General features: G+C 71.3%; 62 protein-coding genes (1 of these 62 cut by a window edge). 31 read left to right on the top strand and 31 right to left on the bottom strand.

What is annotated here, in order from left to right; all coding sequences use genetic code 11:
* From ACERZO_RS31750 to hisF, 5 genes are all read right to left on the bottom strand, one after another.
* A protein-coding gene (locus ACERZO_RS31750; RefSeq protein WP_372668782.1) for a DUF3592 domain-containing protein crosses the window boundary here: on the bottom strand, positions 1 to 544 show its 5' portion. Its footprint begins 494 nt before the window's first position; 544 of the gene's 1,038 nt are visible here — the first part of the coding sequence; its start codon is at positions 542 to 544; the stop codon falls past the left edge of the window.
* Between the two features lie 99 nt (positions 545 to 643).
* Positions 644 to 997 (bottom strand): DUF1304 domain-containing protein, encoded by a 354-nt coding sequence (locus ACERZO_RS31755; protein ID WP_372668784.1) that lies wholly within the window; start codon positions 995 to 997, stop codon positions 644 to 646.
* Positions 994 to 1,356, bottom strand: coding sequence for a phosphoribosyl-AMP cyclohydrolase (hisI, locus tag ACERZO_RS31760; protein ID WP_372668785.1), 363 nt, complete (start codon positions 1,354 to 1,356; stop codon positions 994 to 996). Before hisI ends, ACERZO_RS31755 begins: the two co-directional genes overlap by 4 nt.
* Positions 1,353 to 1,730 (bottom strand): hypothetical protein, encoded by a 378-nt coding sequence (locus tag ACERZO_RS31765; protein WP_364445610.1) that lies wholly within the window; start codon positions 1,728 to 1,730, stop codon positions 1,353 to 1,355. The genes hisI and ACERZO_RS31765 overlap by 4 nt, the downstream gene beginning before the upstream one ends.
* Complete coding sequence (gene hisF / locus ACERZO_RS31770; protein ID WP_372668787.1) at positions 1,727 to 2,500, bottom strand: imidazole glycerol phosphate synthase subunit HisF; 774 nt, start codon at positions 2,498 to 2,500, stop codon at positions 1,727 to 1,729. Before hisF ends, ACERZO_RS31765 begins: the two co-directional genes overlap by 4 nt.
* Positions 2,501 to 2,538: 38 nt before the next feature.
* Between hisF and ACERZO_RS31775 the strand changes: the two genes are divergently transcribed.
* The 5 genes from ACERZO_RS31775 to ACERZO_RS31795 all read left to right on the top strand — a co-directional run bounded on the left by ACERZO_RS31775 (position 2,539) and on the right by ACERZO_RS31795 (position 7,569).
* Positions 2,539 to 3,120, top strand: coding sequence for a TetR/AcrR family transcriptional regulator (locus ACERZO_RS31775; RefSeq protein WP_372668789.1), 582 nt, complete (start codon positions 2,539 to 2,541; stop codon positions 3,118 to 3,120).
* Between the two features lie 136 nt (positions 3,121 to 3,256).
* Positions 3,257 to 4,402, top strand: a complete 1,146-nt coding sequence (locus tag ACERZO_RS31780) for a phytase (RefSeq protein ID WP_372669006.1) — start codon at positions 3,257 to 3,259, stop codon at positions 4,400 to 4,402.
* A gap of 149 nt (positions 4,403 to 4,551) precedes the next feature.
* On the top strand, positions 4,552 to 6,051 hold the full coding sequence (locus ACERZO_RS31785; protein ID WP_372668791.1) for a right-handed parallel beta-helix repeat-containing protein: 1,500 nt from the start codon (positions 4,552 to 4,554) through the stop codon (positions 6,049 to 6,051).
* A gap of 61 nt (positions 6,052 to 6,112) precedes the next feature.
* On the top strand, positions 6,113 to 6,610 hold the full coding sequence (locus tag ACERZO_RS31790) for an RNA polymerase sigma factor (protein WP_372668794.1): 498 nt from the start codon (positions 6,113 to 6,115) through the stop codon (positions 6,608 to 6,610).
* Positions 6,607 to 7,569, top strand: coding sequence for a hypothetical protein (locus ACERZO_RS31795; protein WP_372668796.1), 963 nt, complete (start codon positions 6,607 to 6,609; stop codon positions 7,567 to 7,569). The genes ACERZO_RS31790 and ACERZO_RS31795 overlap by 4 nt, the downstream gene beginning before the upstream one ends.
* Here ACERZO_RS31795 and ACERZO_RS31800 read toward each other — a convergent pair.
* Positions 7,559 to 8,497, bottom strand: coding sequence for a hypothetical protein (locus ACERZO_RS31800; RefSeq protein WP_372668797.1), 939 nt, complete (start codon positions 8,495 to 8,497; stop codon positions 7,559 to 7,561). The genes ACERZO_RS31795 and ACERZO_RS31800 overlap by 11 nt on opposite strands.
* A 147-nt stretch (positions 8,498 to 8,644) precedes the next feature.
* Here ACERZO_RS31800 and ACERZO_RS31805 point away from each other — a divergent pair, with 147 nt between their 5' ends.
* Genes ACERZO_RS31805 through ACERZO_RS31815 form a run of 3 tightly spaced genes read left to right on the top strand, consistent with a single transcriptional unit; the run spans position 8,645 to position 10,489 of the window.
* Positions 8,645 to 9,358, top strand: a complete 714-nt coding sequence (locus ACERZO_RS31805) for an ABC transporter ATP-binding protein (protein ID WP_372668799.1) — start codon at positions 8,645 to 8,647, stop codon at positions 9,356 to 9,358.
* Positions 9,355 to 10,089 carry an ABC transporter permease gene (locus ACERZO_RS31810; protein WP_372668801.1) on the top strand — a complete coding sequence of 245 codons (735 nt, stop codon included), beginning with the start codon at positions 9,355 to 9,357 and terminating at the stop codon, positions 10,087 to 10,089. Before ACERZO_RS31805 ends, ACERZO_RS31810 begins: the two co-directional genes overlap by 4 nt.
* A gap of 13 nt (positions 10,090 to 10,102) precedes the next feature.
* Complete coding sequence (locus ACERZO_RS31815) at positions 10,103 to 10,489, top strand: PPOX class F420-dependent oxidoreductase (protein WP_372668803.1); 387 nt, start codon at positions 10,103 to 10,105, stop codon at positions 10,487 to 10,489.
* Here the strand turns inward: ACERZO_RS31815 and ACERZO_RS31820 are convergent.
* Both ACERZO_RS31820 and ACERZO_RS31825 read right to left on the bottom strand, forming a co-directional pair.
* Positions 10,473 to 10,949 (bottom strand): GNAT family N-acetyltransferase, encoded by a 477-nt coding sequence (locus ACERZO_RS31820; protein WP_372668805.1) that lies wholly within the window; start codon positions 10,947 to 10,949, stop codon positions 10,473 to 10,475. The genes ACERZO_RS31815 and ACERZO_RS31820 overlap by 17 nt on opposite strands.
* A 52-nt stretch (positions 10,950 to 11,001) precedes the next feature.
* On the bottom strand, positions 11,002 to 11,349 hold the full coding sequence (locus ACERZO_RS31825) for a DUF1330 domain-containing protein (protein WP_372668807.1): 348 nt from the start codon (positions 11,347 to 11,349) through the stop codon (positions 11,002 to 11,004).
* 114 nt (positions 11,350 to 11,463) lie between these two features.
* On the opposite strand from ACERZO_RS31825, the gene ACERZO_RS31830 reads away from it, so the two are divergent.
* Entirely contained in the window at positions 11,464 to 11,781 is a 318-nt protein-coding gene (locus ACERZO_RS31830; protein ID WP_372668809.1) for a hypothetical protein, read from the top strand.
* A gap of 1 nt (position 11,782) precedes the next feature.
* Here ACERZO_RS31830 and priA read toward each other — a convergent pair whose 3' ends face one another.
* From priA to ACERZO_RS31845, 3 genes are read right to left on the bottom strand one after another with little or no spacing between them, the layout of a single operon-like run.
* Positions 11,783 to 12,520, bottom strand: coding sequence for a bifunctional 1-(5-phosphoribosyl)-5-((5-phosphoribosylamino)methylideneamino)imidazole-4-carboxamide isomerase/phosphoribosylanthranilate isomerase PriA (gene priA / locus ACERZO_RS31835; RefSeq protein WP_372668811.1), 738 nt, complete (start codon positions 12,518 to 12,520; stop codon positions 11,783 to 11,785).
* A gap of 36 nt (positions 12,521 to 12,556) precedes the next feature.
* The gene (hisH, locus tag ACERZO_RS31840) at positions 12,557 to 13,174 is read right to left on the bottom strand and encodes an imidazole glycerol phosphate synthase subunit HisH (RefSeq protein WP_372669008.1); all 618 of its coding nucleotides are present in this window, start codon (positions 13,172 to 13,174) and stop codon (positions 12,557 to 12,559) included.
* A 32-nt stretch (positions 13,175 to 13,206) separates the two neighbouring features.
* Positions 13,207 to 14,070, bottom strand: coding sequence for a hypothetical protein (locus ACERZO_RS31845; RefSeq protein WP_372668813.1), 864 nt, complete (start codon positions 14,068 to 14,070; stop codon positions 13,207 to 13,209).
* A gap of 170 nt (positions 14,071 to 14,240) precedes the next feature.
* Here ACERZO_RS31845 and ACERZO_RS31850 point away from each other — a divergent pair, with 170 nt between their 5' ends.
* Genes ACERZO_RS31850 through ACERZO_RS31860 form a run of 3 tightly spaced genes read left to right on the top strand, consistent with a single transcriptional unit; the run spans position 14,241 to position 16,208 of the window.
* Entirely contained in the window at positions 14,241 to 14,417 is a 177-nt protein-coding gene (locus ACERZO_RS31850; RefSeq protein WP_372668814.1) for a hypothetical protein, read from the top strand.
* 48 nt (positions 14,418 to 14,465) lie between these two features.
* Positions 14,466 to 15,641 (top strand): acyl-CoA dehydrogenase family protein, encoded by a 1,176-nt coding sequence (locus ACERZO_RS31855; RefSeq protein ID WP_372668816.1) that lies wholly within the window; start codon positions 14,466 to 14,468, stop codon positions 15,639 to 15,641.
* A gap of 36 nt (positions 15,642 to 15,677) precedes the next feature.
* A complete protein-coding gene (locus tag ACERZO_RS31860; protein WP_372668818.1) occupies positions 15,678 to 16,208 on the top strand; it encodes an NIPSNAP family protein in 531 nt (176 codons plus the stop codon).
* Here ACERZO_RS31860 and ACERZO_RS31865 read toward each other — a convergent pair.
* Positions 16,194 to 16,793 (bottom strand): NUDIX hydrolase, encoded by a 600-nt coding sequence (locus tag ACERZO_RS31865; RefSeq protein WP_372669010.1) that lies wholly within the window; start codon positions 16,791 to 16,793, stop codon positions 16,194 to 16,196. The genes ACERZO_RS31860 and ACERZO_RS31865 overlap by 15 nt on opposite strands.
* A gap of 258 nt (positions 16,794 to 17,051) precedes the next feature.
* Between ACERZO_RS31865 and ACERZO_RS31870 the strand changes: the two genes are divergently transcribed.
* The gene (locus tag ACERZO_RS31870) at positions 17,052 to 18,188 is read left to right on the top strand and encodes a hypothetical protein (protein WP_372668820.1); all 1,137 of its coding nucleotides are present in this window, start codon (positions 17,052 to 17,054) and stop codon (positions 18,186 to 18,188) included.
* Here ACERZO_RS31870 and ACERZO_RS31875 read toward each other — a convergent pair.
* Together ACERZO_RS31875 and ACERZO_RS31880 are read right to left on the bottom strand one after the other, a co-directional pair.
* The gene (locus ACERZO_RS31875; protein ID WP_372668822.1) at positions 18,166 to 19,050 is read right to left on the bottom strand and encodes a transketolase family protein; all 885 of its coding nucleotides are present in this window, start codon (positions 19,048 to 19,050) and stop codon (positions 18,166 to 18,168) included. The genes ACERZO_RS31870 and ACERZO_RS31875 overlap by 23 nt on opposite strands.
* Complete coding sequence (locus ACERZO_RS31880) at positions 19,047 to 19,742, bottom strand: thiamine pyrophosphate-dependent enzyme (RefSeq protein ID WP_372668825.1); 696 nt, start codon at positions 19,740 to 19,742, stop codon at positions 19,047 to 19,049. The genes ACERZO_RS31875 and ACERZO_RS31880 overlap by 4 nt, the downstream gene beginning before the upstream one ends.
* A 53-nt stretch (positions 19,743 to 19,795) precedes the next feature.
* Between ACERZO_RS31880 and soxR the strand changes: the two genes are divergently transcribed.
* Entirely contained in the window at positions 19,796 to 20,257 is a 462-nt protein-coding gene (soxR, locus tag ACERZO_RS31885; RefSeq protein WP_372668827.1) for a redox-sensitive transcriptional activator SoxR, read from the top strand.
* Between the two features lie 33 nt (positions 20,258 to 20,290).
* Positions 20,291 to 20,824, top strand: coding sequence for an RNA 2'-phosphotransferase (locus tag ACERZO_RS31890; RefSeq protein ID WP_372668828.1), 534 nt, complete (start codon positions 20,291 to 20,293; stop codon positions 20,822 to 20,824).
* 3 nt (positions 20,825 to 20,827) lie between these two features.
* Here ACERZO_RS31890 and ACERZO_RS31895 read toward each other — a convergent pair whose 3' ends face one another.
* Positions 20,828 to 21,415: a TetR/AcrR family transcriptional regulator gene (locus ACERZO_RS31895; RefSeq protein ID WP_372668830.1), complete on the bottom strand. Its 588-nt coding sequence runs from the start codon at positions 21,413 to 21,415 to the stop codon at positions 20,828 to 20,830.
* 205 nt (positions 21,416 to 21,620) lie between these two features.
* Here ACERZO_RS31895 and ACERZO_RS31900 point away from each other — a divergent pair, with 205 nt between their 5' ends.
* The 3 genes from ACERZO_RS31900 (at position 21,621) to ACERZO_RS31910 (ending at position 25,679) form a co-directional block, all read left to right on the top strand.
* A complete protein-coding gene (locus tag ACERZO_RS31900; protein WP_372668832.1) occupies positions 21,621 to 23,813 on the top strand; it encodes an MMPL family transporter in 2,193 nt (730 codons plus the stop codon).
* A gap of 90 nt (positions 23,814 to 23,903) precedes the next feature.
* Complete coding sequence (locus ACERZO_RS31905) at positions 23,904 to 24,254, top strand: effector-associated constant component EACC1 (RefSeq protein ID WP_372668834.1); 351 nt, start codon at positions 23,904 to 23,906, stop codon at positions 24,252 to 24,254.
* Complete coding sequence (locus ACERZO_RS31910; protein ID WP_372668836.1) at positions 24,255 to 25,679, top strand: caspase family protein; 1,425 nt, start codon at positions 24,255 to 24,257, stop codon at positions 25,677 to 25,679.
* Here the strand turns inward: ACERZO_RS31910 and ACERZO_RS31915 are convergent.
* The 5 genes from ACERZO_RS31915 to hisD are packed head-to-tail and all read right to left on the bottom strand — an operon-like array spanning position 25,579 to position 29,830.
* A complete protein-coding gene (locus ACERZO_RS31915) occupies positions 25,579 to 26,625 on the bottom strand; it encodes a hypothetical protein (RefSeq protein WP_372668837.1) in 1,047 nt (348 codons plus the stop codon). The genes ACERZO_RS31910 and ACERZO_RS31915 overlap by 101 nt on opposite strands.
* A gap of 31 nt (positions 26,626 to 26,656) precedes the next feature.
* Positions 26,657 to 26,815 carry a hypothetical protein gene (locus tag ACERZO_RS31920; RefSeq protein WP_372668839.1) on the bottom strand — a complete coding sequence of 53 codons (159 nt, stop codon included), beginning with the start codon at positions 26,813 to 26,815 and terminating at the stop codon, positions 26,657 to 26,659.
* Positions 26,812 to 27,411 carry an imidazoleglycerol-phosphate dehydratase HisB gene (gene hisB / locus ACERZO_RS31925; RefSeq protein WP_372668841.1) on the bottom strand — a complete coding sequence of 200 codons (600 nt, stop codon included), beginning with the start codon at positions 27,409 to 27,411 and terminating at the stop codon, positions 26,812 to 26,814. The genes ACERZO_RS31920 and hisB overlap by 4 nt, the downstream gene beginning before the upstream one ends.
* Positions 27,408 to 28,508 (bottom strand): histidinol-phosphate transaminase, encoded by a 1,101-nt coding sequence (locus tag ACERZO_RS31930; protein ID WP_372668842.1) that lies wholly within the window; start codon positions 28,506 to 28,508, stop codon positions 27,408 to 27,410. The genes hisB and ACERZO_RS31930 overlap by 4 nt, the downstream gene beginning before the upstream one ends.
* Complete coding sequence (gene hisD / locus ACERZO_RS31935) at positions 28,508 to 29,830, bottom strand: histidinol dehydrogenase (protein ID WP_372668844.1); 1,323 nt, start codon at positions 29,828 to 29,830, stop codon at positions 28,508 to 28,510. The genes ACERZO_RS31930 and hisD overlap by 1 nt, the downstream gene beginning before the upstream one ends.
* Positions 29,831 to 29,914: 84 nt before the next feature.
* Here hisD and ACERZO_RS31940 point away from each other — a divergent pair, with 84 nt between their 5' ends.
* Positions 29,915 to 30,709 (top strand): carbon-nitrogen hydrolase family protein, encoded by a 795-nt coding sequence (locus ACERZO_RS31940; protein WP_372668847.1) that lies wholly within the window; start codon positions 29,915 to 29,917, stop codon positions 30,707 to 30,709.
* Between the two features lie 274 nt (positions 30,710 to 30,983).
* On the opposite strand, the gene ACERZO_RS31945 is transcribed toward ACERZO_RS31940, so the two are convergent.
* Genes ACERZO_RS31945 through eccB form a run of 3 tightly spaced genes read right to left on the bottom strand, consistent with a single transcriptional unit; the run spans position 30,984 to position 33,759 of the window.
* Positions 30,984 to 31,637 carry a response regulator gene (locus tag ACERZO_RS31945; RefSeq protein ID WP_372668849.1) on the bottom strand — a complete coding sequence of 218 codons (654 nt, stop codon included), beginning with the start codon at positions 31,635 to 31,637 and terminating at the stop codon, positions 30,984 to 30,986.
* Positions 31,634 to 32,326 carry a response regulator gene (locus ACERZO_RS31950; protein ID WP_372668851.1) on the bottom strand — a complete coding sequence of 231 codons (693 nt, stop codon included), beginning with the start codon at positions 32,324 to 32,326 and terminating at the stop codon, positions 31,634 to 31,636. Before ACERZO_RS31950 ends, ACERZO_RS31945 begins: the two co-directional genes overlap by 4 nt.
* 11 nt (positions 32,327 to 32,337) lie before the next feature.
* The gene (gene eccB, locus ACERZO_RS31955) at positions 32,338 to 33,759 is read right to left on the bottom strand and encodes a type VII secretion protein EccB (protein WP_372668853.1); all 1,422 of its coding nucleotides are present in this window, start codon (positions 33,757 to 33,759) and stop codon (positions 32,338 to 32,340) included.
* A gap of 140 nt (positions 33,760 to 33,899) precedes the next feature.
* Between eccB and ACERZO_RS31960 the strand changes: the two genes are divergently transcribed.
* Entirely contained in the window at positions 33,900 to 34,946 is a 1,047-nt protein-coding gene (locus ACERZO_RS31960) for a type VII secretion protein EccE (RefSeq protein WP_372668856.1), read from the top strand.
* A gap of 199 nt (positions 34,947 to 35,145) precedes the next feature.
* Positions 35,146 to 35,673: a DUF1062 domain-containing protein gene (locus ACERZO_RS31965; protein WP_372668858.1), complete on the top strand. Its 528-nt coding sequence runs from the start codon at positions 35,146 to 35,148 to the stop codon at positions 35,671 to 35,673.
* A gap of 2 nt (positions 35,674 to 35,675) precedes the next feature.
* On the opposite strand, the gene ACERZO_RS31970 is transcribed toward ACERZO_RS31965, so the two are convergent.
* The 7 genes from ACERZO_RS31970 to ACERZO_RS32000 are packed head-to-tail and all read right to left on the bottom strand — an operon-like array spanning position 35,676 to position 41,670.
* The gene (locus ACERZO_RS31970) at positions 35,676 to 36,260 is read right to left on the bottom strand and encodes a DinB family protein (RefSeq protein WP_372668860.1); all 585 of its coding nucleotides are present in this window, start codon (positions 36,258 to 36,260) and stop codon (positions 35,676 to 35,678) included.
* Between the two features lie 14 nt (positions 36,261 to 36,274).
* Positions 36,275 to 37,645: a type VII secretion integral membrane protein EccD gene (gene eccD / locus ACERZO_RS31975; RefSeq protein ID WP_372668862.1), complete on the bottom strand. Its 1,371-nt coding sequence runs from the start codon at positions 37,643 to 37,645 to the stop codon at positions 36,275 to 36,277.
* The gene (locus tag ACERZO_RS31980; RefSeq protein WP_086674669.1) at positions 37,645 to 37,965 is read right to left on the bottom strand and encodes a YbaB/EbfC family nucleoid-associated protein; all 321 of its coding nucleotides are present in this window, start codon (positions 37,963 to 37,965) and stop codon (positions 37,645 to 37,647) included. Before ACERZO_RS31980 ends, eccD begins: the two co-directional genes overlap by 1 nt.
* Complete coding sequence (locus ACERZO_RS31985) at positions 37,962 to 38,432, bottom strand: hypothetical protein (RefSeq protein ID WP_372668864.1); 471 nt, start codon at positions 38,430 to 38,432, stop codon at positions 37,962 to 37,964. Before ACERZO_RS31985 ends, ACERZO_RS31980 begins: the two co-directional genes overlap by 4 nt.
* Positions 38,432 to 39,793, bottom strand: coding sequence for a WXG100 family type VII secretion target (locus ACERZO_RS31990; protein WP_372668867.1), 1,362 nt, complete (start codon positions 39,791 to 39,793; stop codon positions 38,432 to 38,434). The genes ACERZO_RS31985 and ACERZO_RS31990 overlap by 1 nt, the downstream gene beginning before the upstream one ends.
* 2 nt (positions 39,794 to 39,795) lie before the next feature.
* The gene (locus tag ACERZO_RS31995; protein ID WP_372668869.1) at positions 39,796 to 40,863 is read right to left on the bottom strand and encodes a hypothetical protein; all 1,068 of its coding nucleotides are present in this window, start codon (positions 40,861 to 40,863) and stop codon (positions 39,796 to 39,798) included.
* 30 nt (positions 40,864 to 40,893) lie between these two features.
* Positions 40,894 to 41,670, bottom strand: a complete 777-nt coding sequence (locus ACERZO_RS32000; protein WP_372668871.1) for a WXG100 family type VII secretion target — start codon at positions 41,668 to 41,670, stop codon at positions 40,894 to 40,896.
* Between the two features lie 143 nt (positions 41,671 to 41,813).
* Between ACERZO_RS32000 and eccCa the strand changes: the two genes are divergently transcribed.
* The 4 genes from eccCa (at position 41,814) to ACERZO_RS32020 (ending at position 47,819) form a co-directional block, all read left to right on the top strand.
* On the top strand, positions 41,814 to 45,740 hold the full coding sequence (gene eccCa, locus ACERZO_RS32005; RefSeq protein WP_372668874.1) for a type VII secretion protein EccCa: 3,927 nt from the start codon (positions 41,814 to 41,816) through the stop codon (positions 45,738 to 45,740).
* Between the two features lie 393 nt (positions 45,741 to 46,133).
* Positions 46,134 to 46,838 (top strand): S1 family peptidase, encoded by a 705-nt coding sequence (locus ACERZO_RS32010; protein ID WP_372668876.1) that lies wholly within the window; start codon positions 46,134 to 46,136, stop codon positions 46,836 to 46,838.
* Between the two features lie 55 nt (positions 46,839 to 46,893).
* Complete coding sequence (locus ACERZO_RS32015; RefSeq protein WP_372668878.1) at positions 46,894 to 47,337, top strand: YdeI/OmpD-associated family protein; 444 nt, start codon at positions 46,894 to 46,896, stop codon at positions 47,335 to 47,337.
* Positions 47,334 to 47,819: a nucleotidyltransferase domain-containing protein gene (locus ACERZO_RS32020; protein ID WP_372668880.1), complete on the top strand. Its 486-nt coding sequence runs from the start codon at positions 47,334 to 47,336 to the stop codon at positions 47,817 to 47,819. The genes ACERZO_RS32015 and ACERZO_RS32020 overlap by 4 nt, the downstream gene beginning before the upstream one ends.
* On the opposite strand, the gene ACERZO_RS32025 is transcribed toward ACERZO_RS32020, so the two are convergent.
* Entirely contained in the window at positions 47,816 to 49,246 is a 1,431-nt protein-coding gene (locus ACERZO_RS32025) for a class I adenylate-forming enzyme family protein (RefSeq protein ID WP_372668882.1), read from the bottom strand. The genes ACERZO_RS32020 and ACERZO_RS32025 overlap by 4 nt on opposite strands.
* A 255-nt stretch (positions 49,247 to 49,501) precedes the next feature.
* Here ACERZO_RS32025 and ACERZO_RS32030 point away from each other — a divergent pair, with 255 nt between their 5' ends.
* The 6 genes from ACERZO_RS32030 to ACERZO_RS32055 all read left to right on the top strand — a co-directional run bounded on the left by ACERZO_RS32030 (position 49,502) and on the right by ACERZO_RS32055 (position 53,699).
* A complete protein-coding gene (locus ACERZO_RS32030; RefSeq protein WP_155541946.1) occupies positions 49,502 to 49,846 on the top strand; it encodes a WXG100 family type VII secretion target in 345 nt (114 codons plus the stop codon).
* 18 nt (positions 49,847 to 49,864) lie between these two features.
* Positions 49,865 to 50,167, top strand: a complete 303-nt coding sequence (locus ACERZO_RS32035; protein ID WP_372668884.1) for a hypothetical protein — start codon at positions 49,865 to 49,867, stop codon at positions 50,165 to 50,167.
* A gap of 100 nt (positions 50,168 to 50,267) precedes the next feature.
* Entirely contained in the window at positions 50,268 to 50,654 is a 387-nt protein-coding gene (locus ACERZO_RS32040; protein ID WP_372668886.1) for a hypothetical protein, read from the top strand.
* Positions 50,651 to 51,958: a WXG100 family type VII secretion target gene (locus ACERZO_RS32045; protein WP_372668888.1), complete on the top strand. Its 1,308-nt coding sequence runs from the start codon at positions 50,651 to 50,653 to the stop codon at positions 51,956 to 51,958. Before ACERZO_RS32040 ends, ACERZO_RS32045 begins: the two co-directional genes overlap by 4 nt.
* Before the next feature lie 26 nt (positions 51,959 to 51,984).
* Positions 51,985 to 53,325, top strand: a complete 1,341-nt coding sequence (locus tag ACERZO_RS32050; RefSeq protein ID WP_372668890.1) for an alpha/beta hydrolase — start codon at positions 51,985 to 51,987, stop codon at positions 53,323 to 53,325.
* Positions 53,322 to 53,699: a hypothetical protein gene (locus tag ACERZO_RS32055; protein ID WP_372668892.1), complete on the top strand. Its 378-nt coding sequence runs from the start codon at positions 53,322 to 53,324 to the stop codon at positions 53,697 to 53,699. The genes ACERZO_RS32050 and ACERZO_RS32055 overlap by 4 nt, the downstream gene beginning before the upstream one ends.
* The last annotated feature ends 20 nt before the right edge of the window (positions 53,700 to 53,719 follow it).

Below are 53,719 nucleotides of genomic sequence, written 5' to 3' on the forward strand. Positions count from 1 at the left end.
CGTCCACGGCGACGTCCACCGTGCGGGTGGTGCCCTCGACCCGGAGTTCCACGCGGACCAGCCGCGGGCCGCCGCCCGGCTGCACGACGCCGACGACTTCGCCGGCCGCGCTGGTGCCGGTGCCGGCGTCCCGGCTTCCGGCGGCCGCACCGAGAACCACGAAGCCGGCCACCACCGCGCACCAGACCGCGGCGAACACCGCCGCCCGGCGGGCCGAGCGGCGCAGCCGCGCGGTCTCCTCGGCGAAGTCGACCACGCGCCCGCCACCGAGCGGCTCCTCCGGGGGCAGCCAGGGAGCGAAGTCCGCCAGCGCCGCGGCCCGGCGGTCGCCGTCGACGATCCGGGCCGCGGCCAGGACTCCCAGCATCACCGACGCGATCGTCGCCGCGCACCAGGCCGGGAGCGCGTCCGTGCCCTCGCCGAGCGAAACCAGCGCGGCGGTCGCGAATCCCGCGAAGAGCAGTGCACAGCCGATGGCCGCCCAGTCCCACGCTGTCCGCTGCGCCGACGAGGGGCGGGCGACCGCTTCACCGTCCAGGTCCATGCGCGCAGCCTAGAGGCGAAACCGCAGGTAAAGGACATTCCGGCGATACCGCACACCGGGGCAACCCGGCGGCCCCGCCGGGCGTGCAAGGGGGCAGGGTCAGCGGGCGATCAGCAACGCGATCAGGGCCAGCGCGCCCGGCAGCACCTGCACGAACAGGATCCGCTTGCTGGCCGTCGCCGCGCCGTAGAGCCCGGCGATGATCACGCAGACGAGACCGTAGAGCTGGAGCTGGTACTGGTCCGCGACCAGGCCCCAGACGAGAGCCAGCGCGAGGAAGCCGTTGTACAGCCCCTGGTTCGCGGCCAGCGTCTTGGACTCCTCGGCGAACTCCGGCGTCGTGCCGAAGGCCGCGCGGGCGCGCGGGGTCGTCCAGAGGAACATCTCGAGGACGACGATGTAGACGTGGATCAGGGCGACCAGCCCGATCAGGACGTCGGCGACGATGGTCACGCGTGCTCTTTCTCGTCGGCCAGGAGCAGGCGCTCCTCGGTGTCGAAACAGGTGTGCGTGCCGGTGTGACAGGCCGGGCCGGTCTGTTCGACGCGCAGCAGGACCGTATCGCCGTCGCAGTCGATCCGCACCTCGCGGACGTGCTGGTAGTGGCCGGACGTCTCGCCCTTGACCCACAGCTTCCCCCGGCTGCGCGACCAGTACGTGCCGCGGCGGGTGGAGAGGGTCGCGGCGAGGGCGTCGTCGTTCATCCAGGCCATCATCAGCACGTCCGAAGTGGCGTGCTCGACGACGACCGCGGCGATCAGGCCGTCGGCGTTGCGCTTGAGGCGCGCCGAGACGGCCGCGTCCAGGGTCATGCGCGTACTCCCAGGATGTGCCGCTTGAGCGGCATCGAGTTCAACAGGACGAAGGCGTAGCCGTACCCGGCGAAGGACAAGCCGGAGAACAGCTTGTTCCACCACAGCGCGGCGCCGAGCAGGAGGAACGCGTGCAGCAGCGCGAAGACCACGGAGACGACCAGGCCGCCGATGCGGGCGCTGCCCATCTTGAGCACGAGCCCGGTCGTCACGACGCCGCCGAGGATGAGCGCGAGCGCGGGCATCCGGTAGATCTCGAGGCCCGACCCGGCGCTCAGCACCGGGATCAGGTCGAGCAGCGCCCACGCGACCGGCAGCCCGACCAGCAGCGCGGCGGTGACCTTCACCTCGACGGGTGCCTGCCAGGACTTCACCGGACCTCGACCCCGCCTTCGCGCAGCGCGTCCTTGACGTCGCCGATCTTCAACTGTCCGAAGTGGAACACGCTGGCCGCGAGCACGGCGTCCGCGCCCGTTTTCACGGCGGGCAGGAAGTGCTCGACCGCGCCCGCTCCCCCGCTGGCGATCACCGGGACCCGCACGGCCTTGCGGACGAGCTCGATGAGCTCGAGGTCGAAGCCGTTTTTGGTGCCGTCGGCGTCCATGGAGTTGAGCAGGATCTCGCCGACGCCGAGCTCCTCGCCGCGGGCGGCCCACTCGACGGCGTCGATGCCGGTGCCGCGGCGGCCGCCGTGGGTGGTGACCTCGAAGCCGGACGCGGTCGGCTCGCCGCCCTCGGGGACGCGGCGCGCGTCGACCGACAGGACGATGCACTGCGCGCCGAACCGTCTCGACGCCTCGCTGAGGAACTCCGGCCGGGCGATGGCGGCGGTGTTGATGCTCACCTTGTCGGCGCCGGTGCGCAGCAGCCGGTTGACGTCGTCGTTGCTGCGGACGCCGCCCCCGACGGTGAGCGGGATGAAGACCTGCTCGGCGGTGCGGCGGACGACGTCGTAGGTGGTCTCGCGGTCTCCAGAGGAGGCCGTGACGTCGAGGAACGTCAGTTCGTCGGCTCCCTCGGCGTCGTAGCGCCGGGCCAGCTCGACGGGGTCGCCGGCGTCACGGAGGCCGGCGAAGTTGACACCCTTCACGACCCGGCCCGCGTCGACGTCGAGACAGGGGATCACCCGCACCGCGACAGACATGCGCACCAGCGTAGTCAAGCGCCGTTTAAGCTCGGCCAATGGCACGGGCGGGACGGCGGCCGGGGCAGACGGAGACGCGCGAGAAGATCCTCGACGCGGCCCGGCACCGGTTCGCCGAGCTGGGGTACGACGGCGCGACGGTCCGCGGGATCGCCGCCGACGCGGGGGTGAACGCGGCCCTGCTGCACCACTTCTTCGGCAGCAAGCAGGCGCTGTTCGCGGCGGCGATGAACCTCCCGGTGAACCCGGCGTCCCTGGTCCCGGCGATCCTGGCGGGCCCGCGCGCGGGCGTCGGCGAACGCCTGGTGCGCGCTTTCCTGGCGGTGTGGGCGGCCCCGGAAGGGCGCACGCCGTTCCTCGCGATGCTGCGCGCGGCGGCCACGAACGAGCAGGTCGCGCTGATGATGCGCCAGTTCATCGAGCGCACGGTGCTGGCCGAGGTGGCGCGGGCGCTGGCGGTCCCGAAGATCCGGGTGACCGGGATCGCGGCGCAGATGATGGGCGTGGCGCTGCTGCGGTACGTGATCAAGCTGCCCCCGCTGGCCGAGGCGGACGACGAGGAGATCGTCGCGCTGCTCGCCCCGGTGGCGCAGTACTACCTGGCCCCGCCCCCGGCCTGAGCGCGCGAAACTGTCGGTCCCCCCGCGTAAGCTGGAAACCGGGGGCTGCGCCCCACCGCTCGTTCACGTTCCGGGCTCGTTCACGTCCCGGCCACCCGATTCGTCTACTTTGCCCCGCGTGCGCAGACTCCTCCCGGTGGCCGTCGCCGCCGTCTCCCTGCTGACCGCCGTCCCCGCCGCCGCCGCGCCCCGCGATCCCTCGCCGGTGCTGCAGACCCAGGCCTTCGCCGAGCCGGCCGACGCCGACGACCCCGCCATCTGGGTCCACCCCCACGACCCCGCCCGCAGCGTCGTGCTCGGGACGCTCAAGGAGGGCGGCCTGGCGGCGTTCGACCTGGACGCGCGGACCCTGCAGCTCGTCCCGGCCGGGGACGGCGGGCGGTTCAACAACGTCGACGTCGTCGGGGACCTCGCCGTCGTCAGCGACCGGGGCCGAGACCTCGTCCGGGTCTACCGGATCGACCCGCGCGGCGCCGCCGCGGGCGCGGCCGTCCTGCGGGACGTCACCGATCCCGCCGCCGCGCGGGTGTTCCCGGAGTCCGATGTGGACGAACAGCGCACCGCCTACGGGCTGGCCGCGGGCCGCGACCCGGTCACCGGGATCCGCTGGGCGGCGGTGACCCGGCGGCACGAGACGCGCGTGGCGCTGCTGAAGCTCGTCGACCGGCCCGGCGGCACTGTCGGCACCGAGAAGCTGGCCACCGTCGACCTGCCGGCCTCCTTCCGGCTGCCGGACGGCACGACGTGGGCGCCCTGCGAGGAACCGGGCGAGGGGCCGCAGCTGGAGGGGTCCGTCTTCGACGGCCGGGTGCTCTACACCGCGCAGGAGGACGTCGGGATCTGGCGGATCCCGCTCACGCCCCGCGGCTTCGGGCGGCCCGAGCTCGTCGACCGCGTGCGGTCGTACGGCGTCCCGCAGCGGTGGGACGCGGCCACCGAGGAGTGCGTGCCCGACGGCGCCGACCCCGGTTTCGGCGGGAAGTGGCTGACGGCCGACGCCGAGGGCCTGGCCGTCGCGCACGGGACGCTGTTCGCCTCCAGCCAGGGCGACTCGCGGTTCGTGGTCTACGGCCCGCGCACGCGTGATCTGCGGATCGTCGCGGGCCGCGGCACGGACTCGGTGGAGCACTCCGACGGCTCGGCGATCAGCACCGCCTACCTCGGCCGCCGGTTCCCGCACGGCCTCCTGGTGGTGCACGACGGCGAGCGCCGCCCGGCCGAGGGCGACCTCGCGACCACGGGATTCGCGTTCGTCCGGCTCGACGACGTCCTCCCCCGCTAGGGGGAATTCTACCGACACGCCATTGTCCGGCATTTGTCCATTGCGCCGGTCACGGTGATTCATTAACCGTGACCGGCGCTTTCACAAACAGCCGCAATAGTCCACTGATGGCGGTATTCCCGGCATCGATCTCGCGTAGGTTCCACGGCATGCCGCGCCTCCATTCCGCGCTCGCCGTCCTGCTCGTCGCCGCTTTCGCCACTCCCGTTTTCCCGGCCGCCGCGCCCGCCGCCGTCGCCGCTGCCGCACTTACGGGGGCCGTCTGCGACCACCAGCCCGCCCTGAACCCCCAGGCACCGGCCGGCGCGGTGCTCGTCGACCCCGCCATCGAAGGCGACCTGTCGGTGAAAACGCAGTCCGCGCCGCCGGGGACGACGTTCTGGCTGCCGCCGGGCACGCACCTGCTGGCCGCGGACCAGTTCGGCCAGGTCATCCCGAAGGACGGCGACGTCTACCTCGGCGCGCCCGGCGCCGTGCTCGACGGCCGTTCGGTCAACCGCGCGGCGTTCACCCAGCAGGCCAAGGACGTCGTCATCCGCGGTCTCACCATCCAGAACTTCGTCGCCCCGCAGGACCAGGGCGTGGTCAACCACGACTCGGGCGCGCACTGGGTGATCGAGAACAACACGATCCAGAACAACCGCGGCGCCGCGCTGATGGCCGGCGTCCGCCAGGAAGTGCGCGGCAACTGCCTGCGCGACAACGGGCAGTACGGCATGAACGCCTACCGCCCCGACAACGCGATCACCGGGCTGCTCGTCGAAGGCAACGAAATCGTCGGCAACAACGTCGACGACTGGGAAACGCGCAACCCGGGCTGCGGCTGCAGCGGCGGAATCAAATTCTGGGCGGTCGACGGCGCCGACGTGCGCGGCAACTGGATCCACCACAACCACGGCGCCGGCCTGTGGGCCGACACCAACGACAACGATTTCCTGATCGAGGACAACGTCATCGAGGACAATGACGCCGAAGCGATCTTCTACGAGATCAGCTACAACGCCGTCATCCGCCACAACGCGATCCGCCGCAACAACGTGGTGGCCGGCAGCCGCCGCGCGTCCCGCGGCGACAACTTCCCGTCCGCGGCGATCTACCTCTCGGAGTCCGGCGGCGAACCGCGCGTCCCGGCCCGCACCGACGTCCTGGACATCTACGGCAACACGTTCGAGGACAACTGGTCGGCGATCACGCTGTGGGAGAACGCCGACCGCTTCTGCAACAGCCCGGCGAACACGTCGTCGGCGAGCTGCACCAAGCTGGTCGCGGACCGCACCCGGTGCTCGGCGCCGGGCATCGACGACGAGCCGCTGTACGGCGACTGCCGCTGGAAGACCCAGCGGGTCGAGATCCACTCGAACACGTTCCGCTTCGACCCGGCCCGGCCGGGCTGCAACGGCCTGTGCGGCCGGATGGCGGTGCTGTCCAACTACGGCACGTACCCGGCGTGGTCGCCGTACCGGGGAACGCTCGTGCAGGACGCGATCACCCACGACCAGGACAACTACTGGTACAGCAACGACTACTTCGGCCCGTGGGTGTTCGTGGCGGGTGACACTTCGCGCAGCTTGACGCCGGCGCAGTGGCAGAACGAACCCTGGAACCAGGACGACTGCGCCTCCTTCGACGGCGTGACGCCGAACTGCTGAATGTGACCGCGGCCACTCCCGCCGCGTGCAGCAGTCCGGCTCGCTCATGCGTCCACAGGGGGTGGGTTTCGAAGAGTTCGTGGCGGAGCGGTTGGACGGGCTGCTGCGCTACGCCACCGTCCTGACGAACGACCCGCACCTCGCGCAGGACATCGTCCAGGACGTGCTGCTGCGCGCCCAGCAGCGGTGGGACGGCATCGCCTCCCCGCCCACCTATGTGCGCCGGATGGTCACCAACGAGTACCTCTCGTGGCGCCGGCGGGCGGTGCGGCGGATGGTGCCGAGCAGCCACGACGTCCTCGACGCGCTCGGCCCGCCGGCCGCCGACCCGTCGACCGCCTACGACGAGCGGGACGCCATGCTCGGCCTGCTCGCCACGCTGCCCCGCAAGCAGCGCGCGGCGATCGTCCTGCGCTACTACGAGAACTACTCCGACGCCGAGATCGCCGCCGTCCTGCGCTGCGGGGCCTCCACCGTGCGCAGCCAGATCTCCCGCGCCCTCGCCACCCTGCGCCAGGCGCCGCACCCCGCGGCCCTCACCACCGGAGCTGGAGAATGACCCACCGCGAGCACGACACCGAGACGCTGATCCGGGAGAGCCTCGACCGCCTCGCCACCCGCGCCCCGGACGGCCGGGCGGTGCGGGACGCGCTGGCCCGCGCCGGGCGGCAGCGGCGTCCGGCGACGAAGCTGGCCCTGGTCGCCGCGGCGGTGGTCGTGCTGGTCGCCGGGGTCTTCGTGGGCACGCGGGCGCTCACCACCCCGGACCTCGCCCCGGCCGCGAGCCGCCCGGTGCTCGGCTACAGCCCCGGCCGGCTGCCCGACGGCTTCACCGAGCAGTACCGCGAAGGCGGCCCCGGGATCACGCCGCAGGTCCGGCGGTGGTTCGCCGGCCCCGCGGAGGTCACGCTGTCGGTCTACTCGACCGCCGATCCCGAGTGGTCGCAGACCGAGCTGCGGATCGCGTCGATCCGGGACCAGGTCCTGGTGGGCGGCCGCGTCGCCATGGTCACCGGCGACACCGGGACGACCGCGCTGATCACCTGGCTCGCCGACGAGGACCACGTCCTGACCGCGCGGGTCGCCGGGGTTCCGGACGCCCGCGTGGTGGCCCTGCGGATCGCCCAGGGGGTCACCGCCACGCCGGTCGGCGTCCGCGGCGAGCTGCACTTCGGCCCGCTCCCGGCGGGGCTGACCGAACGCTCGGCCGCGGTGCGCGGTACCGGCCCGGGCGACGCGAGCACCGAACTGACCGCGGCCGACCCGGCGTGGCCGGCAGAACCCGCCGTCCGCGTCACGGCGAGCGCGGGCTCCCCCGGCGTCGACGGCGCCGCGCCCGTCACCGTCCGCGGCGGCCCGGGGTTCTTCGTCGCGGGCATGGTGGCCGTCCGGCTGCCGTCCGGGCGCTGGCTGACGGTGTCGGGCGCGCGGCCGGAGAGCGAGCTGATCGCCGTCGCGAACAGCGTCCAGCTCGACCCCACGCCCGACTACCGGTGGCTGGGCCGGGCTACCAGCTGATCATCGGGAACCAGATGATCCCGAGCCGGCCGAGCACGCGGACGTCCCAGTAGAGCAGCGTGAACGTGCCGCCGACGAGCAGCGCGGCACCGGTCACGGCGGCGATCCGCGTCGGCTTCGCGGCGAACCAGCGCTGCAGGCGCCCGCGCGTGGCGTAGGTCAGGATCAGGAACAGGACCGCCATGATCACGATGTTGCCGAGCGACTGCAGGGCGAACGCGGCGGCGCCGTAGAAGACGTTGTGCTGCTCGGCGGCGCTGCGGAACATGATCCGGAACAGCGGGTACGGCCGCCCGATGAGGAAGCCGCCGATGAGCGCGCCCATCAGGACGTACGGCGCCGCGGGGTGTCGCCGGACGAACGCGGCGAAGGGGTTGCGGAGGATACCGAGCGCGACCAGACCCATCAGCAGGAAGACCAGGCCGACGACGCCGAAGGCGACCATCGACTGGATGCTGCGCGGGGTCAGGCCCTTGGCGGTCGCGGTGGAGAACTGCGGCATGCTCGTGCCGACCAGTGCGACGATCACGCCGTAGACGATCGAGACCGTCAGCATGCCCGCGGCGATCCAGCCGAGCGGCTTGAACGGGCTGCGCTTCTCACCCGCCTGCCCGCCGACCAGCGGCGCGACGGCTCCGAAAGCGGCGATGTTGCAGGCGGTGAACGAGCCGGCGAGCCCGGAGACGAACGCGAACAGCGTCCCGGCGAGGGCGCCGCTGATCGGCGTCGCCTTGGCGTCGTAGCCGAGGAGCCCGTTGGCGACGCTGTCGCCGATCACGGAGTCCACGAAGGGCGCCGACCAGATCGCGGTCAGCCCGAACCCGGCCAGGATCGCGACGACGGCGATCGCGGCGCGGCGTGCGGGGTACGGCCCTTCGCCGAAGAAGCCTGCTTGGGGGTGGACGGGGACTTCCTGCTTGACAGCCATCGACGTTCCCTCCAGTACGCGGGCGCACAGCCCGACCGATGAATCGTCGCAAGTCCGGGGCCTGGCGCGCTTCTGCCGTCATGCCCCATCGTGTTGCGCCGGCTGCCCCCTTGACGGGGGAAACTCAGCGCGCGCAGAATTAAACACATGACTAATTCTGCGCTGGAGGTCACCGGCCTGCGGGTCCGGCGCGGTGGCCGGCTCGTGGTGCGGGACGTGGGCTTCGAGGTCCCGCGCGGGGCCGTCACCGGGCTGTTGGGCCCGAGCGGCTGCGGCAAGACGACGCTGATGCGGGCGATCGTCGGCGTCCAGATCGTCGAAGGCGGCACGGTCACCGTGCTCGGCCTGCCCGCCGGCAGCCCGCCGCTGCGGCGGCGGATCGGCTACGCGACGCAGAACCCGGCGATCTACGCCGACCTGACCGTGCGGGAAGCCCTGCGCTACTTCGCCGCGGTGCTGCGCGCACCGGCGTCCGATGTGGACCGGGTGATCGCCGAGGTCGGCCTCGAAGACCACGCCGGCAAGCTCGTCGGCTCGCTGTCCGGCGGGCAGCACAACCGGGCGAACCTCGCCGTCGCGCTGCTCGGCACGCCGGAACTGCTGGTGCTCGACGAGCCGACCGTCGGGCTCGACCCGCTGCTGCGCGACGAGCTCTGGGCGCTCTTCCGCCGGCTCGCCGACGGCGGCGCCACGCTGCTGGTGTCCAGCCACGTCATGGACGAAGCCGCGCGCTGCGACCGCCTCCTGCTCATGCGCGAAGGCACCCTCCTGGCCGACGACGCGCCCGCGGTGTTGCGTGAGCGCACGGGCGCCGCCGACCTCGAAGGCGCCTTCCTGCACCTGGTGAGGGCCGCCTCGTGAACCCCGCGCTGACGCTCGCGACCACGCGGCGCATCCTCACCCAGCTGCGGCACGACCCGCGCACCGTCGTGATGCTGGTCCTGGTGCCGACGCTGCTGATGATCCTGCTGCGGTACGTCTTCAACTCGACGCTGGTGTTCAGCCACGTCGCGCCCGCGCTGCTCGGCGTGTTCCCGTTCCTGATCATGTTCCTCATCGCGTCGATCACGACGCTGCGGGAGCGGACGACGGCCACCCTCGAACGCCTGATGACGCTGCCGATCGGCCGGCTGGACCTGCTCTTCGGCTACGCGCTGGCGTTCGGCGCGATCGCCGTCGTCCAGGTTTCGCTGGCGGCCGGCGTGTCGCTGTGGTGGCTCGGGCTCGACCTCGCCGGGTCGGTCGGGATGCTGCTGGTGATCGCCGTCCTCGACGCGCTGCTGGGCATGGCGCTCGGGTTGTTCGTCAGCGCGTTCGCGCGCACCGAGTTCCAGGCCATCCAGTTCATGCCGGTGTTCGTGCTGCCGCAGATCCTGCTGTGCGGGCTGTTCGTGCCGCGCGGCGACATGGGGTGGCTGCTGCGGTGGCTCTCGGACGTCATGCCGCTGTCGTACGCGGTCGAGGCGCTGACGCGCGTCACGGCGTCGTCGACGGTGGACGCGGTGATCCTGCGCAACCTGGTGGTCGTGGCGTGCTGCGCGCTGCTGGCGCTGGTGCTCGGCGCGGCGACGCTGCGGCGCCGGACGCCGTGACTACCGTGGGGCCATGGCCTCCGAAACGGACCGGCTCGCCGCCGAGCGCTACGTCCTGCTGACCACGTTCCGCCGCGACGGGCGCGCGGTGCCCACGCCGATCTGGCTGGCGGGCGACGCCGGCGAGCTCGTGTTCTGGTCGGAGCGCAAGGCCGGCAAGGTCAAGCGCATCCGCAACAGCGGACGCGTCGAGGTCCAGGCGTGCGACCTGCGCGGGCAGAAGACGCACGGCGCGGTCGTCACCGGCCAGGCACGGCTGCTGGACCTCGCGGAGACCGAGCGGGTCCGCAAGGCGATCGCCCGCAAGTACGGCATCATCGGGCGCGTCACGATGTTCTTCTCGAAGCTGCGCGGCCCGGCCGACCGGACGGTCGGGATCGCGGTCAAGCTGGACGGCTGAAGCTGCGGAACCCGCGCCGCAGGTAGTTCGGCAGCGCGTTCGGGTGGTCGAGCGTCGAGGTGTGCAGCCAGACTCTTTTCGTACCCGGGAGCGTCCACGCGTCGGCGACGACGAGGGTGAGCGCGTAGCCGCCGAGGCCCTTCCCGACGAATTCGGGCAGCAGGCCGAAGGTGGTGATTTCGACGTCGGTTTCGTTTTGCGGTTCGAAGTCGGCGGCGCCGGCGATTTCGCCGCGGTATTCGACGAGCCGGTACCGCCGGCCCGGTTCGGCGAGCCAGGTTTGCCAGTCTTCGTCGCTCCGGGTCGCGCTCGGCCACCGGTAGGGCGTCCCGATCCTTGTGTGCAGGTCCCGGATGAGCGGGCCGGGTTCGGCGGGTCTCAGCGTGACGCCATCGACGACCGGCGCGGGGTTGAGCTGGTCGGCGGTGGTCATTTCGAGCTCGGTGACGATCTCTTCCACCCGCGGCAACCTACGGCTCCGGGGGCTCGGTGTCAGCCCCTTTTGCGTGTGGTTACGCCATCGCGCGCAAGGCGGCACCGAGTGCGGCCGAATCGTGGTCCGAGCCGCAGCCTTCGACGAGCACGAGGTCACCCGGGATGTGGTCGGCCCGCATGGACAGGATTTCCCGATAGGCGGCGGAGTCGTACCACCGGTGGGCGGCGTCGAGGTCCGGGAACTCGATGACGACAAGCGTGCCGGGCCATTCGCCTTCCATGACCTCCACGGGCGCGCCGTGCACGACGAACTTGCCGCCGTAGGCGTCGAGCGTCGCCTGGATGCGTTCCAGGTATTGGAAGACGTCCTCGTGGAGCACGGCGGGCGGGCGGAGGTGAGCGATTCCGTAGGCGTTTTTCGTCATGCCCTGAATCTTGGCAACGAAGCCGTACGGCGTCGATTACGCCGGAAGTAATGCCGGCACCGCGCGGGGTCGTCGGTGCCCTGCTCGGCCGCGCCTGGTTGCTACTCTCCGGCCATGCCGCGCCTGAAGATCGAGGTGACCGTCCCGGAGAGCCATGTGGCCGCCGTGATCGATGCTCTTCACGAGGCGGGCGCGGGCCGGGTCGGCCAGTACGCGCGGTGCTCCAGCGTCTGGCACGTAACCGGGTCGTGGCTGCCGTTGCCCGGCTCGCAGCCCTACGACGGCCAGGTCGGCGTTGTGCAGCACGCCGACGAATGCCGGATCGAATCGGTCTGCGAAACCGACCAAGCCCGCGCCGTCCAGCAGGCCGTCCGCGGTGCCCATCCCTACGAGGAGCCGGTCATCCGGTTCCTGCCGCTGTACGAACCCTGAGTCAGACCTTCGCGACCGCAGCCAGGGCCTCCGGCAGCGTGAACGCCCCGGCGTACAGCGCCTTGCCCACGATGGATCCCTCGACCCCGTCCGAAGCCAGACCGGCCAGCGCGACGAGATCGTCCACACTGGACACCCCGCCCGAAGCGATCACCGGCGCGTCCGTCCGCGCGACGACGTCCCTCAGCAGCTCGATGTTCGGGCCGCGCAGTGTGCCGTCCTTGCTCACGTCCGTCACGACGTACCGGGACGCGCCGTCGCGGTCCAGGCGCTCCAGGACCTCCCACAGGTCGCCGCCGTCGGACGTCCAGCCGCGGGCCGACAGGCGGTGGCCGGCCTCGGTGATGCGGACGTCCAGGCCGATCGCCACGCGGTCGCCGTACTCGCCGATCACGCGCGCCGTCCACTCCGGGTCCTCGAGCGCGGCCGTGCCGAGGTTGACGCGGCGGGCGCCGGTGGCCAGCGCGGCCTTCAGCGACGCGTCGTCGCGGATGCCGCCCGACAGCTCCACCTGCACGTCGAGCCGGGCGACGACGTCGGCGAGCAGCTCGCGGTTGCTGCCCTTGCCGAACGCGGCGTCGAGGTCGACCAGGTGGATCCACTCGGCGCCGTCGCGCTGCCAGGCCAGCGCCGCTTCGAGCGGGCTGCCATAGGAGGTCTCGGTGCCGGCCTCGCCCTGGACGAGTCGCACGGCCTGGCCATCGGCCACATCAACGGCGGGAAGCAGCGTGAAAGTCACGCCGGTAACTCTAGGGCGGAGACGCGCGTCACCCGGTCAGAGGGTCGCGAGCCAGTTCTTCAACAGCCGCGCGCCCGCGTCGCCGGACTTCTCGGGGTGGAACTGGGTGGCCCACAGCGGCCCGTTCTCGACCGCCGCGACGAAGTCCTCGCCGTGGTTGGCCCAGGTCACCTTCGGCTCCTGGCCGATGCCCGATTCCAGCTCCCACTTGCGCGCGGCGTAGGAGTGCACGAAGTAGAACCGCTCGTCCGGGTCGAGCCCGGCGAACAGCTGCGAGTCCTCGGGCGCGCGCACGGTGTTCCAGCCCATGTGCGGCAGGACGTCGGCGTTGAGCCGGTCGACGACCCCCGGCCACTCCCCCGTGCCCTCGGTCTCCTCGCCGTGCTCGACGCCGCGGGAGAAGAGGATCTGCATGCCGACGCAGATGCCGAGCACGGGACGGCCGCCGGCGAGGCGCTTGCCGATGATCCGGTGGCCCTTGACGTCCAGGAGGCCCGCCATGCACGCCGAGTAGGCGCCGACGCCGGGCACGACCAGGCCGTCGGCCTCGACGGCGGCATGCGGTTCGGCGGTGACCTCGACTTCGGCCCCGGCGCGCGCCACAGCGCGTTCGGCGGAGCGGAGGTTGCCGGAACCGTAGTCGAGGATCACCACACGAGACACGCCACCCAGCGTAGCCGCAGGGCTCAGCGGCGCTCGAACGAATAGACGTCCGTCACGGTGTTGCACGGCGACGGCGGCACGACCTCGACGCGCAGCACCCCGGCGTCGTAGTCGACGCCCTCCGGCGTGAACGTGCCGGTGCAGGTGCTGACCAGCGGGACCTGGCCGATTTCGCGCACCTTCGCCGTGACGTCGTGGCCGTTCACCGGCCGCGGGAGGTCGATCTGCAGGAGCTGCAGGTTGGTCGGGTACAGGTCGTTGTACGGGTCGCTCGTCGCGCAGATCAGGCGCGTCGAGGTGACGAAGTCGCAGCCCTGGGCGCTGCGGATGTGGTGGTCGAGGTGGACGCGGGCGGCGACGGGCAGGTCGCCGGCGCTCTTCGGGCCGCGCGGGTTGAGGAACGGCGTCGGGGAGACGTAGAGGCGGTCGATCTCGCCGAGCGGGCCGGAGACGAGCCACTGGCCGTCGGGAGTGGCCGCGACCTGGGCGTTGGCGTTCGCGGCGGGCTCGTCGGGCAGCAGCGGGTGGACGAACTCCGTCGTCGTGCCGTCGGGCTGGGTGACCAGGTACATCTTCTTGGCCGGCGTCGGCGTGACGGTGTCCTGGTAGACGTCGAAGACGTAGCCGCGCAGCGAGTCCGGGTCGCCGACGTGGCCCCAGCCCTCGTCCTTGAGCGGCTGCGGGATGGTGGCGCCGTTGCGGTAGAGGATCTCGGGCGCGTGGCCGGGCAGGCGCAGCGTGGTGAGGCCCTCGCCGCTGATCCGGTTTTCGGCGGTCGTGTGGCCGACCTGGCGCCAGCGCGTTTCGTGCGTTTCGTGCGCGGACGCGACGCCGGTGGCGGTGAGCAGGGCGGCGGTGGTGAGGGCGAGCAGACTGGCCGCGCGCATGTGCGCTCCTCGGGAGTTGAGGCGGTGGCGGCGGCGACGCGATTCTGCCACGGGGCGGTCACGCGCCGGAAGAATCTTGGCGAAGGACGTTTCGACGTCCCGTTCGCCGGGTATCAAGCCACCCGATCGTGTGTGCTCAGCGCGCGCGACCGGACGCCAGGGAGGCGAAGATGGCCGAGGACGATCTGCTGTCCCAGATGCTGCACGCCTGGCGTGACGACATCGAGAGCGTGCCGTTTCCGCAGTTCAGCGAGCTGCTGATCCCCCGCCAGCAGGTCCGGCCGCGGTGCACGCCGTCCGCGTCTGCTGTCCGCGTGACGAACGCCACGCGGAGGACAGACGCCTGACTGTGGTTTCCTGCGGGGGCCGCACCGACGCGTCCCCTGGGAGCCCTCATGAGCAGCCGCACCCCTGACCCGCACGACTTCCTCGACCTCGACGCCGGGCTCGCCGAGGAGGAACGCGGCATCCGCGACGCCGTCCGCGCGTATGCGAAGGACAACCTGCTGGACCAGGTTGCGGACTGGTACGAATCGGGCTCGCTGCCGGCCGCCGAGCTCGCCAAGGGCTTCGGCTCGCTGGGGCTGCTGGGCATGCACCTGGAGGGCTACGGCTGCGCGGGGACCAGCGCCGTCGCGTACGGCATCGCGTGCCGGGAGCTCGAAGCCGTCGACTCGGGGTTGCGGAGCTTCGTGTCGGTGCAGGGGTCGCTGGCGATGTACGCGATCCACAAGTGGGGCAGCGAGGAACAGCGGCAGGAGTGGCTGCCGCGGATGGCCACGGGCGACGCGCTGGGCTGCTTCGGCCTGACCGAGCCGGACGCGGGCAGCGACCCGGGCTCGATGCGGACGCGCGCGGTGCGCGACGGGTCGGACTGGGTGCTGTCGGGCACGAAGATGTGGATCACCAACGGAACGGTCGCGGACGTGGCGGTGGTCTGGGCCCAGACCGACGACGGGATCCGCGGCTTCGTCGTCCCGACGTCGACGCCGGGCTTCACGGCCAACGAGGTCAAGCACAAGCTGTCGCTGCGGGCGTCCCTGACGGCGGAACTGGTCCTGGACGGCGTCCGGTTGCCGTCGTCGGCGGCGTTCCCCGAGGTCCGAGGCTTGCGCGGGCCGTTGTCGTGCTTGAACGAGGCTCGGTACGGGATCTTGTTCGGCGTGGTGGGCGCGGCTCGCGCGTGTTACGAGGCGGCGTTGGAGTACACGCTGTCGCGGTCCCAGTTCGGCAAGCCGCTGGCGGGGTTCCAGCTGACGCAGCGCAAGCTGGCGGACCTGCTGGTGGAGGTCAACCGAGCCGGCCTGGTGGCGCTCCAGATCGGGCGGCTGAAGGACGCGGGGACGTTGCACCACAACCACGTGAGCTTCGGCAAGATGGCGAATGTGCGGTCGGCTCTTTCCGCGGCGCGCGAGGCGCGTTCGATGCTGGGCGCGAACGGGATTTCGCTGGAGTACCCGGTGATGCGCCACATGGCGAACCTGGAGACGGTCCTGACGTACGAGGGCACGGAGGAGATGCACGCGCTGTCCCTCGGCCAGGCGGTGACGGGGCTGGCGGCGTTCCGCTGATCCGTTTTTGTCGGTGGTGGGCGCTAGCTTCTGGTCGTGGACTTTTCTACGTACGAAACGGTGCTGGAGCTGCGCCGCTACACGCTGCACCCGGGGCGCCGGGATGAGCTGATTTCGTTGTTCGAGCGCGAGTTCGTCGCACCGCAGGAGGCCGTCGGGGCGCATCTGTTCGGGCTGTTCCGGACTCCGTCGTCCCCGGACGAGTTCGTGTGGTTGCGGGGGTTCACGTCCATGGATGCTCGCTTCGACGCACTTTCCGCGTTCTACTCCGGGCCGGCGTGGCGGCGCTTCCGGGAGGAGGCCAACGCGACGATGGTGGACTCGGACAACGTGCTGCTGCTGCGTCCGATCGTGCGCGGGTTGGCTTCGCCTCCGCCGGGGTCGGGGGTGCACGTCTCCTTCGGCATGGCACCGGCGGCGTTCGCGGTGTTCGAGACGGAACCGGGGCCGAACAACTTCCCGCAGCTGCCGGTGCGGACGGACGGGCCGTTCACGGTGTCGTTCAGCCGTTCGCCTTCGCCTGGCTCCGAGTCTTTGGAGGCGACTTCGCGGTCATTGCTCCGATGAGAGCAGTTCGGTGAGCCCGTTGGGGTAGAGGATCTTGCGGCCGTCGGTGAAGTCGTTCAGGTCGACCCACCGGGCGGTGGCGGGGTCGTCGAGGATCTTCATCTCTTCTTTGGCGTACAGGTCAGGGTCGGCGAAGGTGGCTTCGTAGACGAAGGCGATCTCGTGGCCGGGGTTGCCGCGCCAGGCGAAGACGTTCTCGAGGACGCCTCGGAGTTCGCCGACCTTGATCTCGGCGTCGAGTTCTTCGCGGAACTCGCGTTCGAGAGCGTCTTTGCTGTGCTCGCCGAACTCGATGCCCCCGCCGAGGGGCCGGTAGTAGGTCTCGCCTTTGACGTCATCCCGCCCTTCGAAGACGAGAAGTTGAGCACGCCGCCGGACCAGACCGAGCGCGATCGGCCGAATACTGGACCCCATACCGGCCACGCTATCGGCCCGCGGCTCGCGAAGCACGATCCAGCCGAGCCAGCCGGCACCGGCCGCCACAAGCGCTCCGGCAGCGAGCCACGCCCACCCGGCCCCGAACTCCCCGGCCACGGCGACGACAACGATCCCCACGGCGGGCACCGCCCAGGGCGAGAAGCCCATCACCACCTCGTCCCGGCTTGTCGACTAGCCCTGAATGCTGACCTAACATGGTCGAATCCTGGAGGGCGGGGTGAGGGCCATGGGCCTGCTACGGCTGGTGTTCGGCACCGCCCGGGCCGTCACCTTCGCCCATCACGACCAGCCGAGCTACCGGCAGCCCGGTGACCGCCGCCGCGAACCCGACGATGTCAAATCCGCGCCCTGCCCGAAGCCTCGCTGCAAGGGCCGTCTCCGAAAGAACGATGACGGCAGCCGCAGTTGCTCGCGATGTGGCTTCATCCCGCCGGCGGCTCGATGACCGCGGGCACTTCACTGACCGACGCGGCCTCGTCCGTCGGCTCCAGGATCGGCCGGTACTTCGGTGTCGTCGGCATGATTCCCGCGCTTTTGCTGGTTCTGTGGGGCGCGGTGCTGATCACGAGCGATGCGTGGCGGGATCGCCCGAACCTGGCGCGGCTGGCCAAGGCCCTGTCCGGATGGACGCTGAGCAGCTACGCAGGCGCGCTGCTGTGGATCTTGCTGGCGTCGCTGGTCGTGGGCCTGATCTTGAACCCGCTGCAGTTCGGGATGACGCGGATCCTCGAAGGTTACTGGGGCACGTCGGGTCCGGCGCGAGTGGTCATGCGCTGGCGGATCGGCCGGCATCGTCGCCGTCTCGACCTACTGCGCACCCGTCGAGAAAGGCTTCGCGAGCGTCAGAACGAGGGAATGGACAAGTTGCTCGGTGAGCTCTACGGGGAGGATCCGGAAACTTGGAGCGCCCAGACCTTGACCACTCGTCGCGATGGCCTGTTCAAGTCACTGGACGGCGCCAGGTTCGCGGGCTTGCGAGCCGCCGAAGACGCGTTGTACGGCATCCTTCGTTCCCATCCGGACGTGACCAGGACGATGCCCACTCGCCTCGGCAATGTCCTGCGAGCTGCAGAAGACCAGGTCGGAAAGCAGTACGGGCTCGACGTCACCGTGACTGCTCAGCACTTCTCGATGGTTGCCGATCAGCGGCACCTCGACTACCTGCGGGACGCGCGGCAGCAGTTCGACCTGACCGTGCGTTTGTGCGTCGTCTTCCTCATTGCGACTGTGATGGCCGTCAGCTGTCTTCTCACCGATGGATGGTGGCTCCTGATCGCGCTGGTGCCGTACGCGTGCAGCTGGCTGGCCTATCGGGCTTCGGTCGGCTCAGCGGCTGACTACATGACCGTGGTAGCCACAGTTGTCGATCTCAATCGCTTCAAGCTTTATGAGAGCCTTCACACCGCACTGCCTCGCAACAGTGTGGAAGAGCGCTGGAACAACGAGAAACTCATCAAGCTGTTGGACCAAGATCACAAGGCCAGCGTCCGATATGAACACCCAGAGCCGAGCGCACCTCCTACTCCCCCAGGAAATCCCTGATCGACAACCTCAACGACCCGGCATCCAACCCATGCGCCAGGTCATGGTCCGCGATTCCACCGTAAGTCCGCACCTCCGCATCCCGCCGCACCCCCAACGACTTCACCCGATGCGGCACATCCGACAACGCCTCCGCCACCCAATGAGCCGAAGTCCCCGCCAAGTAAGGCTCAACCATAACCACCGAAGGCGAAGCCGAAAGCACCGCCGACCGAAGACCGGCGGCATCGAAAGGCCGGATCGTCGACGCATACAACACCGTCACATCCAAGCCGGCGGAAGCACGCAACACCCGGTCCAACACCGGACCGACAGCGACCACAACGCCGGCAGAACCGAACCGCAACCGAGTGAATCCCACCCCGAGGTGCGGCGCAGCATTGGCCTGCGCCGAAAGCCGCAAATACACCCGGCCATCCCCAGGAATCGACTCCAACAACAACCGACGAGCCTCGTCAGCGTGCCCGGGGACGTGCACCGTCCACCCCGGCAGTGAATCGATCAAAGCAACATCCCCAGGCGACTGATGCGTCCGCCCCTCGGTCGACATGTCGTACGAACCCCCGTACGACACCAAAACCCCACCCACCTCCTGGTGCGAAAAGTCCAGCTTGATCTGCTCGAACGCCCGCTCCACCAAAAACGACGCAAACGTGTGCACGATCGGCCGCAACCCGGCCAGCGCCAACCCCGCCCCCGCGCTCACCAGCAACTGCTCGCGGATCCCCACGTTGATCACCCGGTCCGGATGCCGACGAGCCGCGCCGGCCAGCTGGGCCGCCGAGATGTCCGCCAATACCACCGCCACGTCCGGGTCCGCGTCCAGGATCTCCTCCGTGACGCGGAGAAACGTCTCCCTCATGAAAGCCCCTTCGGCTCGACGACGGCGACCACGGCCAACGGCCTACCCGGATGCGCCCCGGCAAACGCCGAATACAACGCAGAATGGTCGCGGCCGGACACCGTGCGCGTCTCCCAGCCCTCCAGCTCGAAGCGGCGCCCTATTCCTCCCGGCCAGCCTCGCGTCGACGACCGGTTGTCGATCACCACCGTTGTCAGGTTCTCCAAGCCCGAACGCGCCGCGACGACGATTGCCTCGTGGTTCGAGCCCTCGTCCAGCTCCGCGTCACCCACCAGCGTCACCACCTTTGACGTCAGCCCCCGGGCGCGTAAGCCCAGTGCCGTGCCGAGGGCGATCGGGAGGCCATGACCCAAGGAGCCGCTCGAAATCTCGACGCCCGGCACGCGCCGGCGATCGGGGTGGTGGCCCAGGCGGGACAGCGCGTTCGACCACGTCGGGAGCTCCGCCTCCGCCAGGAACCCCTTCACCGTCAGCACCGCGTAGTACGCCATCGGACCGTGTCCCTTGGACAGCAGGAACCGGTCGCGGTCGGGCGCGCGGGAATTGGCCGGCGTGATGTCGAGCACGCGGTCGTACAGCACCCACAACACGTCCACAGTGGACTCCGCGGCGGCGTGGTGCTTGTCGTCGCCGGTCATCAGGGAAATCAGGCGCGGCAGGTCCGCGTAACCCGGTTCGGTCGCAGTGGTCATGTTTTCGACGATGCAACCTCGACTAAACTCGAAGTCAAGGATAGCCTGAGCAGGTGACGAGGCTCGCTGAACATCTCAGCATCGGACAGGTGGCCGACCGCAGCGGGGTGCCGCACACGGCACTGCGGTTCTACGAGGAAAAAGGGCTGATCAGCTCGGAGCGGTCGGCCGGCAACCAGCGCCGCTACCCGCGCTCGGTGCTGCGGCGGATCGCGTTCATCCGCGCCGCGCAACGCGTCGGGCTCTCCCTGGAAGACATCAGTGCCGCACTGAAAACGCTCCCCGCCGACCATGCGCCGACCAAGGCCGACTGGGCGCGCCTGTCCCGAGACTGGCAGCACGAGCTCGACGCCCGCATCGACGCCCTGCAACGCCTGCGCGACCGGCTCACCGGCTGCGTCGGCTGCGGCTGCCTGTCCCTGCGCAGCTGCGCCCTCTACAACAACGACGACGCGCTGGCCCGCTTCGGGCCGGGGGCGAGCAAACTGCGTCCCGCGGTCGAAGGCGGCATCTAAATCGCTTGCCCGCCGCGGGATCCTGGGCAGGAAATGAACGAGAAAGAAACGATCCGCATCTCCAAGCGGCTGGCGCGGCACCTGCGCCACGATCCCGCCGCCATCGGCCTCACGCTCAGCCCGGACGGCTGGGCGCCGGTCGAGCAGCTCCTGCGCGCGTTGAAGATCACCCGCGAGCAGCTCGACGAAGTCGTCGAGACGAACAACAAGCGCCGCTTCGCCTTCGACGAGACCGGCACGCGCATCCGCGCCAGCCAGGGCCACAGCATCGACGTCGACCTCGGGCTGGCCGACGCCGTCCCGCCGGACGTGCTCTACCACGGCACGGTCGCGAAGTTCCTCGACGCGATCCTGCGCGAGGGACTGCGCCCGATGAACCGCCACGCGGTCCACCTCTCGGCGACGGTCGACACGGCACGTGTCGTCGGCGCCCGGCGCGGGAAACCGGTGATCCTGCGCGTCGACGCCGCGAGGCTGGCCGCCGCGGGACACGCGTTCCAGGTCAGCGCGAACGGTGTGTGGCTGACAGCGGCAGTGCCGCCGGAGTACCTGTACCGCGTCGGCTGACGACTAGGTCACCGGGGCGAGACCGCGACGGCGGGGGCGGCCCAGCAGGCGGCGGCCGACGTCCAGCAGCTCCGCGCGCAGTTCCTCGTCGCTCAGCCGGGCCAGGTCCGGGGAGCCGCCGGCCATCGCGATGCCCGTCAACGTAACCATTGCGTTGACCCGCGCCGCCGGGGTCGGGTCCGGGCCCGAGAGGATGCCCAGCAGCGCCTGGCCGAAGCCCTCCATGCCGCCGTGCGCCGACTTCTCGATCGCGCGGGCGATCCCCGGGTCGCTCGAGAACAGCGCCACCAGCGCGCGGTGGCGGATCACCAGGTCGACGAACCCCTCCAGGAGCAGGTCCACCTGCGCGCCGCGGCGCTTCTGCGCCGCCGCGCGCAGCACCAGCTCGTCCAGGTCGCGGACGCCGGGCTCGGCCACCGCCTCGGTGATCTCCGCCTTCGTCTTGAAGTGGTAGTAGACCGCGGCCTTGGTGACGCCCAGCGCGTCGGCGATCATCTGCAGCGACGTGCCCTCGACACCGTGTTCGGTGAACAGCCGCAGCGCGGTCTGCAGCAGTCGGGTCCGGGTGTCCCCGTCCGGGCCGGCGGTCATTCTTCCTCCTCAGCGAGCCGTCGGAGCGTACGTCACGCCCTGTCGATCGGCAAACCGACTACTAGCCGATCGGCTGGGATAAACCTTGCTGTTCGGCAAGTCACATACTTGCCGATCGGCTTGGAGGTCTCCTTGCCGATCGGCTAGCTTGGTCAGTAATCAGATGGAGTGAACCGACCCCGTTCGGGCGAAACGGAGCTGACTCGTGGCGACCTTCCTGTACCGGCTCGGCCGGTTGTCCTTCCGACGGCGAGCGCTGGTCGCCGCCGTCTGGGCGGCCGTCCTCGTGGCGCTCGGGCTGGGCGCCCTCACGCTGTCCGGCCAGCTGTCGAACTCGGTGACGATCCCCGGCACCGAGTCGCAGCGGGCAATCGACCAGCTGACCGAGAAGTTCCCGCAGGCCAACGCGGGTGGCGCCACCGCGCGCGTCGTCATCGAAGCTCCCGCGGGCACCACGGTCACCGACGCCAAGGGCAAGGCCGCGGTCGAAGCCCTGGTCGGGCAGCTGAAGACGGCCCCGAAGGTCGCCGTCGTCGTCGACCCGTTCCAGGCGCAGTCGATCTCGCCCGACAAGCACGTCGCGCTCGCGCAGGTCAGCTACGGCGCGAAGGCGTACGAGCTCACCGACGGTGACCGCGAGGCCCTCCTGAACAGCGCCGACGAGGCCCGCGCGCAAGGGTTCACCGTCGAGTTCGGCGGCGACGCCGTGCAGGGCATCCCCGAAACCGGCGCGACCGAGGGCCTGGGTGTCGCGGTCGCCGCCGTCGTGCTGATCATCACCTTCGGCTCGCTGGTCGCGGCCGGGATCCCGCTGCTCACGGCGCTGATCGGCGTCGGCACCGGGATGGGCGGCATCTTCCTCGCCTCCGGCTTCCTGGAGCTGAACTCGAACACGCCGATCCTCGCGCTGATGATCGGGCTGGCCGTCGGCATCGACTACGCGCTGTTTATCGTCTCGCGCTACCGGCACGAGCTGAAGCTCGGTCGCGACCCGGAGGAGGCCGCGGGCCGCGCCACCGGCACGGCCGGTTCGGCCGTCGTGTTCGCCGGGCTCACCGTGATCATCGCGCTGGCCGGGCTGACCGTCATCGGCATCCCGTTCCTCGGCCAGATGGGCGTGGCCGCCGCGGTCACCGTCGCGGTCGCCGTGGTCATCGCGCTGACGCTGCTGCCCGCGATCCTCGGCTTCGCCGGCACGCGGGTGGCCGGCGAGCGTATCCGGCTGCGCCGCAAGCCCGTCGAAACGACGCACGGTGAGCGCTGGGCGCGGTTCGTCGCCCGCCACCGGATCCCGGTGCTGCTCGTCGCGCTGGCCGGGATGGCCGTCGTCGCGCTGCCCGCGCTCGGCATGCAGCTCGGCCTGCCCAACGACAGCACCGCGGCGCCCGACTCGACGCAGAAGAAGGCGTACGACATCGCGAGCCGCAGCTTCGGCGAGGGGTCGAACGGGCCGCTACTGGTCGTCGTCGACACCGGCGCCAGCGTCAACCGCCAGGCCGCGCTCGGCCAGGCCGCCGCGGACATCCAGAAGCTGCCCGACGTCGCCGCCGTCACTCCGCCGCGCGTCAACCAGACCGGTGACACGGCGTTGCTCACGGTGATCCCGAAGAGCGGGCCGAGCAGCACTCAGACCGAGGATCTCGTCGCCGCGATCCGCAGCGAATCCGGCGTTCTGGAGAACGCGACGGGCGCGAAGCTGTCCGTCACCGGGCAGACCGCGGCGAACATCGACGTCTCGGAGAAGCTGTCCGACGCGATGCTGCCGTACCTCGCGCTGATCGTCGGGCTGGCGTTCGTGCTGCTGATGCTGGTGTTCCGCTCGGTGGTGGTGCCGCTGAAGGCGACGATCGGCTTCCTCGGCTCGGTCGCGGCGACGTTCGGCGCGGTGGTCGCGGTGTTCCAGTGGGGCTGGCTGACGGACCTGCTGGGCGTGGAGTCGACCGGGCCGATCATGAGCATGCTGCCGATCCTGCTGATCGGCGTGCTGTTCGGGCTGGCGATGGACTACCAGGTGTTCCTGGTGACGCGGATGCGCGAAGAGCACGTGCACGGCGCGGAGCCCCAGGAAGCGATGGTGACGGGCTTCCGCCACGGCGCGCGGGTGGTCGTCGCGGCGGCACTGATCATGATCAGCGTGTTCGCCGGGTTCATCCTGGCCGAGTCGACGCTGATCCAGTCGATCGGGTTCGCGCTGGCGTTCGGCGTGCTGGTGGACGCGTTCGTGGTCCGGATGACGCTGGTGCCGGCGGTGATGTCGCTGCTGGGCCGCGGAGCGTGGTGGCTGCCGAAGTGGCTGGACCGGATCCTGCCGGATGTCGATGTCGAGGGCGAGAAGTTGACCAAGCATCTCGACGCGCCGGGTGACGAGCCCCGCGAGCTGGTCGGCGCGAACCGCTGATTTTTGCCCGGCCCGGCCGTGATTTGGACAATTCATGTCACGGCCGGGCTCTTTCCTGTTTTCCGCCGCAATCCCATTACACTGCCCAGTGTGACGGGAACGAAGTTTTTGATCACGGTCGAGGGCGAAGACGACGCACTCGGCTTGCAGCGCTGGCTTGAGGAAGATTTTCCGGGAAGATCACGCCTGGACGGCCATTCCGTCGGCGAAGGCACGATGGGTCCGGCGCTCGACACCGTGTCGTTGGTGCTCACCAGCGGTTTCACCGCGATGACCACCTCGCTCGTCGCCTACCTCAAGACGCGCGGCATGAAGGTCGACATCACGGTCAAGGTGGGCGACAAAACTGTTTCCTTGAAAGGTGAACGCGTTCACCGGACCGCTGTCAAGGACCTCAACGACACCGCGGTGGCCTTGGCCAAGCAGCTCGGCGAGGAATGAATGCGCCTGGCCGAGCCCTCCAAATCGAAGGCGATCCTGATCGGCGCCGCCCAGTACGACGACCCGGCGCTGGCCGAGATCGCCCAGGCGAGAGCCAACGCCGTGGATCTCGCCGCCATCCTCGTCGACCCCGAACTCGGCGGCTTCCTCCCGGATAACGTCCGCACGATGGTCAATCCCCGACACCGGGAAGACGCGGGATTGGACATCGCGCGCTGGTGCCGCACCGCCGAGGACGTCCTGGTCGTGTACTACGCCGGCCACGGGCTGGTCGACGTTGACGGCGAGCTCCTGCTGGCCACGAGCGACACGATCGAGACAGAGAAGGAATACCGCTCGCTGCGCGCCGAGATGCTGCGCCGGGCCGTCAACCAGAGCGACGCCAAGATCAAGATTGTCATCCTGGACTGTTGTTACTCCGGCCGTATTTTGGGCCGGGCCATGGCGAACGAGGCATCCGGTGTGCTCGAACAGATCGATACGACGGGCACGTGCGGCCTCGCCTCGGCGCCCCGTCACCTCGCTTCCCTGTTCGTCGAGGGCGAGCGGCACACGGTGTTCTCGGGTGAGCTGATCGCGGTGCTGCGGGAAGGGTTGCCCGGCGAAGGGGGCCTGCTCTCGCTGTCGGCGGTCTACCGGGAACTCCGCGGCCGGATGCGGAAACGCCAGCACCCCGAGCCGAAGATCGTGCACAGCGACTCGGTCAGTGATTTCGCACTGGTCCGCAACCGGTCCTTCCGCCCACCCGCGGCCCCACCGCCGCGGATCGTGTCCCCATCATCGCCGCTGCGGATGACACCGTTCAAACCGCCGTCACAGCTGCACGCCATCGCCGAAGCCGATGCCCTCATAAGCGGCTTTCCCGAGGGTGGCACCACGAACGCCAAGCTCGCGACGGCGGCGTCGCACCCCGCTTGGCCCGTACTCGCCCGGCTGCGTTTCGTGGCGGAGCTGGCAGGGGCGCATCAGGAAGCCTTCGCCGAACAAGCACTCAGGCATCTTGGAGTTCCCGACCTCGCCTGTTCCAGGGCAGTCTCCGCGGTCAAACGCCTGCGCACGAAGCTGGCCGATGGCCGGGCGTGGGAGAGTGACCAGTGGGACGTCGGTGAACTGATCCCCGGCTCCGCGACGGTCACCGATGTCGAAAAAAGGCAGCTTTGGGGTACCGCCATGGCGATGCTGCTCGCCGCCGCCGAGTTGCCCGCCCAGGTGCGCGTCCAGGGAATCCGGGAACTCGCGGACCTCGGCCACCACGACGAGGCGGTGTGGATCGCCCGCGGCATGCTGCGCGATCGAGAGGCCACTCCGGCGCTCGAGAGGGAGGTCAGCACTTTTCTGAGCCGGGCAGGAGACGGAACACCGGGTCAGACAGACGCAGGTCGTCGAGGACCTTGGCAACCCGGCCGGGCAGGGGCGTCCCCTTGAGCCAGCGAGCTAGTTCGGTGACCGCCCGGTATCCCCAACCCACCATGGCCACGATCGCGACGACGGCCGCGACCACGAGGACGGCAACCTGCCAGCCCGTCGGCTCGCCGAAGATCAACCCGGCCAGCACCGTGACGAAGACGAAGCCTGCGACCAGCGCGGCCAGCAGGGCGACGCCGTTCTCCATGCCCTCGATGCCCTTTTCGATCATTTCCTTGGGCGCGTGGTCCATCGTCTCGCCACCGACCAGCAAATGAAGCCAGCCGAACCCGAGCTGCAGCACGAGCGGATACACGCCGAAAACCGCGCCCAGAACAAGCAGGGTGTCGACGAACGAGGGCAGTATGAACGCCGCCTCGACCGTGATCAGCACCGCGGCCACGCCGACCCCGATGCCTCCCGCCTGCAGCAACCGGCTCCCATAGTGAGCCGCCACGGAATCGCGATCCGCCGAGGAGTCGGCTGTGATCTCCCACGCCGCGGTGGCGACGAAGGCAGCGGCGAAGAACGCTGTGCTGACGTTCATCAGGCTGTCCCAGCCGGAGCCGAAGTCGACGAAGATGTCGGCGAGCAACGACGCCGTGGCGAAGAACAGCAACCTGGGGCACGCCCCGTCCGTCCCACCGGAGTAGGACACGGCGACCGCACCTACGCCGGCCAGCGATGCCGCCACGATGCCGAACAGCGGCTGCGGAGCGTGTATCCGGTCGTCGAGGTGCGCCACCTGATGGGCGACCACCGCGCCGACCCCGAGGGTCAGCAAGAAGATTCCGTAGCCATAACCGTTCTGGGCGAGCGCCGTCAGCAGCAGCACGACCCCGATGCCGATCGCGACCCAGGAGCCGCTCGTGACCGCCGCCGCGCTCTGCGGTGGAACGGCGACGACCAAGTGCGCGAACAGCCCGGCGATACCCAGGATGATCACAAGAAGTCCGGCTCTGCCCACGGTCGGTCATCGTACCGCCGGAACGCCCCCGCTAGCTCATGAGCCAGAAGATGGCGCCGCCGATGGCGAGCAACGCCGCGACTCCCAGCACCACCGCCATGAACTTGGCCGTCTTCCACGTCGAATAGACCCCGCCCACCAAGAAACCGCCGAGTGCCAGCAAGAGGACGCCGACCACGCTGTTGCTCACAGAACACCCTTCGTCGACGGGATGCCGCCCGCTCGCGGGTCCGGCTCCGTCGCCGCTCGCAGCGCCCTTGCCACCGCCTTGTACTCCGCCTCCGCGATGTGGTGCGGGTCGCGGCCGTGGATCACCCGGACGTGCAGCGCGATCTGCGCGTGGAACGACAGCGAGTCGAACACGTGGCGCGTCAGCACGAACGGGTAGTTGCCGCCGATCGTGAACGTGTTGAACTGCTCCGGCTCGCCCACGTGCACGCAGTACGGCCGGCCCGAGACGTCGATCGCCGCGTGGGCCAAGGTCTCGTCCATCGGGATCCACGCGTCGCCGAAGCGGCGGATTCCGCTCTTGTCGCCCAGGGCCTGGCGGATCGCCTGGCCCAGGACGATCGCCGTGTCCTCGACCGTGTGGTGCGCGTCGATGTGGATGTCGCCCGTCGCCTCCACCTTGAGGTCCAGGGAGCCGTGGACGCCGAACGCCGTCAGCATGTGGTCGTAGAACGGCACGCCCGTGGAGATCTCCACCTCGCCCGTGCCGTCGAGGTCCAGCTGGACGGAGATCGAGGACTCCTTGGTGGTCCGTTCGACCTTGCCGATGCGGGTCATCGCGAGACTTCCTTACTCGCCTCGAGGAAGGCGTCGTTCTCCTCCGGGGTGCCGATGCTCACGCGCAGGTGGCCGGGGATGCCCGGGTCGCGGATCAGCACCCCCTTGTCCAAGTAGGACTGCCAGGCCGCGTGCGGATCGCTGAACCGTCCGAAGAGGACGAAGTTCGAGTCGCTCGGCACCGGGTCGTAACCCAGTCCTGCCAACGCTTCCACGACGCGGTCGCGTTCCGCCGCCAGCTTGTGCACACTGTCCAAAGTGGCGTCCGCGTGCCGCAGCGCCGCTCGCGCCGCCGCCTGCGTCAGCCGCGACAGGTGGTACGGGAGCCGCACCAGCTGCAGCGCGTCGACGACCGCCGGGGCCGCCGCCAGGTAGCCGAGGCGGCCGCCCGCGAACGCGAACGCCTTGCTCATCGTGCGCGAGACGATCAGCCGCGAAGGGTAGTCCGCCAGCAACGAAACCGCGCTCGGCTGAGAGGAAAACTCCGCGTACGCCTCGTCGACGACCACGATCCCGATGGCCGCGTCCAAAACGGACCGCAGCTCGGAAAGCGGGATCGAACCGCCCGTCGGGTTGTTCGGGCTGGTGACGAACACGATGTCCGGTCGCCGTTCCGAGATCACCGACGCCGCCGCGGCAGTGTCCAAAGTGAAGTCGTCCCGGCGCGGCGCCGGGACCCACTCGGTGCGCGTGCCGGACGCGATGATCGGGTGCATCGAGTACGACGGCTCGAACCCCAGCGCGCTGCGCCCCGGCCCGCCGAACGCCTGCAGGATCTGCTGCAGCACCTCGTTGGACCCGTTGGCGGCCCACACGTTCGCCTCCGACAGCACCACCCGCGTCGACACGCTCAGGTAGTCGGCCAGGTCCTGGCGCAGCGCCACGGCGTCGCGGTCCGGGTAGCGGTGCAGCTCGGCCGCCTCCGCACGGACCGCCTCGGCCACGTCTTCGACCAGCGAAGGCGGCGGCGGGTACGGGTTTTCGTTCGTGTTGAGCCGGACCGGGACGTCCAGCTGCGGCGCCCCGTACGGCGTCTTGCCGCGCAGATCCTCGCGCAGCGGCAGCGCGTCCAGGGTGACCTCTTCGCCGATCGTCATCAGAGCGAACCTCCGAAGCGCGCGGTGACGGCCTCGCCGTGCGCGGGCAGGTCCTCGGCGTCGGCCAGCGCGACGACGCGGCCGGCGACCTCGCGCAGCGCGTCCTCGGTGTAGTCCACGACGTGGATGCCCTTGAGGAAACTCTGCACGGACAGGCCCGAGGAGTGGCGGGCGAACCCGCCGGTGGGCAGGACGTGGTTGGACCCGGCGCAGTAGTCGCCCAGCGACACCGGGGCGTACGCGCCGACGAAGATCGCGCCCGCGTTGCGGACCCGGGCGGCGACCGCGCGCGCGTCCGCCGTCTGGATCTCCAGGTGCTCGGCGGCGTAGGCGTCGACGACGCGCAGGCCGTCGTCCACTGTGGACACCAGGATGACGCCGGACTGCTTGCCCGCCAGTGCTTCGGCGACCCGCGAACTGTGCTTCGTCGCGGCGACGCGGTTCACCAGTTCCTTGTCGACGGCGTCGGCCAGCTCCACCGACGTCGTGACCAGCACGCTCGCGGCGAGGGGGTCGTGCTCGGCCTGGCTGATCAGGTCGGCGGCGACGTGCACCGGGTCGGCCGTCTCGTCGGCGAGGATCGCGATCTCGGTGGGGCCGGCCTCGGCGTCGATGCCGATCAGGCCGCGCAGCAGCCGCTTGGCCGCGGTGAGGTAGATGTTGCCCGGGCCGGTGACGACGTCGACCGGCGTGAGCTCGGCGCCGTCGGTGTCCGTGCCGCCGTACGCGAGCAGCGCGACGGCCTGCGCGCCGCCGACCGCCCACACCTCGTCGACGCCGAGCAGCTCGGCCGCGGCGAGGATGGTCGGGTGCGGCAGGCCGCCGAACGCGGCCTGCGGCGGCGAGCAGACGACCAGGGAGGCGACGCCGGCGATCTGCGCCGGGACGACGTTCATCACAACGGTCGACGGGTACACGGCCAGCCCGCCCGGGGCGTACAGCCCGACGCGCTCGACCGGCACCCACTTCTCGGTGACCGTGCCGCCGTCGACGACCGTCGTCGTGACGTCGGTGCGGCGCTGCTCGGCGTGCACCTTCCGGGCGCGGGTGATCGACTCCTCGAGCGCGGCGCGCACGGCCGGATCCAGCTCCGCCAGTGCCTGCGTCAACGAAGCGCGCGGCACCCGCACGGAGGCGGGCCGCACCTTGTCGAACTTCTCGGTGTACTCGAGGACGGCTTCGACACCGCGGTCACGGACCGCCTCGACCACCGGGCGCACGTGATGCAGCGCCGCGTCCACGTCGTATTCGGCGCGTGGGAGCGTGGCGCGCAGTTCGGCGGCGGTCGGGACCTGCCCGCGCAGGTCGGTGCGGTTCAACATGCCCTCCAGGGTACGAGGTCACGCCCAGCGGCTTTTCAGCGATACTCCCCGGTGACGGCCGATCCCAGCATGCAGGAGGCAGCGGTGGCGCGAATCGCGTTGTGCCAGGTCAACTCGGGTGACGATCCGGAGGCGAACCTGAAGCTGATTCGCTCCGGCGTCGAGGCCGCGGCGGCCGACGGCGCGCGGATCGTCGTGTTCCCGGAGGCCACCATGGCGCGGTTCGGCCGTCCCCTGGCGCCGGTGGCGGAGGAGCTCGACGGGCCGTGGGCGACGGCGGTGGCCGCGGTGGCGGCCGAGCACGACGTCGTGGTCGTCGCCGGCATGTTCACCCCGGCGGACGAGGGCCGCGTGCGCAACACGCTGCTGGTCACCGGCCGCGGGCAGCACCACGGCTACGACAAGATCCACCTCTACGACGCGTTCGGCTTCGCGGAGTCGGACACGGTGGCGCCCGGCACTTCGGTGGCCACGTTCGAGCTGGACGGCGTCGTCTACGGCGTCGCGACCTGCTACGACGTGCGCTTCCCGGAGCTGTTCCGCGCGCTGGCCGACGACGGCGCCGACGTCGTGCTGCTGCCGGCGTCCTGGGGCGCCGGGGAGGGCAAGCGCGAGCAGTGGGAGGTGCTGGTGCGGGCGCGCGCCCTGGATTCGGGCTGCTGGGTGCTGGCGTGCGGCCAGGCCGACCCGGCGGCGACGGGCATCACGGTGAACCCGAAGGCGCCGACCGGGATCGGGTACTCGCTGGTCGCGGACGGTTTCGGCCGGGTGCACGCCGCCGCGGGCGCAGGCCCGGAGACGCTCGTGGTCGACGTCGACCCGGCGGTGTCGGCCAAGGCCCGCACGGCGACGGGAGCCCTGGCCAACCGGCGGCTCTGACCGGACGGGCGCCAGCGCGCACCACAATGCCGACGCCCAGACGAGAGAGGCCTCGAGAACAGGCACCGACGAGGACCCAGACTCCCCCGCACCCCGATCCGAAGCCAGAACACGGCCGGCAACGCCGGGTCAAGGCATCTTTCCCGCCTTGACGCGGTGTTGCCGGCCGTAGTCACCATGACAGCTTCGGGGTGCCGGAAGGACGGAACGGAACAGCTACCCCGCCCCGCATCGCCCCGACTGTCCTGAATGATTCACGTCACTCGGGCCAGGCTCAGCGGAGCAGGCCTTCGCGGATCGCGACCCGGACGAACCCCGCGCGCCGGCGTTCGCCCGTCTTGTCGCGGATGCGGTCGAGGTACGACCGGACCGTCCGGACGCTGATGTTCAGGATCTCCGCCACGTCGACGTCGCGTTCCCCGGCCGCCACCAGCCGGAGGACCTGCTTCTCGCGTTCGGACAGCACGATCTTGGGCCCCGCGTGCCGCTCTTCGCTGTCCTGGATGATCATCCCCGCGAGCGTCGGCGACACGTACGCGTTGTCGTCGGCGATCGTGCGGATCGCGCGCAGGAGCTCGTCGCCGTCCACGTCCTTCGACAGGAACCCCTTCGCGCCCGCCTGCATCGCTCCCAGGACCTCCGGCTGTTCCGCGTGCGCGGACACCACCAGCACCTTGTGCCCCATCTGCCCCACTTCCAGGACCGCGGCCGCGTCCTGGACGCCCCGGAGCTTGAGGTCGAGGACCACGACGCTGCCCGCCGGCTGGTCCTGGACCGCGAACCGGGCCACCGAGTCGGCGACCGCGCCGAGCTCGATGTCCGGTGCCTCGGTGAGCACGCGCGTGAGCGCGTACCGGTAGAGCGGGTGGTCCTCGATGACCCCGACCGCGATGCGGCGCGGCGCCGGAGCCGGGTCCGGTTCGCTCATTTGCGGCCGCCGCGACGAGGCCCGGAGCCGCCGATCAGGCCGCGCCGGATGGCCTCCTTGACCAGCCCCGGCCGCCGCCGTTCGCCGGTCTTGTCGCGGATGCGGTCGAGGTAGCCCCGCACGGTCCGGACGCCGATGCCGAGGATCAGCGCGATGTCGACGTCGCGCTCCCCCGCCGCGACCAGCCGCAGCACCTGTTCCTCACGCGGCGACAGCTCGACGTCCGCCGAGACGGCGGGCCGGTCCGCGTTGTCCTTCATGATCATCCCGGCGACCACGGCGGAGACGTACGCGCCGCCGTCGGCCACCGTCTTGATCGCGATCAGCAGTTCGTCCGCGTCGACGTCCTTCGAGAGGAACCCCCGCGCCCCCGCGGCGATCGCCCCCAGCACGACCTCGGGCTCGGCCTGCGCGGAGACCACGAGCACGTGGTGCCCGAGCTCGCAGACCTCCAGCACCGCCGCCGCCCCCGCGACGCCGGGCAGGCCCAGGTCCAGCAGCACCACGCTGCCCGGCGGCTGCCGGTGCACGTGGAACCGCGCCACCGAGTCCACCACCGCGCCGAGTTCGATGAACTCGGCTTCGGCCAGCACCCGCTCGACCGAGACGCGGTACAACGGGTGGTCCTCGATGACCGCGACGCGGACCCGCCCATGGTCCACTTCGCCGGCCGAACGCTCTTCTGTCATCTGCACGACTTTCACCCCGTTCCACCCGACGGAGCCGGCTGCCCGGCCGTGGCCGGGTCCAGCGCGGGGCCCGTCGGCACCAATGCCAGCAAACTACCTGCGACCGGTGACTTCGCCACGCTTCCGTAGCCGAGCGAGGCCAATGCCTGCGCGTTCACCACCGGGTACTTCCGGCCCGTATCGGTCACCAGGTACGTGGTGGCCGAGCCGGATTCGACGACGACGGCTCCCCCCGACGGAGGTACGAACACCTCGTCCGCCACCCGTGCTTCGGTCCTCGTGGCGACCTGGATTGCCTTGGCACCAGGGGAAAGCGGGAATTCGGCCGAAACGAGCAACCGGCTGCCCTGAACGCACAACGCGACCGAGCCGCCGGTGATCGGCGCCTTGCCGGGAATGCGGTCCGGGAAGGCCGCGGGGTCGGCGCCCCCGGCGCGGGGCGCGGCGACCTTCGGCACGGCGGCGACGTCGGCCGCGCGGACCTCGACCGGCTTCGGCGTCCCCTCGTACGCGGCCGCGTTGGCCTCGGTGGTGACCAGCAGGCTCGCCTCGGTCTGCCCGACCGGTTCGAGCCCGTCGCGGCGCACGAGGTAGTACGACGTGGCGGAGCCCGGCGCGGCCATCGCGTCCACGACGGCGAGGACCTCGCCGACGCGGGAGTCGCGACCGCCCACCGTGGGGCCGCGGTCGCCGGCGCCGTCGACGGGCAGCGCGGTCAGGTCGCGGCCGGCCGGGACGGTGTCGATCCAGCGCGCGGACACCGCGATCGTCGGGTAGCTGTCGAACTGCAGCGCGGTCGCGGCCTCGTCGGAGAGCTGGTAGCGGCGGCCGCCGGCGAGCAGGAACCGGTCGCCCTGCGGCAGCCGGACGATCACGCCCTGGTCGCGCGGCAGTTCGACGCCGGACGCGGGCGCGGCGAGCAGGACGGCGGTGCGCGGCTCGGCCGACGCGGGCGCGTCCTGGGTGGTGCGGCTGCAGCTCGTCCACGGCGTCGTGACGAGCGCGCTCGCGGCCGGCAGCGAGTCGGGCGCGCCCGGGATGCCGATCTGGGTGCCGCGGCCGGCCTTGCCGAGGTTCTCCGAGGAGACGGACACGGTCGCGTCGCCGGCGCCGCCGGCCAGCAGCCGCGCGGAGGCGTAGTTGAGGACGGGGTGCAGCACGCCGTCGGCGCCGAGCACGAACCGCGCGCCGGTGCCCTCCTCGACGATCACCTTGCCGCCGGCCAGCCAGTCCTTGCCGCCGGAGGGGTTGAGCAGGCCGATGATGCCGAAGACGGCGGTGACCAGCAGGGCGGCCACGAGCCCCAGCACGGTGCCGAGGACGAGCCGGCGGCTGGGCGAGACGGGGTGGTTGGCGTCGGCCGCGACGAGTGCGGAAACGAGCCTGCGCCGGAGGAACTGGTACGCCTGGATCTGGTCCCGCTGCGTCCACACGCTGACTGGCCCCCGGCTGTGTGTCGTCCTCCCGAGTGCCCGAGGTTAGGCGCCCGAAGAAGGCAAGGGGAGGGTAATTTTTACGCCCACGCGGCATCTGGGGAGGCAGTAGCGTCGGGTACCCGGGGAAAGGGGAGCCCGTGTCCGTCGAAACCGCCGGCGCCGTCCGCCCGGCACCACCGCGGCCCGCGTCGGCGCCGCTGCCCTGGCTGCTGCCGATCCGGCCGCTGCAGGCCGCGCTGTGGGAGATCGCCGGGATCGCCGTGCTGCTGGCGTGGCTGGTCGACGGCGTCGCGCAGCCCGTGCGGATCGGCGTCAGCGTGGCCGCCGGGCTCCTGGTGCTGCTGACGTCGGTGCGGTTCGCCGGGCGGCACCTGGCGGGCTGGGCGCTGACCTGGACGGCGTTCCGGCTGCGGCGCCACGACACGCGCCGCGAGAGTCCCGATCCGCTGCTGCACGTCGCCGGTCCGGTGAAGGTGCGCCAGCACGTCGACCGCGCGGGCAACCGCTTCGGCGTCGCCGAGGTCGACGGCGGCTGGAGCGCCCTGGTCCGGCTGACGCAGGGGCCGGGCGCGCCGGGGCCGCTGGTGGAGGCGTTGCGCGCGGCGTACCGGCGGACCGACGTCCCGCTCGCGTCGGCGCAGCTGCTGACGTGGGCCATTCCCCGCGGCGACCAGGTGCTGCGGGTTCGCTGGCTGGCCGTCCGCTACCGGCCGGACCTGGCCCCGATCGCGGCACTGGCCCGCGGCGGCGGCGACCTGGGGGCGTTGCGGAGCACGGCGTCGGCGGCGCTGAGCCTGATGGGCGCGCTGGCCGAGGCGGGGTACCAGAGCACCGTGCTGGAGGCCGGCGAGCTGGCGAAGGAGCTTCGCGTGGCCCTGGGCGTCCAGGGGGCGCCCGGCGGCGAGCCCGACCGGTGGCGGTCGTGGACGTGGGGCGGCGCGCCGCAGCTGTGCTACCGGCCGCGATCGGCGCGGGTACTGGACTTTTCGGTACCGGGAGCGGCTTTCACGGCGACGTCGTACACGCTCACCCGGACACCGGGCGGACGTGAGAAGGCCGAAGTGACGGTACGGGTGGGCGCGCGGCCGGGTGCGCCGGTGCCGGCCTTGGCGGCGGCGGTTCCGCTGCACGGGCGGCACGGTGCCGCAGTCCGCCAGACCCTCCCGCTCGCATTGGACAGCTGAAAAATCGGTTTCCCGACGGCACTGAGCGCCGTTATCTTGCGGTCGACCGAGTCGCCGAGTCCGGGACGTGCCGTTGTACCTCGCGTGAGAACCCCCGAGCGCTTGACCGTCGCGTGACGCCGCTGGTGCGTCACGCCGCCTTTTGCTGCGGACTTCTCACTGGAACCGGTGTACTCCTGTGCTCTCCCATTGGTTTGTCATGCCCACCCGCCTGCCGCTCGTCCGCCGCCGTTGCCACGCGTGCGCGGCGGACCGCTTCCGGACGACCGGGAAGTTCCGGGTCAACGCCCACCACAAGCTGATCGACGCCTGGCTCCTCGCGCTCTGCACGGGCTGCGGGGACACGGTAAAGCTCACGGTCTTCGAGCGGACGAACGTCCGAGCGGTCCGGCCTGAACTGCTGGATCGGTTGCACCACAACGATCCCGGCCTGGCCGCCGAGCTGCTTCAGGACGGGGGTCTGGTGCGCCGCAACCGCGTCGCCCTCGATTGGGAGGGCGCTTGGCGTCTAGACACCGGCGGAACGGACCACCTCGATCGCGAGGTGATCGAGGTGGGGGTCCGGTTCGCCGCGCCGATCCCCGTCCGGCCGGTGCGGCTGATCGCCGAAGGGTGCGCCCTGCCGCGCGCCGAGGTCGAAAGGCTTTTGGTGGAAGGGAAACTCGTGTCGGCGGTCCGGTTGGACAGCCGGCTCTCGAGTGGCTTCGCCTTCACGCTCAAACGGTGACGCTACCCGGCCGCGCGGGCGACCCGCTCCAGCTTCTCGCGGTACTCCGCCCACGTGTCCGCGTCCTGATCGGGCAGGTTCGACGCGTCGGCCCGCAAGCCGGCGCCGCCGTCGACGAGTTCACGGACGATGTCGGCGTGGCCGGCGTGCCGGTTGATCTCGGCGATCACGTGCACCAGCACCCGGTGCAGCGTCGTCTCGCGGCGCTCCGGCGGCCACCACGGGACCTCACCGACCGCCTCCAGCGGGTTCGCCTCGATGGTCTCGTCCGCGAACGCCCAGACGCGCCGGTAGAGCCCGACGATGTCGTCGCGCGACTCGTCCTCCGACGCCCAGAAGTCGACGCCGGGATCGTCGTCCATGGCGTCGTACCACGGGGGCGGCTCCGGGAACTTCCGGCCGAAGGTGTCGCCGAAGTACCCGAGCTCGACCCCGGCCAGGTGCTTGACGAGGCCGAGCAGGTTGGTGCCGGTGGGCGTCATCGGGCGGCGCATGTCGTACTCGGAAAGGCCGTCGAGCTTCCACACCAGCGCGTCGCGCGCCGTCTGCAGGTATCGCCGCAGATCGTCCTTGGGATCGGAGGTCATGCGACGAAGCTATCCTAGCCGCGGACGGCTTCGTAAACCCCGGCGATCATGCCGACGAACGGCACCAGCGACAGCAACACCAAGAACTCCGACACGTCCAAAAGCCGCGACCAGTAAGGCGAACGCAGTCCGCGCGCCACCCGCGTCGCGTACACCAGGCACACCGCCGCCGCCACGACCACCGCGCAGCCCGCCGCGAACACGACCGTGCGGTCGCCCGAGGCCACCAGCCACACGCCCGCGGACACCAGCGACAGCACGCCGAAACCGACCAGGACCAGGCGTTGGACGCGGCCCGCGTACGACCTCGACCGCAGGATCCACGCCACGCCCAGCACCCCGGCCAGCCCCGCTTCCCAAGGCCCACCCGTGGAAAGCACCACCGAAGCGGCCAGCGCCACCAGCCCGAGGCCGACCAGCAACCCGGTCAGCACCGCCTGCGCGCGGGACGTGCGGCCGATCATCTCCGTGCCCAGCGACGGCTGCTCGTCCGCGCGGAACGCCTCCATGTCGTCCGGGACGCGCGGGAGCGGTAGCCGGGCCAGGCGCAACGCCAGCATCGGGGCCACCGCCGCCAGCGCCGTGGCCAGCACCGCGACCACCGCCGCCGCCGACACGGGGGAAACGCCCGCCAGCAGGACCACGCCCGTAGTCAGCGCGCCGAAGCCCGCCGCGCTCGTGATCGCCACGAACCACGGCAACCGGTCCGCCACCGAGACCGCCGCCAGGACGCCGTAGACCGTCACCGCCGCCAGGCCCGCGGCCAGCGGGCCCGCCGACAGCGAGAACAGCGGGTGCGGTGGCAGCACGGACATCCCGGCCAGCAACGCGACGCCGACTCCCGCCAAGGAACCGGCCGCGCCCGCCTCGGCGTCGCCGTACGCGCGGCTCAGCGCGCCGCCGCCGAGGAGCAGGACCAGCGCCAGCAACCCGGTCCCGACCGGGGCCAGGACGCTGCCGGACGCCGCCGCCTGCACCAGGAGGCCGCCGGCCAGCAGCAGCACCACCGCCGCCACCAACCCGGACCGGCGTGCGACCGCCGGGCCCCAGCCGCCGGACGAGTCGGCGACGCTGGCGATCGAGTCGATGACGTCGTCGAACAGCAGCGGGCCCCGCGGGCGTTCCCGCGGGGTCAGGTGGAGCACTTCGCCGTCGCGGATCTGGGCGGCCGCGACGCTCAAGCCCAGGGCGAGTGGCGCGCCGCCGAGCCGGGACAGCACCCAGCCCGGGTGTTCGGCCGACGCCTGCCCGGCGGCCCCGGCCAGCCGCACGAGCTGCGGCACCAGCTCGGCGAACGTCGACTGCTGCGGCAGGGCGACGTCGACGCGGGCCCGCGGGGTCACCACCGTGACCCGGCGCGTCGTGCCGGTCAGAGAAGCGGTCATCAGACGTTCTTGGCGGCCGAGATGACCGGGGCGAACTTGGCGTTGGACGCCTCGGCGAGCTTCTGCAGCCCGGCGTTCACCGCCTCGAGGACGATCTCCGAGAGGTTGCGGGCGTCGTACTCGCGGATCGCGCGGGGGTCGATGTCGATCGAGGTGAAGCGCCCGTCGCCGCGGAGGGTGACGGTGACCTCGTTCTGCCGCGAGTGCGCCTTGACCTCCATCGCCTCGACGGTGCGCTGGATCCGCTGGACCTCTTCGGTCTGCTTGCGCACTTGGGCGAGCAGCTCGTCCATGTCCGGCACCGCGTACGGATCGGTCACTGTTGCGTCCCTTCGTGCTGGCGGACGTGGACGCTGCCCACGAACCGCTGGAAACCGGGTGAGAGCCGCCGCGCGGTCGCGGGCGCGGCCGTGCAGGCGAGCTCGAGCACCAGCCGTTCCCCCGGCGTGGTGCCGGGGACGGTCAGGTGCACCTGGGTCTGGATCAGCTCGTCGCCTTCGCCGGTGCGCAGGCGCAGCAGCTGCATGACACCGGGCGCGGCCGGGGCGCCGACGTCGCGGCGGCTCAGGACTTCGAGCCCGGCCAGCGTGCGCGAAAGGCGTTCGACGGCTTCCTCCGCGATGGCGTCGATCGACGCGCCGTCCGGCCGCTGCTGGACGCTCACGGTGATGTTCGGGACGAACTCGCCCGGCGCGGCGTCGTGCACGGCGACGAACACCGCGCCGGAGCCGCCCGGGTCGACGGCGGTCCAGCCGTCCGGGATGACGAAGTCGAGGGGAAGGGTCATCACAGCCCCACGTACGAAACAGCGTCGTCCCAAGCGGATCCGACGGCGTCGGCCGCGTCGGAGGCCGCGTGGCTCACGGCGTCGACGGCGGCGCCGCCGTACTCGCCGATCGTGTGCCCGAGCTTCGGCAGGTCGATGTCGATCTTCGCGCCGACCCCGGCGCCGAGGCCGAGGGCCGCGCCCGCCTTGAAGTTGACCTTGAGGTGCCCGGCGTCGTAGGTGGCCTGGGCGTCGAGCTGCGCGCCGATGCCGTACTGCAGGGTCCCGTTCGCGCCGACGCCGATGCCGGCGACGTCCGCGGCGACCTCACCCTCGATCTTGCCGCCGGCGAAGACGTTCGCGTGCGCGCCGACGCCGTGCGCCCCGATCGTGCCGGACGCGCTCGCCTCGCCGCCGGCGAAGATCGTGCCCTTGGCGTGCGCCGCGGCCGGGCCCCAGTCGCCCTTGAGCTCGGCCTCTTCCTTGACCGCGGCCAGTTCGGTGTGCCCGGACGCGCCGACATCCCAGCCCTTCGAGGTGACCTTGCCGTCGTACTCCGGGGTGAAGCCGTCCTGCTCGTGCTTGAACTTGTAGTACGTGATCTCGGTGTTGCGGCCGAGCTTGTCCTTGACGCTCTCGGGCTTCGGCTGGCCGAACGGCGTGTCCGCCTTCTTGGGCGCGCGCGTACCTTCGAGACCGTCCCAGGTGAGCTTCTTCCAGCCTGAGTTCTTGAACCACGACGGCGCGCCCCGCGGCCGCTTGCGCCCGTCGAGCGTGCTGCCGTTGAGCCAGCCCAGCGGGCCCCGGGTCTTCTTGCCCAGCTTGTGTTCGAGCCGCTGCGTGCCTTCGGGCGGGAACAGCTCGGCGAGAGCTTCGGAGAACTCGTCGACGACCTGGCGCGCGGCCTGCACGCTCTGCTCCCCCAGCTGCCGCGCGGCCTGGATGAACGCGCCGACCGAGCCGGAGTTCACCGCGCGCGCCTGCGCGGTCAGCTGCTGGGCGTACTGGTCGAACTGGGCGATGACCGAGTCGACCGCGGCCTTCGCCGACTGCACCAGCTGCGACGCCGTCGAGAGCCGTTGCGCCTGGTCATCGAGCTTCGCGGCGGCGTCGGTGAGCTCCTCGCCGAGCTTCCCGGCCGCCGTCGCGAACGCCGTGTAGGCGTCGCCGTCCCAGTCCGCGTGCAGCGTCTTGGCCGACTCGCCGACTTCGCGAGCCTTGCCCGAAACCGTCGAGGCCTGGGTGGCGACCCGCTGCGCCGCGGCACTGAGCGCACCGGGGTCACCGGTGACGCGTCTCCGGCATTCGACCAGGACGCGCCGGTACCCGGACAGCACGGAGCTGACCACCCCCGACGCGTCGACGACCCCCGAGGACCACACGGCTAGTTCCCGGCGGCGTCGTAGCCGACGTGCTGGCTGAAGTGCTTGCCGTTGTAGTCCAGGTCGATGTCGAGGTCGAAGTCCTGGCCGCCCGGAGCCTCCACAGTGGACTCACCGGTGGTGAGGTTGGTGTGGATGACGACCTCGTCGGCGCTGTGCACCGGCGCCGGCGCGGACGGCTGGGTGACCGGCGCGGGCTGGGTGACCGGCGCCGGCTGCGTCGGCACGGTCGCGCCGTGCTGCGCCGGGTCCACGGCGATCCAGCTGTTCGCGGGGTTCAGCGGGCTGCCGTTGCCGGAGACCGGCACGCCCGAAGTGCTGGAACCGCCGCCGGTGGCGAGCGCGGGCGGGGTGTAGTCGGTGAACGAAGGCTGCTGCGGGATCCCCCCGCCGCTCCCGCCCGCCACCGCCTGCTGCCCCGACGGGCTCGCCACCGGCGACGGGGCCTGGGGCGCCGTGACCGGGGTGTTCCCGATCGACGGCGTCGTCGCGCCCGAACTACCGGAGTCGTGGTGGAAGAGCTTCTCGATCTGGCCGATGACCTGCGCGAGCTGCGTGATCTGCTGGGCGAGGTCGACCGCGCCCAGCGCCTTGAGCAGCGCGCCGATCGCCGTGATGAACGCCCGCAGCGACGCGCTCGTCGCGGTCGACAAAGCGACCGCCGCGCCGTAGGTCCACCAGTTCGACATCAGCGCGGCGACGGTCGGGTTCACCGCCGAGACCACCGCGCGGTAGGCCTCCTGCGCGGTCTTGATCAGCGTGCCGGAGACGCCGAGCAGCTCGGCGCCCTTCTGCACCACGCCGATGATCTTCGTGAGCTGGTCGAGGGAGTCGGAGATCTTCTTCAGCGCCGACTCGCTCGCCGCGCCGGACCAGATCTTGCCGAGCTGGTCGGCGGCCTTCGTCAGCTCGTTGTACATGCTGAGGAACTGCTCGGCCTTGCGGACCAGGTCCGCCACGTGCTTCGCGATCTGCTCGGGCTGGCCGGTGACGATCTGCGGCAGGATGGTGATCGGCCCGCCCGAGGACGCGGTCGCGTCCATCGCGCTGGAGTTCGGGAAAGTCAGCATCGGACCTCACAGAGATTCAAGGACGGACGATCAGGCGACGACGGACGCGGGCCGGTACACGCTGACCTTGGCCAGTCCGCTGATGCGGGCGTCGAGGAGCCCGTGGTTGTAGAGGCGGCCGCCGTCGCCGGCGACGCCGATGACCGGCTGGCGGTCGGAGAACAGCAGCGGCTCCACGACCACGACGTCCCCGCTGTGCACGCCGCCGGGGACGTCGGAGAAGGTGCGCGCGGTGCCGGCGTAGACCTCGATCAGCCCGACGCGCGCCTGGTTGTCGGCGTCGCCGGCCAGCCAGTCGTTGAAGTCGGCGACCCCGTGGAAGCGGGTGTCGGTGATCGGGTGGTCGCCGAGCCGCCCGAGCCGCGCGTCCCCCAGGTAGCGCAGCACGTTCCCGACCGACGACGGCTCGCCGTGGGCGCCCGCGCTGTCGTTGATCGCCAGGGTGGCGAGCTCCGAGGCGTGCGGGCTACCCCAGATCGACGACGTCGGCGCCGCCGAGCCGTCGTGACCGCCGCCGTAGCCGGCCGCGGTGGCCTCGTCGGCCGCCTGGTAGGCGTCGGCGCTGGCCTTGACCAGGCCGTTGATCTGCTGCAGCAGCTGCAGGAGCGTGCGGACGGCGGTCACCTGGCCGGAGTGCAGCGCCGCGTTCGCGGCGGCCACGGCACTGCCGAAGCCGGCGAACGACATCGGCTGCACGACCAGGCGTTCGAGGTCGGAAACCGCGTTGATGCCGTGGGCGATGATGCCTCCGACGTTCCCGACGGAAGAGCGCATCGCCTCGGGCTCAGCCCGGTACTCGCCGGCCATGGCTCTCCTTCCGCGGGTGGCTGCTCGGCAGAGCGTAAGTTCGGCCCCGGAAGCGGGCGGACGGCAAAAGTACCCACCGCGCGACGACGGCAAGTGGCCAAAATACCGGTCAGAGCCGTTCCGATCCGCTGGAGCATTGCTACATGAGCCTCTCGCCCGAGCGCCCCGCCGAGATCGTGCTGCAGTCGCCGCCGATGCTCCCGAAGAGCTCGTCCGGCGGGATGGTGCAGCTGATGATGTTCCTGCCGATGATGCTCGGCATGGGCGCCATGTCGTTCGTCTACATCGGACGCGACGGCGGGGTGATGACCTGGATCTTCGGCGCCCTGTTCATCTGCGCGATGGGCGGCATGGTCGTGATGTCGCTGGGCCGCGGCGGCATGGCGAAGAAGGCGCAGATCAACGACGAGCGCCGCGACTACCAGCGGTACCTCTCCGGCCTGCGCAGCCAGGTCCGCGACATCGCCGACGGCCAGCGCGCGGCCATGATCGCGCTCCAGCCCGATCCGGCCGACCTCTGGGCCTACGTCGAAACCGGGCAGCTGTGGGACCGGCGGCGCACCGACGGCCAGTTCGCGCAGGTCCGCGCGGGCACCGGCCCCCAGCGGCTCGCGACACCGTTGAAGGCCCCGCAGACCGTGCCGCTGGAGGACCTGGACCCGGTGTCCTCCACCAGCCTCAAGCACTTCATCCGCACCTACTCGACGGTCGACGGGCTGCCGGTGGCGCTGTCGCTGCGCTCGTTCGCCGCGGTCACCGTGGCCGGACGCCGGCCGGACGTGCTCGGCTTGTCGCGCGCGCTGCTGTGCCAGCTCGTCACCTTCCACTCCCCCGCCGACCTGCGGGTCGCGCTGTGCGTCTCGGCGGACCGGCAGCACGACTGGGAATGGGCGAAGTGGCTGCCGCACGCGACCGCGGCCGGCGCGACCGACGCCGTCGGGTCCCGGCGCCTGGCGGCCGACTCGGCGGCCGGCCTGGCCGAGCTGCTCGGCGCCGACCTCGGCGAACGCCCCGCGTTCAGCCGCCGCGCGGCGGCGGAGCTCGACCTGCCGCACCTGATCGTCGTCGTCGACGGCGGCAACGCCCACGGCGAGACCCGGCTGATCGGCGAGGACGGCCGGCTCGGCGTCACGGTCCTCGAGATCGGGCAGGAGCACCCGCGGACGTTCTCGACCGAGCGGCTGCTGAGCCTGCACACCGCCCCCGACTCCCTCGGCATGGTCGTCGGCGACGCCTCCGAGCAGCGGCTCGGGTTCCTCGGCCGCCCGGACGTCCTCGACCGCGGCGCCGCGGAAGCGCTGGCCCGCATGCTGACGCCGTTGCACACCCCCGCCGCCGTCGTCGGCGAAAAGCCGATGTCGTCGACGTTCGGGCTGGCCGGACTGCTCGGCATCGGCGACCCGCGCGACACCGACACGACCGTGACGTGGGCGCCGCGCGCGGCGCGGGACCGGCTGCGGATCCCGCTGGGCGTCAACCCGGAGGGCCGGCCGGTGGACCTGGACCTCAAGGAGTCGGCCGAGGGCGGGATGGGCCCGCACGGCCTGGTCATCGGCGCGACCGGATCCGGCAAGAGCGAGCTGCTGCGGACGCTGGTGACGGCGCTGGCCGTGATGCACTCGTCGGAGACGCTGAACCTGGCGCTGATCGACTTCAAGGGCGGCGCGACCTTCGCCGGGATGACGGACCTGCCGCACACCTGCGCCGTCATCACGAACCTGTCCGACGACCTCGCGCTGGTCGACCGCATGGCCGACGCGCTGAACGGCGAACTGCTGCGGCGCCAGGAACTCCTGCACGCGGCCGGGAACTACGCGTCGGTGCGCGACTACGAGAAGGCGCGGGCGGACGGCACGCCGCTCGAGCCGCTGCCGTCGCTGCTGGTCATCATCGACGAGTTCAGCGAGCTGCTGTCCGCGCGGCCGGAGTTCATCGACCTGTTCGTCGCGATCGGCCGGCTCGGGCGATCCCTCGGCATCCACCTGCTGCTCGCGTCGCAGCGGCTGGAAGAGGGCCGGCTGCGCGGGCTCGATTCCCACCTGTCGTACCGGATCGGCCTGCGGACGTTCTCGGCGGCGGAGAGCCGGGCGGTGCTGGGCGTCGCCGACGCCTACCACCTGCCGCCGGTGCCGGGGTCGGCGTACCTGAAGGCCGACACCGACTCGCTGATCCGGCTCAAGGCCGCGTACGTCTCCGGGGAGCTGCCGCCGCGCAGCACGGTCGTGCGCGAGGACGGGCAGGAGCTCGGCGTGCTGCCGTTCTCCCTGGCGCCGGTGGAGATCCCGGTGACGACCGAAATCGAAGACGCGCCGAAGGCCGACGGCAGCGGCGAAACGATCATCCACGCGATGCTCTCGCGCTTGGAGGGCCGCGGGCCGGCCGCGCACCAGATCTGGCTGCCGCCGCTGGCCGAACCGCCCACGCTGGAGCAGCTCCTGCCGCCGCTGGGCGAGGACGCCGCGCGCGGCCTGTGCCCGCTCGGCTGGGGCGGCAACGGCAAGCTGACGATCCCGGTCGCGCTGGTGGACAAGCCGTTCGAGCAGCGCCGGGACATGCTGTGGGCCGACTTCTCCGGCGCGGGCGGGCACGCGCTGATCGTCGGCGCCCCGCAGAGCGGCAAGTCGACGCTGATGAAGGACATCGCGGGCATGCTCGCGCTGACCCACACCCCGGCCGAGGTGCAGCTGTTCATCCTCGACATGGGCGGCGGCGCGCTGGCCCCGATCGCCGGGCTGCCGCACACGTCCGGCTACGCCACCCGCCGCGACGCGCAGCGCTGCCGCCGGGTCGTCGCCGAGCTGACGACGTTGCTGGAACAGCGCGAGGAGTACTTCTCCGCGCACGGGATCGAGTCGATCACGACGTTCCGCCAGCGGCGCGCGGAGTTCACCGAGAGCACCGACGGCCGCGAGTTCGGCGACGTGTTCCTGTTCGTGGACAACTGGACCACGATCCGGCAGGAGTACGAGCAGCTGGAGGAGCAGATCACCGGGCTCGCCGCTCGCGGGCTCGGGTTCGGCATCCACGTGATCGTCTCGCTCAACCAGTGGATCGGCGTCCGCGCCCAGCTGCGCGACGCGATCGGCACGCGGTTCGAGCTGCGCCTCGGCGACCCGATGGACTCCTCGATCGACCGCAAGGTCGCGGTCAACGTCCCGGCCGACCGGCCCGGCCGCGGCATCACGGCGGAGAAGCTCCACTTCCTGGCGGCGCTCCCCCGCATCGACGGCGACCAGCGCCCGGAGACGATCGGCGCGGGCGGCGTCGACCTCGTGCGCCGGATTTCGGACGCGTGGAAGGGCCCGCGCGCGCCGCAGGTCCGGCTGCTGCCGCCGGAGGTGCCCCTCGACGGGTTGCCGGCGGCCCCGGGCAAGCAGGTCACGCTGGGGATCGCGGAGTCGACGCTGCGGCCGGTGCACCTGGACTTCGCGGCGGACCCGCACTTCGTGGCGTTCGGCGACGTGGAGTCGGGGAAGTCGTCGCTGCTGCGTGCGCTGGCCCAGGGCATCACGTCGAAGTACAGCCCGGAGGAGGCGGCGATCATCGTCGCGGACTACCGCCGTGGCCTGCTGGGCGCGGTGTCCGAGCCGCACCTGCTGGGCTACGCGGGCGCGGAGGGCAAGCTGACGGACTTGATCACGGAGTGCGCGACCGCGATGCGCAACCGCCTGCCGGGGCCGTCGGTGACGCCGGAGCAGCTGCGCAACCGCTCGTGGTGGCGCGGGCCGGAGCTGTTCGTCCTGGTGGACGACTACGAGCTGGTGGCGACGGTCGGGCGGAACCCGTTGCAGCCGTTGCTGGAGTTCCTGCCGCAGGCGCGGGACATCGGCCTGCACGTGATCATCGTGCGCGGTTCGGGAGGCGCCGGGCGGGCGTTGTTCGAGCCGGTCCTGCAGCGGCTGCGGGAGCTGGGCTCGCCGGGGTTGATCATGTCGGGGACGAAGGACGAGGGGGCGTTGCTGGCGGACGTCAAGCCGTCACCGCAGCCGCCGGGCCGGGGAACGCTGGTGTCGCGCCGGCACGGCACGGGGCTCGTGCAGGTGGCGTGGACCAAGCCGGCGGAGAGCTAGCTAGCGCACGGGCGTGGTCATTTCGGCGGCGGTGAAGCGGTAGTAGCAGACCGCTTGGTGCCCTCGGGCAGTTGCTCAGGCTGGTTGGCGGCCCGGTAGGCGAGCAAGCCGGCTACCGACAACAGACCCGAGAACGAGCACCGCGACCACGCGTCGGCCGGGCGCGGTGGCGTACTTCGCGCATCAGCTCGTCGAACAGCTCAGGATCGTGCGCAGTCATGTGTCCCCCCTCGCGCCGAACTCCAGTGGCCGCCAACCCGGACAAGAGCACCCGTCACGGTCGGCAAGTTACCGACTTCGGTAGGTACCCGGCAGTCGTCCACGAACTTACTTTTGTGCTCGTCGCCCGGTTTCGGGGCCGACATCCGGATCACCTGGCCGAAGGGCATTTTCATGCGAATGTCGAGGGCTGTTGCCGCGGTGGGTGCCGCCGCCGCGGCGCTGAGCCTGGTCTCAGCGGGGGTTGCGGACGCCCAGGAGGACATCATCGGCGGGAGCACCGTCTCCTCCGCGCCGTGGGGCGCCCAGATCTACTGGAACAACGTCACCACCTACGGCGGCTTCGAGTGCTCGGGGACCATCATCGCCCCGCAGTGGGTGCTCACCGCCCGGCACTGCCTGAACTCGCCGGGCATGCACGTCAAGGTCGGCAACGTGACGCTCCAGCAAGGCACGAACGCCGCCGTCGACCAGCAGAAGGCCTCGCCCAACGGCGACATCGCGCTGCTTCACCTCACGACGGCGGTGAACACGACGTACATGAAGCTCGGCACCGGCAACCCGCCCACCGGGTCGACCAACCAGATCTACGGCTGGGGCCGCACCGAGGGCACCAGCCCGCCGTCGACCACCCTCAAGACCGCCAACGTCCGCGTCACGGGCCTCAGCTCCGACGCGTTCGGCGGCACCGCCATCGCCAGCCAGGGCGTCAACGGCTCGGCGTGGCACGGCGACTCGGGCGGGCCGGAGCTCTACAACGGCGTCCAGGTCGGGGTGTGCTCCACCGGCAACAACTCCGGGTCGAACACCCAGGGCACGCAGAACTACGCGAGCATCGCGTCGAGCCGCAGCTGGATCCGCACGACGGCCGGCGTCTGACCCACCTGTGCCGGCCTCTCCGCCCGGGAGGCCGGCACGCGGCATACTCGCGGGCATGGAGTTCCGCACGCAGGTCCTGCTCGGCGGCAAGACGGCGACCGGGCTGCCGGTGCCCGACGCCGTCGTCGAAGCGCTCGGCGCCGGCAAGAAGCCCGCGGTCACCGTGACGCTCGGCGGTCACACCTACCGGACGACGGTCGCGAGCCGCGGCGGGCAGTACCTGGTCCCGCTCAGCGCCGAGAACCGCGAGAAAGCCGGGGTCGCCGCCGGAGACGAGGTCGACGTCGAGCTCGCGCTGGACACCGCCCCGCGCGAGCTGGAGATCCCCGCGGACCTGGCGGAAGCGCTTTCCGCCGACGACACCGCGCGCGCCCGGTTCGAAAGCCTCTCCTACAGCGCGAAGCAGCGGTTCGTGCTGCCGATCGGCCAGGCGAAGACGGCCGAAACCCGGCAGCGGCGCGTCGCCAAGGTGATCACCGACCTGCGCGCCGGCAAGTGACGGACGCCGCCACGGTCCTGCGCGTCCTCGACGCCGTGCGCCCGGCCGGGGTGTGGCTGGCGGGCGGCTGGGGCATCGACGCCCTCCTCGGCCACCGGACGCGCGAGCACCGCGACCTCGACCTGCTCCACCGCCGCGAGCAGGAAGACGACGTCCTGACGGCGCTGGCCGCCCTCGGCTACCGCGAGACGCTCGACCTGCGCCCGGTCCGGTTCGTCCTCTCCGACGGCACGAACGAACTCGACCTGCACCCGCTGGTCTTCGCCGAAGACGGTTCCGCCGTCCAGGCCGCCGACGACCACGGCGGAACCTTCCCCTACCCCGCGGACTGCTTCGTCACCGGATGGATCCTCGGCGTCCCCGTGCCGTGCATTTCGGTGGCGCAGCAGGTCTTCTTCCACCAGGGTTACGAGCCGCGGCCGCACGACCTCGCGGACATGCGCCACCTCCGCGAGGCCTTCAAGGTCGAAACCCACTTCTAGTCCACCACAGACCGTCGCAGCGCGGCTTTGTCCGGCTTTCCCGACGGGGCCACGGGAACCGCGCCCACGAAGCTGAACCGCGCCGGCACCGCCGCCTCCCCCAGCTCCGCTGCCACCGCCTTGCCGACCGCGTCGAGGTCCGGCTCGCGGCCCGGGACCGGCACCACGAACGCGTGCGCCGCCTCGCCCGTCACCGGGTCCGGCACCGCCACGACGTACGCCTGGTCGACGTCCGGGTGCGCGGCGATCGCCCGCTCGATCGGGCCGGTGTAGTGGATGACCGCGTTGACGATCACGACGTCGCGGGCGCGCCCGGACAGGTGCAGGTACCCGGCCTCGTCCAGGAACCCGAGGTCCTGGGTGCGCACCCAGCCGTCGCGCCGCACCTCCGCCGTCGTCGCCGGGTCGCGCCAGTAGCCCGCGAACGCCGACGGTGTGCGCACCCAGATCTCGCCGTCGCGGCTCTCGATCTCCACCGTGTCGCAGGCCTTGCCCACCGAGCCGAGCCCCTCGCCGGCCGGGCAGATCGTCAGCATCCCGGTCTCGGTCTGGCCGTACGCGTGGTGCATCGCGGGCCCGATCCGTTCGGCCGCTTCGGCGAGCTGGTGCGGCGGCACCGGCGACCCCGCCACGATCAGGACCCGCAGCGAACTCAGGTCGACGTCCTCTTCGCGCAGCACTTCGAGCACCTGGTGCAGGCGCGGCACGGTCATCAGCGCCGCGGTGATCCGCAGCCGCGGCAGCACCCACGGGAAGTCCGGCAGCTCCTCCGGGACCACCGCGGTCCCGCCGGCGAGCAGGCACACCCCCAGCTGTTCGAGCATCACCGCGCTGGTGAGCGTGCCGAACAGCAGGTACCGGCCGAACCCGGCGCCGAGCCGCTCGTGGTTCGAACCGGGGACCGGGGGCCGCCACACCCGGCCCTCGGTCAGCGCGCGGTAGTCGTAGGCGACGCCCTTCGGCACGCCGGTGCTGCCGCTGGTGAACACGACCGTCGCGATGTCGTCCGGCCGTCCCTGCGGCACGGGTTCTTCGTAGCCGGCGAGCAGTTCGGGCCCGACGCGCAGGATCGGCACGCCGGCCACGGTGCCCAGCAGCTCCGGCGACTCGGACGCGGCGTCGACGACCAGCGCGGCGACGTCGCCGAGGACGTGCCGCAGCTGCGGCACCGGCAAGCCGGGCCGCACCCCGACGACCCGGCAGCCCAGCACGTGCGCGGCGATGATCGCGGCGAACCCCTCCGGCGTGACGGCGGTGGCGATGCCGACGCCGTCCCCCGGCCCCAGCCCGGCCGCCCGCAGGCCCGCGGTGAACCGGCCGGTCAGTTCCCGCAGCTCGCCGCGCGACGTGACGCGCGAGCCGTGTTCGAACGCGGGAACGTCCGGGGCGCGCCCCAGCTCGTCCAGCAGTGCCTGCGGGTGGACCATCTCGACCGCCTTTCGCCCGGGGCGCCCCGGTCTACCGGGCGGATCTCAGAATTTCGGCAGAATCGCGCTGACCAGCGGTTTTCCCCGTCTGCCATGGCAGACGCGGCACCGGCGCGACCCCTGTGGGTATAAGTGCCGTCACCACGACCGGCAGTTGTGCCGTTTGACCACACCAGGCTCTTTTCTAGCGTGACTTTCACACCGCGCGGACCACCGCGCCAGGGGAATTCGCTTCAGGAAGGAGGTGGCCCGTCGATGTCCAGTCCGGGATTCCAGGCAGATTCCGCTGCCATGACGCGCGCCGTCCAGGGTTTCGAGGAAACCGCGACGAACGCCAAGTCCACGATGGCCAGCTTGGAGTCCGAGCTGACCGAGGCCCTGCGCAACTACAAGGGTGACCAGGCCGTGGCGTTCTGGGACCTCCAGCGCCGGCTCCAGGAGAAGATGACCGTGGCGGTGAAGGAGCTCGACACCATGTCGCAGCTCGTCCACACCAGCCACCAGAACTACGGCCGCGGCGACGCCGACGTCCACCAGAGCTTCCAGGGGGTCGGCAACACCCTCGAGGGCTCGGGCGTGATCCCCCGCCTCAACCCCTGACCCGAGAGGACGCCCACCATGGCCGACGTCGTCGAAATCAACTTCGCCGCGCTGCAGCACAGCTCGGCTTCCCTGGCCGCCAAGGCCAAGGCGCTCACGTCGCAGCTGGAGCAGCTGCACCAGAACCTGCAGCCGATCACCGCGACCTGGTACGCCTCCGGCAGCTCCGCCGGTGACGCGGCCCGCCAGTCGGAGACCCGGCTGCGCCAGGCCACCGCGGACATCGTCGCCATCATCGCGCAGTTCGGCGGCAAGGTCGGCGAGGCGCACGACCTCCAGCAGACGCTGGAGAACCGCAACCAGGGACTGTTCGCGGGCTGATCCGCGCCCAGACGTCGGTCGGCCGGTGCGGGAAACCCCCCGCTCGCACCGGCCGACCGGCTTTCCCCATGTCAGCCGTCGCGCCAGAGAGCCGGGACCGATGCCAGACCAGTCGTACTACGTCCACCTGGAATCGCTGAAGGACTTCGCGCGGGAGCTGGAAACCCAGATCCACGCGATGTCGAAACCGAACGACTTCCTGCTCACGCTCGGCCAGGAGCCGCTGCTGTTCGGCGAGTTCGGCGAGGCCGGGTCGCTCGCCGACGCCCACCGCGCGGCCGTGTCGGAGATGCAGGGCCTGCTCGACCAGGTCCGCAGCGCGATCGGGTTCGCCCAGGACGTCACCACCACGGTCGCCGACGGCTACCAGAACGCCGACCAGGCGGTGGCCGGGGACCTCCACCACTCGGGCGCGGTCACGAACCTGCTCGACCCCGTGCTGGGCCTGCTGGGCCTCGGTGACTCGGACGGGAGCCGCAAGGGATGACGAAGAACAACACCGCGCACACGAACTTCGCCGCGTACAGCCACCAGCAGCTCTACGCGATGCTCCAGGCCGGCGACCCGAACAGCGCGCGGCACGCCGCCGACAAGTGGAAGTCCGCCGCGCTGCACCTGCACGAGCAGGCCCACAACCTCAACGGCGAGCTGACCGAGTTCAAGGACCAGTGGACCGGCGGCGCGGCCGACCAGTACCAGCGGATGATCGTCGACCTCGCGAACGGCATCTCCAAGGTGGCGCAGACCGCCGAGGCGATGAACGTGATGCTCGACGACGCCGCCGACGCGCTGGTGAAGGCCAAGAAGGAGATGCCGCCGCCGGTCGCGGTGCCGGACGTCTCCCCCGCCGACGTCGCGCTCGCGGTCAACCCGCCGCTGCTGCCGCCGGACGCTTCGCCCGCCGTCATCCAGGCCGCGGCGCAGCAGCGCCAGCAGGCCATCGCGAACGTCGAGGCGCAGCAGTCCGCGGCCAACGCCGCCGGCAACGCGCACGGCAGGGCGATCGCCGTGATGACCGAGCTGGCCGGCGAATACACCGTGGCCGAGGAGTCGATCCCGGCGTCGCCGAACGCCGTGCCGGTCCCGGCGACCCCGCCCGCCGGCGGTGGCGCGGGCGGCGCCGGTTCGCCCGGGCTGGTGGGCAACGGCGTCACCGATCCCGGCGTCGTCGTCACCCCGGCCGACGGGCACCCGCTGCCCTCGACGGGCACGCCGCAGCCCGGGACGTCCGTGCCGACGTCGAACCCGCTGTTCGGCGACATGTTCACCGCCGGGCTCGCCGCGGCTTCCGCCGCCGCGTTCGGCCGGTTCGGCTCGATCATGCCGAAGGTGCCGTCGTGGGCCAGCGGCAAGGACCCCAAGGACAGCAAGGAAGAAGCGCCCGGCACGAAGCTCGGCGGCGGCGGGGCGGGCGTCGAAGGCGGCGCCGGTGGCGGTATCCCGATCGGCGGCGGTGACGCGCCTTCGCTGGGTGGGGCCGGCGGCATCCCCGGCGGCGCCGGCATCGGCGGCGGGGGCGACGGCCCGGCGGCGCACTCCGGCCTGGCCGGCGACGGCGGCGCGGGCAACGCCCTGTCCGGGCTCGCGGGCGGCGCGGCCGGAGCCGCGGCGGCGTCGGCGGCCAAGGGCGCGATGCCGATGATGCCCATGATGCCGATGGGCATGGGCGGGGGCGGCGACATGGGCTCCGGGCGCCGGATCCCGGCGTGGCTGGTGGAGACGGAGAACGTCTGGGGCCAGTCGGCCCCGGTCGCGCCCCCGGTCATCGGCGAAGAGCCCGAAGCGTACTGATTCCCTTCTGAAGACGGAGGCGGGCCGTGACGGCTGCTGGATACCGCGTCGCCCCGGCCCGCCTCGACCAGGTGGCCGGGGAATCCGGCTCGCGGGCTGAGGCTTTGCACACCGCGCAGGCGGCGGTCGCGGGCGAGAAGGTGCCCGCCGCCGCGTTCGGCCAGGTCAGCGAATCCGCGGCCGCGGCCAAGACGTTCGAAAAGACGATGACGGAGCTGGGCTCGAAGCTCGAGGCGGGCGTGTCCCGGCTCCGGACCATCCAAAATGGACTGACCGCGTCCGCGGCCGGCTACCGCCGCACGGACGCGCAGATCGCCGCGATGTACCGGGCGCTCCTGCCCGAAGATCCCCTGCCGAAGGCGGGAAACCCGGCGGGCATCGGCGGTTCGGCCGATACCGGCGCGTGGGCGCAGGCGATCGCCGCCAACCGCACGAAGGTCGCGGACGCGCTCACCGCCGAACGGTCCCGGCTGGCGGCGCTCACCGACGCCGACGAGATCAAGCGGTCGCAGGCGCGGATTTCGCTGTACGAGGACATCCTCGCGAACAACCGGCAGATCCTGAAGTTCGACCCGTCGGGCAACGGCCGGATCGCCGAGCTGGTCGGGCACATCGAGCCGGGTACGCGGAACGTCGGGCTGTTCGTCCCCGGCGTCAACACGCAGATGTCCAACTTCGACGCCTACGCCGGCCTCGGGCGCAGCCTGGTGGCGGCGGACCCGACCGGCCGCACGGCGGTGGTCGTCTGGGCCGACGGGGTGTTCCCGCAGAACCCGGTGGTCCAGGGGCCGGACGCGAGCTACGCGCAGACGATGGCGCCGGACCTCAAGCACTTCACCGACGACCTGCGCGGCGAGATCGCGAGCCACGCGGGCTCCGACGTCACGCTGACGGCGATCGGCCACAGCTACGGCGGCGCGACGGTCGGGCTGGCCGAGACGCAGGGCTTGGACGTCGACCGCGTGCTGCACGTCGAGTCGGCGGGCATGGGCCACGGCGTGTGGTCGCCGGCGGACCTGCCGGCGAGCCAGGCGGGCGTCCAGCGGTACTCGATGACGGCACCGCTCGACCCGATCGAGATCGCCCAGGGCAACGCGTGGGGCCTGGAGTGGACCGGCATCGGCCACGGCGCGGATCCGGACACGTTCCCGGGGGTGACGGAGCTGGAGACCGGGCGTTCGGCTTCCGGGGATCAGTTGTGGGGCTTGTCGTCGCACAGTGACGTGCTGAAGCCGGGTTCGGAGTCGTGGACGAACATCTACCGGGTGCTGACGGCCGGGCCGGCCACCCTCGACGGCACGTTCCAGCCGGATGGCATCCTCGAGCACGGCGTCGAGTTCCTCAACGACGGGGGTGTGCTGCGATGACCGTCGAACTGGACCGTCTGGCGGACGAGCTGACGGACGTGATCGACAGCGTGGCATCGGTGTTCGGCACCGAGGCGGACCGAACGGTGAACGGCGAGCTGGACTGCGACCCGACCCGCCCGGGCAACCTGCTGTGCTGGCAGTACGGAGTGAGGGTGGAGAAGGCGGGCGAACCGGAGCGCCGCCTGGCGGAGGTGGTCGTGCCGACGCTGGAGCAACGCGGGTGGCAGGCCCACGACCGGAGCACCCCGCGCGAGCTGATCGCCCGGTTCAGCCGGGAGGGAGCGGACTTCACGGTGCACGTGGCCCGGGCGAGTCACGCGGTGGCGATCATCGGCTCGACCCGCCCGGTTCCGGCAGCCGCAGCGGGCTGAGGCGCCCGCCGAACCGCGGC

The organism is Amycolatopsis kentuckyensis, from assembly GCF_041679295.1.
Classification (GTDB): domain Bacteria; phylum Actinomycetota; class Actinomycetes; order Mycobacteriales; family Pseudonocardiaceae; genus Amycolatopsis; species Amycolatopsis kentuckyensis_A.

Coding starts and splice junctions, on each gene's coding strand:
- eccD (WP_372668862.1), bottom strand. CDS start 37,645: ATGACCGCTTCTCTGACCGGCACGACGCGCCGGGTCACGGTGGTGACC.
- ACERZO_RS31970 (WP_372668860.1), bottom strand. CDS start 36,260: ATGACCTCCGATCCCAAGGACGATCTGCGGCGATACCTGCAGACGGCG.
- ACERZO_RS31865 (WP_372669010.1), bottom strand. CDS start 16,793: ATGGGCTTCTCGCCCTGGGCGGTGCCCGCCGTGGGGATCGTTGTCGTC.
- ACERZO_RS31875 (WP_372668822.1), bottom strand. CDS start 19,050: ATGAGGGAGACGTTTCTCCGCGTCACGGAGGAGATCCTGGACGCGGAC.
- ACERZO_RS31805 (WP_372668799.1), top strand. CDS start 8,645: ATGACTAATTCTGCGCTGGAGGTCACCGGCCTGCGGGTCCGGCGCGGT.
- hisD (WP_372668844.1), bottom strand. CDS start 29,830: ATGTTGAACCGCACCGACCTGCGCGGGCAGGTCCCGACCGCCGCCGAA.
- ACERZO_RS31845 (WP_372668813.1), bottom strand. CDS start 14,070: ATGCGCGCGGCCAGTCTGCTCGCCCTCACCACCGCCGCCCTGCTCACC.
- ACERZO_RS32015 (WP_372668878.1), top strand. CDS start 46,894: ATGGAGTTCCGCACGCAGGTCCTGCTCGGCGGCAAGACGGCGACCGGG.
- ACERZO_RS31965 (WP_372668858.1), top strand. CDS start 35,146: ATGCCCACCCGCCTGCCGCTCGTCCGCCGCCGTTGCCACGCGTGCGCG.
- ACERZO_RS32040 (WP_372668886.1), top strand. CDS start 50,268: ATGCCAGACCAGTCGTACTACGTCCACCTGGAATCGCTGAAGGACTTC.
- ACERZO_RS31895 (WP_372668830.1), bottom strand. CDS start 21,415: ATGACCGCCGGCCCGGACGGGGACACCCGGACCCGACTGCTGCAGACC.
- ACERZO_RS32000 (WP_372668871.1), bottom strand. CDS start 41,670: ATGGCCGGCGAGTACCGGGCTGAGCCCGAGGCGATGCGCTCTTCCGTC.
- ACERZO_RS31880 (WP_372668825.1), bottom strand. CDS start 19,742: ATGACCACTGCGACCGAACCGGGTTACGCGGACCTGCCGCGCCTGATT.
- ACERZO_RS31910 (WP_372668836.1), top strand. CDS start 24,255: ATGCGCCTGGCCGAGCCCTCCAAATCGAAGGCGATCCTGATCGGCGCC.
- ACERZO_RS31850 (WP_372668814.1), top strand. CDS start 14,241: ATGGCCGAGGACGATCTGCTGTCCCAGATGCTGCACGCCTGGCGTGAC.
- ACERZO_RS31785 (WP_372668791.1), top strand. CDS start 4,552: ATGCCGCGCCTCCATTCCGCGCTCGCCGTCCTGCTCGTCGCCGCTTTC.
- ACERZO_RS31815 (WP_372668803.1), top strand. CDS start 10,103: ATGGCCTCCGAAACGGACCGGCTCGCCGCCGAGCGCTACGTCCTGCTG.
- ACERZO_RS32030 (WP_155541946.1), top strand. CDS start 49,502: ATGTCCAGTCCGGGATTCCAGGCAGATTCCGCTGCCATGACGCGCGCC.
- ACERZO_RS31945 (WP_372668849.1), bottom strand. CDS start 31,637: ATGAGCGAACCGGACCCGGCTCCGGCGCCGCGCCGCATCGCGGTCGGG.
- eccCa (WP_372668874.1), top strand. CDS start 41,814: ATGAGCCTCTCGCCCGAGCGCCCCGCCGAGATCGTGCTGCAGTCGCCG.
- hisI (WP_372668785.1), bottom strand. CDS start 1,356: ATGACCCTGGACGCGGCCGTCTCGGCGCGCCTCAAGCGCAACGCCGAC.
- ACERZO_RS32035 (WP_372668884.1), top strand. CDS start 49,865: ATGGCCGACGTCGTCGAAATCAACTTCGCCGCGCTGCAGCACAGCTCG.
- ACERZO_RS31830 (WP_372668809.1), top strand. CDS start 11,464: ATGCCGCGCCTGAAGATCGAGGTGACCGTCCCGGAGAGCCATGTGGCC.
- ACERZO_RS32045 (WP_372668888.1), top strand. CDS start 50,651: ATGACGAAGAACAACACCGCGCACACGAACTTCGCCGCGTACAGCCAC.
- ACERZO_RS31950 (WP_372668851.1), bottom strand. CDS start 32,326: ATGACAGAAGAGCGTTCGGCCGGCGAAGTGGACCATGGGCGGGTCCGC.
- hisF (WP_372668787.1), bottom strand. CDS start 2,500: ATGTCTGTCGCGGTGCGGGTGATCCCCTGTCTCGACGTCGACGCGGGC.
- ACERZO_RS31890 (WP_372668828.1), top strand. CDS start 20,291: ATGAACGAGAAAGAAACGATCCGCATCTCCAAGCGGCTGGCGCGGCAC.
- ACERZO_RS32055 (WP_372668892.1), top strand. CDS start 53,322: ATGACCGTCGAACTGGACCGTCTGGCGGACGAGCTGACGGACGTGATC.
- ACERZO_RS31930 (WP_372668842.1), bottom strand. CDS start 28,508: ATGACGATCGGCGAAGAGGTCACCCTGGACGCGCTGCCGCTGCGCGAG.
- ACERZO_RS31825 (WP_372668807.1), bottom strand. CDS start 11,349: ATGACGAAAAACGCCTACGGAATCGCTCACCTCCGCCCGCCCGCCGTG.
- ACERZO_RS31775 (WP_372668789.1), top strand. CDS start 2,539: ATGGCACGGGCGGGACGGCGGCCGGGGCAGACGGAGACGCGCGAGAAG.
- ACERZO_RS31795 (WP_372668796.1), top strand. CDS start 6,607: ATGACCCACCGCGAGCACGACACCGAGACGCTGATCCGGGAGAGCCTC.
- hisB (WP_372668841.1), bottom strand. CDS start 27,411: ATGACCCGCATCGGCAAGGTCGAACGGACCACCAAGGAGTCCTCGATC.
- ACERZO_RS32010 (WP_372668876.1), top strand. CDS start 46,134: ATGCGAATGTCGAGGGCTGTTGCCGCGGTGGGTGCCGCCGCCGCGGCG.
- ACERZO_RS31855 (WP_372668816.1), top strand. CDS start 14,466: ATGAGCAGCCGCACCCCTGACCCGCACGACTTCCTCGACCTCGACGCC.
- ACERZO_RS31995 (WP_372668869.1), bottom strand. CDS start 40,863: ATGCTGACTTTCCCGAACTCCAGCGCGATGGACGCGACCGCGTCCTCG.
- ACERZO_RS31800 (WP_372668797.1), bottom strand. CDS start 8,497: ATGGCTGTCAAGCAGGAAGTCCCCGTCCACCCCCAAGCAGGCTTCTTC.
- ACERZO_RS31985 (WP_372668864.1), bottom strand. CDS start 38,432: ATGACCCTTCCCCTCGACTTCGTCATCCCGGACGGCTGGACCGCCGTC.
- ACERZO_RS32025 (WP_372668882.1), bottom strand. CDS start 49,246: ATGGTCCACCCGCAGGCACTGCTGGACGAGCTGGGGCGCGCCCCGGAC.